53 protein-coding genes and 1 tRNA gene (1 of these 54 running past the window's edge) are annotated in these 55,448 nt (G+C 69.6%); 31 read left to right on the forward strand and 23 right to left on the reverse strand.

Annotation, left to right across the window (positions count from 1 at the left end):
• From MEU52_RS18830 to phnE (MEU52_RS18850), 5 genes are all read left to right on the forward strand, one after another.
• Nucleotides 1–818, forward strand: partial view of a polysaccharide deacetylase family protein gene (locus tag MEU52_RS18830; protein ID WP_238123511.1) — the 3' portion only. 163 nt of this gene lie to the left of the window's left edge; 818 of the gene's 981 nt are visible here — the last part of the coding sequence; its start codon lies beyond the left edge, outside the window; it ends in the stop codon at nt 816–818.
• Between the two features lie 498 nt (nt 819–1,316).
• Complete coding sequence (gene phnC, locus MEU52_RS18835) at nt 1,317–2,129, forward strand: phosphonate ABC transporter ATP-binding protein (RefSeq protein WP_238123512.1); 813 nt, start codon at nt 1,317–1,319, stop codon at nt 2,127–2,129.
• Between the two features lie 200 nt (nt 2,130–2,329).
• On the forward strand, nt 2,330–3,238 hold the full coding sequence (gene phnD / locus MEU52_RS18840) for a phosphonate ABC transporter substrate-binding protein (RefSeq protein ID WP_238123513.1): 909 nt from the start codon (nt 2,330–2,332) through the stop codon (nt 3,236–3,238).
• Nucleotides 3,239–3,315: 77 nt separating this feature from the next.
• A complete protein-coding gene (gene phnE, locus MEU52_RS18845) occupies nt 3,316–4,200 on the forward strand; it encodes a phosphonate ABC transporter, permease protein PhnE (RefSeq protein WP_238123514.1) in 885 nt (294 codons plus the stop codon).
• Nucleotides 4,197–5,060: a phosphonate ABC transporter, permease protein PhnE gene (phnE, locus tag MEU52_RS18850; RefSeq protein ID WP_443267665.1), complete on the forward strand. Its 864-nt coding sequence runs from the start codon at nt 4,197–4,199 to the stop codon at nt 5,058–5,060. Before phnE (MEU52_RS18845) ends, phnE (MEU52_RS18850) begins: the two co-directional genes overlap by 4 nt.
• 6 nt (nt 5,061–5,066) lie before the next feature.
• Here phnE (MEU52_RS18850) and phnF read toward each other — a convergent pair whose 3' ends face one another.
• Nucleotides 5,067–5,888 (reverse strand): phosphonate metabolism transcriptional regulator PhnF, encoded by an 822-nt coding sequence (gene phnF, locus MEU52_RS18855; protein ID WP_273546386.1) that lies wholly within the window; start codon nt 5,886–5,888, stop codon nt 5,067–5,069.
• Between the two features lie 132 nt (nt 5,889–6,020).
• Between phnF and phnG the strand changes: the two genes are divergently transcribed.
• Genes phnG through MEU52_RS18890 form a run of 7 tightly spaced genes read left to right on the forward strand, consistent with a single transcriptional unit; the run spans nt 6,021 to nt 11,939 of the window.
• On the forward strand, nt 6,021–6,545 hold the full coding sequence (gene phnG, locus MEU52_RS18860) for a phosphonate C-P lyase system protein PhnG (protein WP_273546387.1): 525 nt from the start codon (nt 6,021–6,023) through the stop codon (nt 6,543–6,545).
• The gene (gene phnH / locus MEU52_RS18865; RefSeq protein ID WP_238123516.1) at nt 6,545–7,144 is read left to right on the forward strand and encodes a phosphonate C-P lyase system protein PhnH; all 600 of its coding nucleotides are present in this window, start codon (nt 6,545–6,547) and stop codon (nt 7,142–7,144) included. The genes phnG and phnH overlap by 1 nt, the downstream gene beginning before the upstream one ends.
• A 33-nt stretch (nt 7,145–7,177) precedes the next feature.
• Nucleotides 7,178–8,320 carry a carbon-phosphorus lyase complex subunit PhnI gene (locus tag MEU52_RS18870; protein ID WP_238123517.1) on the forward strand — a complete coding sequence of 381 codons (1,143 nt, stop codon included), beginning with the start codon at nt 7,178–7,180 and terminating at the stop codon, nt 8,318–8,320.
• A gap of 17 nt (nt 8,321–8,337) precedes the next feature.
• Entirely contained in the window at nt 8,338–9,243 is a 906-nt protein-coding gene (locus tag MEU52_RS18875) for an alpha-D-ribose 1-methylphosphonate 5-phosphate C-P-lyase PhnJ (protein ID WP_238123591.1), read from the forward strand.
• Nucleotides 9,240–10,049, forward strand: coding sequence for a phosphonate C-P lyase system protein PhnK (phnK, locus tag MEU52_RS18880; protein WP_238123518.1), 810 nt, complete (start codon nt 9,240–9,242; stop codon nt 10,047–10,049). The genes MEU52_RS18875 and phnK overlap by 4 nt, the downstream gene beginning before the upstream one ends.
• A gap of 11 nt (nt 10,050–10,060) precedes the next feature.
• Nucleotides 10,061–10,759, forward strand: coding sequence for a phosphonate C-P lyase system protein PhnL (phnL, locus tag MEU52_RS18885; protein ID WP_238123519.1), 699 nt, complete (start codon nt 10,061–10,063; stop codon nt 10,757–10,759).
• 28 nt (nt 10,760–10,787) lie between these two features.
• On the forward strand, nt 10,788–11,939 hold the full coding sequence (locus MEU52_RS18890) for an alpha-D-ribose 1-methylphosphonate 5-triphosphate diphosphatase (protein ID WP_238123520.1): 1,152 nt from the start codon (nt 10,788–10,790) through the stop codon (nt 11,937–11,939).
• Between the two features lie 413 nt (nt 11,940–12,352).
• Here MEU52_RS18890 and sciP read toward each other — a convergent pair whose 3' ends face one another.
• From sciP to MEU52_RS18950, 12 genes are all read right to left on the reverse strand, one after another.
• A complete protein-coding gene (sciP, locus tag MEU52_RS18895; protein ID WP_012113328.1) occupies nt 12,353–12,628 on the reverse strand; it encodes a CtrA inhibitor SciP in 276 nt (91 codons plus the stop codon).
• A 363-nt stretch (nt 12,629–12,991) separates the two neighbouring features.
• Nucleotides 12,992–13,312, reverse strand: coding sequence for a type II toxin-antitoxin system YafQ family toxin (locus MEU52_RS18900; RefSeq protein ID WP_238123521.1), 321 nt, complete (start codon nt 13,310–13,312; stop codon nt 12,992–12,994).
• Nucleotides 13,287–13,562: a type II toxin-antitoxin system RelB/DinJ family antitoxin gene (locus tag MEU52_RS18905; protein ID WP_238123522.1), complete on the reverse strand. Its 276-nt coding sequence runs from the start codon at nt 13,560–13,562 to the stop codon at nt 13,287–13,289. The genes MEU52_RS18900 and MEU52_RS18905 overlap by 26 nt, the downstream gene beginning before the upstream one ends.
• A 152-nt stretch (nt 13,563–13,714) precedes the next feature.
• Nucleotides 13,715–15,796: a glycine--tRNA ligase subunit beta gene (gene glyS / locus MEU52_RS18910; RefSeq protein WP_238123523.1), complete on the reverse strand. Its 2,082-nt coding sequence runs from the start codon at nt 15,794–15,796 to the stop codon at nt 13,715–13,717.
• An 11-nt stretch (nt 15,797–15,807) separates the two neighbouring features.
• Entirely contained in the window at nt 15,808–16,410 is a 603-nt protein-coding gene (locus MEU52_RS18915; protein ID WP_238123524.1) for a cysteine hydrolase family protein, read from the reverse strand.
• On the reverse strand, nt 16,407–17,354 hold the full coding sequence (locus tag MEU52_RS18920) for a glycine--tRNA ligase subunit alpha (RefSeq protein ID WP_238123592.1): 948 nt from the start codon (nt 17,352–17,354) through the stop codon (nt 16,407–16,409). Before MEU52_RS18920 ends, MEU52_RS18915 begins: the two co-directional genes overlap by 4 nt.
• Nucleotides 17,355–17,610: 256 nt before the next feature.
• Nucleotides 17,611–18,702, reverse strand: coding sequence for a TRAP transporter substrate-binding protein (locus MEU52_RS18925; protein ID WP_238123525.1), 1,092 nt, complete (start codon nt 18,700–18,702; stop codon nt 17,611–17,613).
• 176 nt (nt 18,703–18,878) lie between these two features.
• Nucleotides 18,879–20,045 carry an Mrp/NBP35 family ATP-binding protein gene (locus MEU52_RS18930; protein ID WP_238123526.1) on the reverse strand — a complete coding sequence of 389 codons (1,167 nt, stop codon included), beginning with the start codon at nt 20,043–20,045 and terminating at the stop codon, nt 18,879–18,881.
• 257 nt (nt 20,046–20,302) lie between these two features.
• Entirely contained in the window at nt 20,303–20,986 is a 684-nt protein-coding gene (locus MEU52_RS18935; protein WP_238123527.1) for a uracil-DNA glycosylase family protein, read from the reverse strand.
• The gene (locus MEU52_RS18940) at nt 20,964–21,707 is read right to left on the reverse strand and encodes an MBL fold metallo-hydrolase (protein ID WP_238123528.1); all 744 of its coding nucleotides are present in this window, start codon (nt 21,705–21,707) and stop codon (nt 20,964–20,966) included. Before MEU52_RS18940 ends, MEU52_RS18935 begins: the two co-directional genes overlap by 23 nt.
• Nucleotides 21,708–21,711: 4 nt before the next feature.
• Complete coding sequence (locus MEU52_RS18945) at nt 21,712–22,323, reverse strand: glutathione S-transferase family protein (protein ID WP_238123529.1); 612 nt, start codon at nt 22,321–22,323, stop codon at nt 21,712–21,714.
• A 68-nt stretch (nt 22,324–22,391) separates the two neighbouring features.
• On the reverse strand, nt 22,392–22,883 hold the full coding sequence (locus MEU52_RS18950) for a thermonuclease family protein (protein ID WP_238123530.1): 492 nt from the start codon (nt 22,881–22,883) through the stop codon (nt 22,392–22,394).
• Nucleotides 22,884–23,061: 178 nt separating this feature from the next.
• Between MEU52_RS18950 and MEU52_RS18955 the strand changes: the two genes are divergently transcribed.
• Complete coding sequence (locus MEU52_RS18955; protein WP_238123531.1) at nt 23,062–24,081, forward strand: sensor histidine kinase; 1,020 nt, start codon at nt 23,062–23,064, stop codon at nt 24,079–24,081.
• Between the two features lie 14 nt (nt 24,082–24,095).
• Here the strand turns inward: MEU52_RS18955 and cobT are convergent, their stop codons facing one another.
• The 4 genes from cobT to MEU52_RS18975 form a co-directional block, all read right to left on the reverse strand.
• On the reverse strand, nt 24,096–25,121 hold the full coding sequence (gene cobT / locus MEU52_RS18960; protein WP_238123532.1) for a nicotinate-nucleotide--dimethylbenzimidazole phosphoribosyltransferase: 1,026 nt from the start codon (nt 25,119–25,121) through the stop codon (nt 24,096–24,098).
• Nucleotides 25,122–25,258: 137 nt separating this feature from the next.
• Nucleotides 25,259–25,894, reverse strand: a complete 636-nt coding sequence (locus tag MEU52_RS18965; RefSeq protein WP_238123533.1) for a PadR family transcriptional regulator — start codon at nt 25,892–25,894, stop codon at nt 25,259–25,261.
• Between the two features lie 464 nt (nt 25,895–26,358).
• Complete coding sequence (locus tag MEU52_RS18970; protein ID WP_238123534.1) at nt 26,359–27,528, reverse strand: DUF2778 domain-containing protein; 1,170 nt, start codon at nt 27,526–27,528, stop codon at nt 26,359–26,361.
• 734 nt (nt 27,529–28,262) lie between these two features.
• On the reverse strand, nt 28,263–29,045 hold the full coding sequence (locus MEU52_RS18975) for a response regulator (RefSeq protein WP_238123535.1): 783 nt from the start codon (nt 29,043–29,045) through the stop codon (nt 28,263–28,265).
• Nucleotides 29,046–29,397: 352 nt separating this feature from the next.
• Between MEU52_RS18975 and MEU52_RS18980 the strand changes: the two genes are divergently transcribed.
• From MEU52_RS18980 to MEU52_RS19015, 8 genes are all read left to right on the forward strand, one after another.
• On the forward strand, nt 29,398–30,318 hold the full coding sequence (locus tag MEU52_RS18980; protein ID WP_238123593.1) for an AAA family ATPase: 921 nt from the start codon (nt 29,398–29,400) through the stop codon (nt 30,316–30,318).
• A 7-nt stretch (nt 30,319–30,325) separates the two neighbouring features.
• Complete coding sequence (locus MEU52_RS18985) at nt 30,326–31,291, forward strand: DUF58 domain-containing protein (protein ID WP_238123536.1); 966 nt, start codon at nt 30,326–30,328, stop codon at nt 31,289–31,291.
• A complete protein-coding gene (locus MEU52_RS18990) occupies nt 31,291–31,812 on the forward strand; it encodes a DUF4381 domain-containing protein (RefSeq protein WP_238123537.1) in 522 nt (173 codons plus the stop codon). Before MEU52_RS18985 ends, MEU52_RS18990 begins: the two co-directional genes overlap by 1 nt.
• Nucleotides 31,809–32,813, forward strand: coding sequence for a vWA domain-containing protein (locus MEU52_RS18995; protein ID WP_238123538.1), 1,005 nt, complete (start codon nt 31,809–31,811; stop codon nt 32,811–32,813). The genes MEU52_RS18990 and MEU52_RS18995 overlap by 4 nt, the downstream gene beginning before the upstream one ends.
• Entirely contained in the window at nt 32,810–35,137 is a 2,328-nt protein-coding gene (locus MEU52_RS19000; protein WP_238123539.1) for a VWA domain-containing protein, read from the forward strand. The genes MEU52_RS18995 and MEU52_RS19000 overlap by 4 nt, the downstream gene beginning before the upstream one ends.
• 14 nt (nt 35,138–35,151) lie before the next feature.
• Nucleotides 35,152–37,086, forward strand: a complete 1,935-nt coding sequence (locus tag MEU52_RS19005; protein ID WP_238123540.1) for a BatD family protein — start codon at nt 35,152–35,154, stop codon at nt 37,084–37,086.
• Nucleotides 37,087–37,173: 87 nt separating this feature from the next.
• Complete coding sequence (locus MEU52_RS19010; RefSeq protein WP_238123541.1) at nt 37,174–37,488, forward strand: hypothetical protein; 315 nt, start codon at nt 37,174–37,176, stop codon at nt 37,486–37,488.
• An 87-nt stretch (nt 37,489–37,575) separates the two neighbouring features.
• Nucleotides 37,576–38,769: a type I restriction endonuclease gene (locus MEU52_RS19015; protein ID WP_238123542.1), complete on the forward strand. Its 1,194-nt coding sequence runs from the start codon at nt 37,576–37,578 to the stop codon at nt 38,767–38,769.
• A gap of 4 nt (nt 38,770–38,773) precedes the next feature.
• On the opposite strand, the gene MEU52_RS19020 is transcribed toward MEU52_RS19015, so the two are convergent.
• The 5 genes from MEU52_RS19020 to fabI all read right to left on the reverse strand — a co-directional run bounded on the left by MEU52_RS19020 (nt 38,774) and on the right by fabI (nt 43,624).
• Nucleotides 38,774–39,457, reverse strand: coding sequence for a 3-oxoacid CoA-transferase subunit B (locus tag MEU52_RS19020; RefSeq protein WP_238123543.1), 684 nt, complete (start codon nt 39,455–39,457; stop codon nt 38,774–38,776).
• Entirely contained in the window at nt 39,457–40,110 is a 654-nt protein-coding gene (locus tag MEU52_RS19025; RefSeq protein WP_238123544.1) for a CoA transferase subunit A, read from the reverse strand. The genes MEU52_RS19020 and MEU52_RS19025 overlap by 1 nt, the downstream gene beginning before the upstream one ends.
• A gap of 62 nt (nt 40,111–40,172) precedes the next feature.
• Nucleotides 40,173–41,381: an acetate/propionate family kinase gene (locus MEU52_RS19030; RefSeq protein ID WP_238123545.1), complete on the reverse strand. Its 1,209-nt coding sequence runs from the start codon at nt 41,379–41,381 to the stop codon at nt 40,173–40,175.
• Nucleotides 41,382–41,383: 2 nt separating this feature from the next.
• Nucleotides 41,384–42,787: a bifunctional enoyl-CoA hydratase/phosphate acetyltransferase gene (locus tag MEU52_RS19035; protein WP_337927151.1), complete on the reverse strand. Its 1,404-nt coding sequence runs from the start codon at nt 42,785–42,787 to the stop codon at nt 41,384–41,386.
• A 72-nt stretch (nt 42,788–42,859) separates the two neighbouring features.
• The gene (gene fabI / locus MEU52_RS19040) at nt 42,860–43,624 is read right to left on the reverse strand and encodes an enoyl-ACP reductase FabI (protein ID WP_238123546.1); all 765 of its coding nucleotides are present in this window, start codon (nt 43,622–43,624) and stop codon (nt 42,860–42,862) included.
• Nucleotides 43,625–44,241: 617 nt separating this feature from the next.
• On the opposite strand from fabI, the gene MEU52_RS19045 reads away from it, so the two are divergent.
• The 10 genes from MEU52_RS19045 (at nt 44,242) to MEU52_RS19090 (ending at nt 54,914) form a co-directional block, all read left to right on the forward strand.
• Nucleotides 44,242–45,585, forward strand: a complete 1,344-nt coding sequence (locus MEU52_RS19045; protein WP_238123547.1) for a V-type ATP synthase subunit B — start codon at nt 44,242–44,244, stop codon at nt 45,583–45,585.
• Between the two features lie 4 nt (nt 45,586–45,589).
• Nucleotides 45,590–46,207, forward strand: coding sequence for a V-type ATP synthase subunit D (locus tag MEU52_RS19050; protein ID WP_238123548.1), 618 nt, complete (start codon nt 45,590–45,592; stop codon nt 46,205–46,207).
• Complete coding sequence (locus tag MEU52_RS19055) at nt 46,204–47,997, forward strand: V-type ATP synthase subunit I (RefSeq protein WP_238123549.1); 1,794 nt, start codon at nt 46,204–46,206, stop codon at nt 47,995–47,997. The genes MEU52_RS19050 and MEU52_RS19055 overlap by 4 nt, the downstream gene beginning before the upstream one ends.
• Nucleotides 47,998–48,028: 31 nt before the next feature.
• Entirely contained in the window at nt 48,029–48,469 is a 441-nt protein-coding gene (locus MEU52_RS19060; protein WP_238123550.1) for an ATP synthase subunit C, read from the forward strand.
• Nucleotides 48,470–48,486: 17 nt separating this feature from the next.
• On the forward strand, nt 48,487–49,182 hold the full coding sequence (locus tag MEU52_RS19065) for a hypothetical protein (RefSeq protein ID WP_238123551.1): 696 nt from the start codon (nt 48,487–48,489) through the stop codon (nt 49,180–49,182).
• Nucleotides 49,179–49,871, forward strand: coding sequence for a DUF2764 family protein (locus MEU52_RS19070; protein ID WP_238123552.1), 693 nt, complete (start codon nt 49,179–49,181; stop codon nt 49,869–49,871). The genes MEU52_RS19065 and MEU52_RS19070 overlap by 4 nt, the downstream gene beginning before the upstream one ends.
• Nucleotides 49,868–51,670, forward strand: coding sequence for a V-type ATP synthase subunit A (locus MEU52_RS19075; protein WP_238123553.1), 1,803 nt, complete (start codon nt 49,868–49,870; stop codon nt 51,668–51,670). Before MEU52_RS19070 ends, MEU52_RS19075 begins: the two co-directional genes overlap by 4 nt.
• A 130-nt stretch (nt 51,671–51,800) precedes the next feature.
• The gene (locus MEU52_RS19080; protein ID WP_238123554.1) at nt 51,801–52,568 is read left to right on the forward strand and encodes an SDR family NAD(P)-dependent oxidoreductase; all 768 of its coding nucleotides are present in this window, start codon (nt 51,801–51,803) and stop codon (nt 52,566–52,568) included.
• 118 nt (nt 52,569–52,686) lie between these two features.
• Nucleotides 52,687–52,762: transfer RNA gene (locus MEU52_RS19085), tRNA-Lys, on the forward strand.
• A 256-nt stretch (nt 52,763–53,018) separates the two neighbouring features.
• A complete protein-coding gene (locus MEU52_RS19090) occupies nt 53,019–54,914 on the forward strand; it encodes a DEAD/DEAH box helicase (RefSeq protein ID WP_238123555.1) in 1,896 nt (631 codons plus the stop codon).
• 25 nt (nt 54,915–54,939) lie between these two features.
• Here MEU52_RS19090 and MEU52_RS19095 read toward each other — a convergent pair whose 3' ends face one another.
• Nucleotides 54,940–55,410 carry a PTS sugar transporter subunit IIA gene (locus tag MEU52_RS19095; RefSeq protein ID WP_238123556.1) on the reverse strand — a complete coding sequence of 157 codons (471 nt, stop codon included), beginning with the start codon at nt 55,408–55,410 and terminating at the stop codon, nt 54,940–54,942.
• Nucleotides 55,411–55,448 lie beyond the last annotated feature (38 nt).

Here is a 55,448-nt window from a genome sequence, read left to right on the forward strand (position 1 = left end):
CCGTCACCTTGCCGGAGCTGACGCTGGCCCCCGCCAAGCCAGTGCCCGCCGCTTTGCGCGGCTCCATCCGCCGGGTGGACCTGCCCGCCGGCCAGAAGCTCGTCGCCCTTACCTTCGATTTGTGCGAAGCCTCCGCAGAAACGTCCGGCTATGACGGGGCGCTGGTCGACTATCTGCGCGCCCAGGACATCCCGGCCACTTTCTTCGGCGGCGGCAAATGGCTGATGAGCCACCCGGAACGCGCCGCCCAGCTGATCGCCGACCCCGCCTTCGAGATGGGCAACCACACCTGGTCCCACGCCAATCTCACCGTGCGGACGGGCGAAGCCATGCGGCGGCAGGTGGATGACGCCGACATCGCCTTCTCCTTGCGCCGCAGAGACGCCGCCGCCCGTGCCTGCCCCCTCGCCAACGTGCCCCAGCGGCCAGACCTGTTCCGCTTTCCCTATGGCTCGTGCAGCGCCGAATCCCTCAATTATGTGAATGACACAGGCCACCTCGCCATCCAGTGGGACGTGGATTCCGGCGATCCCGCCTTTCTCGGCGCCAAGGTCATGGCCGAGGCCATGGGCCGGCAGATCAGGCCCGGCTCTATCGTGCTGATGCATGCCAATGGCCGCGGCAAGCACACGGCGGAGGCGTTGCGCCTGCTGATCCCGGCGCTGCGGGCCAAGGGCTACCGCTTTGTCACCGTCTCCGAACTGCTGGCCGCCGGCCGCCCGGTGATCGCCGACACCTGCTATTCGCTCAAGCCCGGTGACACCCGCGTCTATGACGAGGCGGCCCGAAGCGGCAAGCGCATCCTCGGCCCACGCTGACCCCGCGCCCCATAAACGCGGACGCCGAGGAGATCCCTCTCCCCGGCGCCGCGATCATCGATCCGACCTCAACTTTGTTGTGTTCTAGGGTCAGTGCAGGGGGCTCCCCCGCGAGCCGGGGTCAAACCATGCCCAAAACGACCGCGCCAATGAAGGCGAAGGCGGCGCATGTCTCAAGCAAGGCGAACAGCTCCATGGGCATTGGGATCCCCCGCTGGATCGATACCGCAGCCGACCTTAACAAAGGTTAAGCCTTTGGAAAGATAAAAGTTGTGCTGCAGTGCAAGCCCCGCGACAGCATTGCAGCGCACGCTGAGACACAAAGAAAGACTTTTCATTCATTTGCGCTGGCGTTGCACTGCACCGCCGGCATTGAAGAAATATTTCGTCGCCCGGAGCGGAAGACGCGCCCCGGGTCTTTTCCGCGCCATCTCGGCTGCCGTCATACGCCTGTTGCGCACGCGGATTATCCGCACTGGAACGCAACGGAGCGAGCCGATGCTTGTGATCGAGGGCCTCAGTCGCCAGTTCGGCGACAAGGCGGCAGTCTCTGACGTCACCCTTCAGATCGGCCACGGCGCCTTCGTTGGAGTCATCGGCCGATCCGGAGCCGGCAAATCGACCCTGCTGCGCATGATCAACCGGCTGCAGGAGCCCTCCGCCGGCCGCATCAGCTTCGACGGGCGGGACGTGAGCGCCCTCAAGGGTGCGGCGCTGCGCCAGTGGCGCGCCCAGGCGGCCATGATCTTCCAGCAATTCAACCTGGTGGGCCGGCTCGATGTGCTCACGAACGTGCTCATGGGCCGGCTCGCCACCGCCCCTACCTGGCGGGCGCTGACCAAGATGTGGAGCGCGGACGACCGGGCCATTGCCCTCTCCGCCCTCGAGCAGTTCGACATCGCATCCCTGGCCGCCCAGCGCGCCGACAGCCTGTCCGGCGGCCAGCAGCAGCGGGTGGCCATCGCCCGTGCCCTGGCCCAGGAACCGGGCCTCATCCTCGCCGACGAGCCCATCGCCTCGCTCGATCCGCGCAACACCAGGATCGTCATGGATGCGCTTTTGCGCATCAACCGGCATTTCGGCATCACGGTGCTGTGCAATCTGCACTCCCTCGATCTCGCCCGCACCTATTGCGACCGGCTGGTGGGCATGGCCCAGGGCCGGGTGGTGTTCGACGGCGCGCCCGAGCAGCTCACCGACGCGGTGGCCCGCGACCTTTATGGGCTGGAAGCCGGCGAGGTGATGGACCTCGCCCCCGCCCGCGCGCCGCAGGGCCTCGGCGTCACGCTACCCGGGGCCGTGCCCGCCTGACGTTCAGGAGCGCCGCCGCAACCTGCGCCACGGCCTGAAGCCGCGCGCCATGCCGACCGATGGGCTTCGACCGGCCGCGATGCCCGCCTTCGTGTGACGGCCGGATCCTGCCCGACATGGCCGCGCCAGACGCGGCCGACGGGCGTGCATGCGTTCCTTTTTCCGCGTTTTCAATGCTTTGTCCGACAGGAGCCCAAGCCATGTTGAACCGTCGCACCCTGATCGCGGCCGGCGCCGCGCTCGCCCTTTCCGCCGGCGCCGCCTGCGCGCAGGACTGGAAGGCGCAATATCCCGAGCTCACCTTCGCCATCATCCCGGCGGAGAACGCCACCGGCGTCACCGAGCGCTTCGCCCCGCTGATGGACTATCTCTCCAAGGAAATCGGCGTGCCGGTGAAGCTGCGCATCGCCAATGACTATGCAGCGGTGATCGAGGGCCAGAGGGCCGGCAACATCCACATCGCCTCCTATGGCCCGGCCTCGTTCGCCCGCGCGCTCAAGACCGGCGTGCCGGTGGAGGCCTTCGCCATCGAGGTGAATGGCGACGGCACCAAGGGCTATCATTCGGTGCTCTATGTGAAGGCCGACAGCCCCTACACGTCCATCGAGGACCTCAAGGGCAAGAACCTGTGCCTGGTGGACCCCAACTCCACCTCCGGCAACAACGTGCCGCGCTTCGCCATGAACAAGATGGGCCTCAAGCCCGACGAATTCTTCGCCAAGGTGGTCTATGCCGGCTCGCATGAAAACGCGGTGATCGCCGTGCAGCAGGGCACCTGCGACGCCGCTTTCAACTGGTGGAACGACGAGAGCGAGTCGAACCTCAAGCGCATGGAGCGCAAGGGGATGGCGAAGTACGACGACTATCGGATCATCTACAAGTCCGACCTCATCGTGAACTCGCCTTACGCTTACATCACCACCATGCCGGCGGACCTGAAAGCCAAGATCCGCGACGCCTTCTTCTCCATCGGCAAGAACGACCCGGCCGCCTTCGAGAAGATCTATGAGGGCAAGTCGCAACTCTGGCAGCCGGTGGACAACGAGGCCTACACCCCGATCATCGAGCTGATCACCTTCGTGGACGAGCTGCGCAAGAAGAAGTCCTGATCTCATCTGATGGGCGGCCCGTCACGCGGGCCGCCCTTTTCTTTGCCCCCACGCCGCCCGCTCTGGAAAGGTCCACCGTGCCCCATGCGGTCACCCTGCTGCCCGATGCGCAGATCACCGCGCTGACGCGGACCTATGAGGCCGCCGTGCGAGAGCGGCGCCGCGCCAGCCTCCTGGTGGCGGCCGTCATCCTCATCTGCATCGCGCTCGCCAGCTGGGTCGGGGAAGTCAAACCCCTGGTCTTCTTCGCCCATGCCGACCGGCTCACCGGCTATTTCTGGCAAATCCTGCCCACCCTGCACTGGCAGACGCTGGGGGCGGACCTTGCCGAATGGTATTGGAACCTCGACCACTGGCTGAAGCTGCTGGTGGACACCCTGCTCATCGCCTATCTCGGCACCCTCTTGGGGGCCATCGGCGCCTTTGCGCTGTGCTTTCTCGCCAGCGCCAATCTGGTGCGCAATCCGCTCATCCGCCTCAGCGCGCGCCGTTTCCTGGAATTCTGCCGCACGGTGCCGGAGCTGGTGTTCGCGCTGCTGTTCGTCGTAGCGTTCGGGCTCGGCCCCATGCCCGGGGTGCTGGCGCTGGCCATCCACACCATGGGCTCGCTCGGCAAGCTGTTCGCCGAGGTGGTGGAGAATATCGACATGAAGCCGGTGGAGGGCGCCACCGCCGCCGGCGCCTCCTGGACCGAGACGGTGCGCTTCGCCGTGGTGCCGCAAGTGCTCTCCAATTTCGCCTCCTACGGCCTGCTGCGCTTCGAGATCAACGTGCGCGAAGCCTCCATCATGGGGTTCGTGGGGGCCGGCGGCATCGGCCAGGACCTCATCGAGGCCATCCGCAAATTCTATTATTCCGACGTCTCCGCCATCCTGCTCCTCATCATCGCGACGGTGATGCTGATCGACCTCGGCACCGAGAAGCTCAGGCACCGCCTCATCGGCTTTGGAGAGCAGCGATGAACCGCGCCCGCATCCAGCCCGCCGCCGCCGACCACGCGCGCCTCGCCACCGCTTTTCCGCAGGCCATGGCGCCGGACCCCGCCACCCGGGTGCGCCTCCTCGTCACCGCTGGCGCGGCGCTGGCCCTTGCGCTGTTCGGCTTCTGGCACCTGGGCTTCAATTTCGATCGGCTCGGCACCGGCCTTGGCCAGCTCGCCCATTTCATCACCTTGATGATGCCGCCCGATCCCGGCACCCAGCTGCCGCTCTACATCCACGCGCTGTGGGAAACCCTGGCCATCGCCTTTCTGGGCACGTTGCTGGGGGCGCTGATCGCCTTTCCGTTTGGCTTTCTCGCCGCCAAGAACGTCATTGCCAACATCTTCGCCCATTTCGCCGTGCGCCGGGTGCTCGACACCGTGCGCGGCGTGGACAAATTGATCTGGGCGCTGATCTACGTGACCGTGGTGGGCCTCGGCCCGTTCGCCGGCATTCTCGCCATCGCCACCGCCAGCATCGGCGAATTGGGCAAACTGTTCTCCGAAGCGGTGGAGGCCCTGGACCGGAAGCCGGTGGAAGGGGTCACCGCCAGCGGTGGCTCGCCCATGGAGGCGGTGCGGTTCGGCATGCTGCCCCAGGTGCTGCCGGTGCTGGCGAGCCAGTTGCTCTATTATTTCGAATCCAACGCCCGCCAATCCACCATCGTCGGCATTGTCGGCGCCGGCGGCCTCGGCCTGCACCTCGCCGAGCAGATCCGGGTGCTGGAATGGCAGAAGGTGTCGTTCTTGATCCTGATGATGCTGGTGATGGTGGGGGTGATCGACTTCATCTCCTCCCGCCTGCGCTTCGCCATCATCGGCCGCGCGCCGACCAGCGTGTGAGCCCGTTTAAGGCTTGAACACCAGCTGCACCCGGTCCGCGGCGAAGGCGGAGCGGCCCCATTGCAGCGGTCGCCCGTTCGGCTCCACATCCACCCGCTCCAGCACCATCACCGCGCGGCCGGGCGCAAGGCACAGCTGCTCCATCTCCCGCGCCGTGGCCGGGCGAGCGGTGAGCCGGGTTTCGCGGCGGCGGTAGTCCTCGATGCCCAGCGTAGCCAAGGCCCGGGTGAGGGAGCCGGTGGCGGCATAAACGAGATCGAGATCGGGGCAGCGGGCCGCCACGAAATAGGCGCAGCCCACGGAGATGGGCACCCCATCGGCCTCATGGATGCTCTCGATGCGCAGCACCGGCGTGCCTTCCGCCACCGCCAGCTCTCGCGCCACTTCGGCATCGGCGGGCTCCACCCGGGCCTCCAGGAAGCGGCCGAACGGCTCGCGGCCGCCGGCCGCGACGATCTCCGAAAAGCGAGTGCGCGGGCCGATGGGATAGCGTAGCGGCGGCTCCTTCACGAAGGTACCACGGCCCGCCGTCGCCTCGATCAGGCCGGCTTCCGCCAAAGCGGCGAGGGCACGGCGCAGCGTATGGCGATTGACGCCGAAGGCCCGCGCCAGATCCGCCTCCACCGGCAGCCGCTCCCCCGGACGCCAGCGGCCGGACACGATGTCCGCTTCCAGCCGCTCGGCGATCTGCCGCCACACGGTCACCCCCGTACCGCGCGGCACGCTGCCGGCCGGCAGGTCCTCAACGCCACCCGTCCCAGCGCCGGTGGGCGCGTCCTCGTCGTCCGTCATCGGAATGTGACCATCCACCCGCACACTGCGTCCCATTCCAGCCACTCTGCCCTCCCCGATGCCCTTCTGGCAATCTTTGAACATTTGTATAGACTATTAGATAAATAGGGTCTAGTGAAGCGTCCGTGATGCCGCCGCGGCTGGTGCCGCCCTGCGATCGAGACCGCCATGATCCCCGACACCCCACCTGAGGCTGCGGCGACACCGGCCGGCGCCCCCGGTTTTCCCCTTCCCCCCACCGATGGCGCGACTCCAGAGGTGGCCCAGCGCCAGGCGGTGATGGGCCTCCTCAACCGCGCCACCCTCGCCGAACTGCAGGCCGCCATCGAGCGCTTCCAGCCGCTGCCGAAGGTGCATGTGCTGCGGCCGCCGGAGGTGGGGCTGGTGATGGTGCAGGGCCGCACCGGCGGCGACGGCGCCCCCTTCAATCTCGGCGAGGCCACCGTGACCCGCGCCGCCGTGCATCTGGATGGCGGCGCCACCGGCGTCTCCTATCTGCTCGGCCGCGCGCCGGAAAAAGCCAAGGCCGCCGCGCTGCTCGATGCCCTGTGGCAGGACCCGGCCCTGCGCATCGCGGTGGAGGATGCGCTGCGGCCGCTGCGCCGGCGGCTCGCCGCCGAGGCCGCCCGCACCCAGCAGGACACCGACGCGACGCGGGTGAACTTCTTCACCATGACCCGGGGAGAAGACTGATGGGCATCGCCGCCCCCGCCGCCGGCTTCGCTGAACCCGTGCATGAGTCCCAGCGCACCTTCGTCGCCCTCATGTGGGCCATGGCGGAGCCCGCTCTGCCCCGCCCCCTCGCCAGCGCGCTCACCCCGCCGGCGCCGCTCTCCCCCGAGCTTGCCGCCGTGGCCCTGACGCTGCTCGATTATGAAACGCCCTTCTTCCTCGATGGGCCCCTCGCCATCGCCCCGGTGGCGGCGTTCCTGCGCTTTCATACCGGCGCCCCGCACACCCTGGTGGCCGCCGAAGCCCGTTTCGTGCTGTGTGCCGACGCCGGGGCGCTGCCGGACTTCGCCACCCTCGCCCAGGGCACGGCGGACTACCCGGACCGCTCGGCCACGGTGCTGGCGCAGGTGGACCGCTTCACCGCCGGCCCGCTGATCTTCTCCGGCCCCGGCATTCCCGACACCCGCCGCTTCGGTGCCGAACCGCTGCCGGCGGACCTCGCCGCCCGGCTCGCCGCCAATGCTGCCCTTTTCCCGCTCGGCATCGATCTGGTGCTGTGCGCGCCCGGCACCGTCGCCGCCCTGCCGCGCACCACCCGGCCGGTGACGCCGAACCCCTGACGTTCCCCCCATCAGCCTGCGGAGACTGACATCATGTATGTGGCCGTCAAAGGCGGTGAGGACGCCATCCGCAATGCCCATGACCTGCTGGCCCGCACCCGGCGGGGCGATCCCGGCGTGCCGGAGATCGGCCTCGACCAGATCGCCGAGCAGCTGGGCCTCGCCGTGGACCGGGTGATGGCCGAGGGCTCGCTCTATGATCGCGACCTCGCCGCCCTCGCCATCAAGCAGGCGCGGGGTGACCTCATCGAGGCGATCTTCCTCGCCCGCGCTTTCCGCACCACCTTGCCGCGGTTCGGCACCAGCGTGCCGGTGGACACCACCGCCATGGCCATCCGCCGGCGCATCTCCGCCACCTTCAAGGATCTACCCGGCGGCCAAGTGCTGGGCCCCACCTTCGACTACACCCACCGCCTGCTCGACCAGGGCCTCGCCACCACCGCGCAGACCACCGTGAAGAAACCGGCAGCCTCGGCCTCCGAGCCCACCGGCGAGGAGGCTGCCGTCGCCTCACCTCCCATGCCCCGGGTGACCGATCTTCTGGGCGATGAAGGCCTGATCGAGCCCGCGCCGGCGGACGACGGGACGGCGCCCACCGACATCACCCGCACGCCGCTCAGCTTTCCCGCCGGCCGGCCGGCGCGGCTGCAGGCGCTGGCGCGGGGCGACGAGGGCTTTCTGCTGGCGCTCGGCTATTCCACCCAGCGCGGCTATGCCAGAAGCCACCCGTTCGTGGGGGAGATCCGCTTCGGCACGGTGGAGGTGAGCCTGCCGGTGGAGGAGCTGGGCTTTGCCGTGCCGCTCGGCGACATCACCCTCACCGAGTGCCAGAACATCAATCAGTTCAAGGGCTCGGCCACCACCCCGCCGCAGTTCACCCGGGGCTATGGACTCGTGTTCGGCCAGTCGGAACGCAAGGCCATGTCCATGGCGCTGGTGGACCGGGCCCTGCGCTTCGCCGAATTGGGGGAGGAGAAGACCGCCCCCGCCCAGGACGAGGAATTCGTTCTCTCCCATTGCGACAATGTGCAGGCCACCGGCTTCGTGGAGCATCTGAAGCTGCCCCATTACGTGGACTTCCAGGCCGAGCTGGAGCTGGTGCGCCGCATGCGCGCCGCCCATGCTACGGACGAGGCCGCCGGCGCCCCGGTTCCCACTCAGGAGGCCGCGGAATGACACACCCCGCCACCGCCATGCCGGCCATTTCCTACAATTTCGCCTATCTCGACGAGCAGACTAAACGGATGATCCGGCGGGCGATTTTGAAGGCCATCGCCATTCCCGGCTATCAGGTGCCGTTCGCCGGCCGCGAGATGCCCATGCCCTATGGCTGGGGCACCGGCGGGGTGCAGGTGACCGCCGCGCTGCTCGGCGCCGACGACGTTCTGAAGGTGATCGACCAGGGCTCGGACGACACCACCAATGCGGTCGCGCTCCGCACCTTTTTCGAGACCACGGCGGGGGTGAAGACCACCTCCCACACGGCGGAGGCAAACGTTATCCAGACCCGCCACCGCATTCCCGAAACTCCGCTCAAACCCGGGCAGGTGCTGGTTTATCAGGTGCCGATCCCGGAGCCGCTGCGGTTCCTGGAGCCGCGCGAGACCGAGACCCGCAAGCTCCATGCCTTGTCGGACTACGGGCTGATTCACGTGAAACTCTATGAGGACATCGCCCGCCACGGCCATATCGCCACCACCTATGCCTATCCGGCGACGGTGAACGGCCATTATGTGATGGACCCCTCCCCCATCCCCAAGTTCGACAACCCCAAAATGGACCACTCCCCGGCCCTGCAAGTGTTTGGCGCCGGCCGCGAAAAGCGCATTTACGCAGTGCCGCCCTACACCTCGGTGGTGCCCTTGGATTTCGCGGACCACCCCTTCACCGTCCAGCGCTTTTCCCAGCCCTGCGCCTTGTGTGGGGCCGAAGGGGTCTATCTCGACGAGGTGATCCTCGATGACCAAGGCGGGCGCATGTTCGTGTGCTCGGACACCGATTATTGCGCCGGCCGGCAGGCCGAGGGGCACACCGGCACCCTGAGCGCGCCTGATGCGCCGACGCGGGCCGACGAGGGGCCGAAGGAGGGCTGCTCATGACCTCATCCGCCATGCCTCGGCCGAAGGCCGACGACGAGGCACCGCTGCTCGTCGCGGAGAAGCTGACGCGCTTCTACGGCGCCCGCCTCGGCTGCCGCGAGGTGGATCTCACCCTCCATCCGGGGGAGGTGCTGGCCATCGTCGGCGAATCCGGCTCCGGCAAGTCGACCCTGCTCTCCCTCCTCTCCACCGAGCTCGCCGCCAGCTCCGGCCGGGTGCTCTACCGCCAGCGCGACGGGGTCACCCGGGATCTCGCCACCCTCTCGGAGGCGGAGCGGCGCCTGCTGCTGCGCACCGACTGGGGCTTCGTGCGCCAGCATGCGGAACAGGGGCTGCGCATGGCGGTCTCAGCCGGCGGCAATGTGGGCGAGCGGCTGATGGCGGTGGGCGGGCGCCACTATGGCGCCATCCGCCAGCAGGCCATCGACTGGCTCGGCCGGGTGGAGATCGAAGCCGACCGGGTGGACGACGACCCGCGCAGCTTCTCCGGCGGCATGCGCCAGCGGTTGCAGATCGCCCGCAACCTCGTCACCCGGCCGCGGCTCGTCTTCATGGACGAGCCCACCGGCGGGCTCGATGTGTCGGTGCAGGCGCGGCTTCTGGACCTCATCCGCTCCCTGGTGGCGCAGTTCGGGCTGGCGGTGGTGATCGTCACCCACGACCTCGCGGTGGCGCGGCTGCTCTCCCACCGCATCATGGTCATGAAATCCGGCCGGGTGATCGAGGAGGGCCTCACCGACCAGGTGCTGGACGATCCGCGCGAACCCTATACCCAGCTCCTCGTCTCCTCGGTGCTCGTGCCATGATGGACCACACGATGGATGCCGCCCCCCTGCTCAGCGTCGAGGCCATCGCCAAGAGCTTCACCCTGCATTTGCAGCACGGGCTGCGGCTGCCGGTGGTGGCGGGGGTGTCCTTCACCCTCCAGCCGGGGGAATGCGTCGCCCTCGGCGGGCCATCGGGGGCCGGCAAGAGCTCCATTCTCAAGATGATCTACGGCAATTACCGCACCGATGCCGGCCATATCCGCGTGGCCGACGGCACGGAGCAGGTGGACGTGGCCACCGCCGCGCCGCGCCGCATGCTGCGGCTGCGGCAGCAGCGCATCGGCTATGTGAGCCAATTCCTGCGGGTGATCCCCCGCGTCGCCGCCCTCGACGTGGTGGCCGAGCCGCTGCTCGCCGAAGGGGTGGCGCCGGAGGCTGCCCGCGCCCGGGCCGGCGCTCTGCTCACCCGCCTCAACCTGCCGGAACGGCTGTGGCTTCTGCCGCCGGCCACCTTCTCCGGCGGCGAGCAGCAGCGGGTGAACGTGGCACGCGGCTTCATCGGCCGCCAGCCGCTGCTGCTTCTGGACGAGCCCACCGCCTCCCTCGATGCCGCCAACCGCGCCGTGGTCATCGACCTCATCGCCGAAAAGAAGGCGGCGGGCTGCGGCCTGCTCGGCATCTTCCATGATGCCGAGACCCGGGCGGCGGTGGCCGACCGGGTGGTGGACGTGACCCGCTTTTCCGCCTGAGCGACCCGCCTGGCATAAGGATGACACCATGACCGAACACGTGCTCACCAACGCCCGCCTGATCCTGGCGGAAGAGATGGTGCACGGCCATGTGCGCCTGGTGGATGGGCGCATCGCCGAGATCGGCACCGGCGCTGCGCCGGCGGGGGCGGAGGCGAGGGCGGAAGATTGCGGCGGGGATTATGTGCTGCCTGGCCTCATCGAGCTGCACACCGACCATGTGGAGGGCCATCTGGCGCCGCGGCCCAAGGTGAAATGGAACCCGCTCGCCGCCGTGCTCGCCCATGACGCGCAGATCGCTACCGCCGGCATCACCACCGTGTTCGATTCCCTGCGGGTTTGGCCGGACAAGAAGGCGGTGGGCATGGATGGGGATGCCCCGACCCTCATCGCGGCTCTGGAGGCCGCCCGCGCCGCCGATGCGCTCAGGGCCGACCACCGCATTCACCTGCGCTGCGAAGTGGCCACCGATACGGTGGTGGAGGATGCCGCCGCCCTCATGGCGAAAACCCCCATCCACCTCGTTTCCCTCATGGATCACACCCCGGGCCAGCGCCAGTTCGCCAGCGTCGAGCAGTTCCGCAGCTATTACATGAAGAAGAGCGGCATCTCCGCCGACGAGGCGGATGTCATCGTCGCCACCCGCATGGAATATCACAGCCTTTATGCCCGCAAGAACCGGGCGGGGCTGGTGGCCCTGGGCCACGCCCACGGCTGCATTTTGGCAAGCCATGACGATGCCACCCCCGAGCACGTGGCGGAGGCCATCGGCGACGGCGTCGCCATTGCCGAATTCCCCACCACCGAGGAGGCGGCGCGGCTCTCCCACGAGGCCGGCATCCGGGTGCTCATGGGCGCGCCCAATCTGGTGCGCGGCGGCTCCCACACCGGCAACGCCTCCGCCGAGGCGCTGGCGCGGGCCGGCCTGCTCGACATCCTCTCCTCGGATTACGTGCCGGCGAGCCTGTTGTGGTCGGCCTTCGACCTCGCCCGCAGGGTGCCGCACCTCACCCTGCCCCAGGCGGTGCAGCGGGTGACCAAGACCCCGGCCGAGGTGGTGGGCCTCACCGATCGCGGCGAGATCGCCCCCGGCAAGCGGGCCGATCTGCTGCGGGTGGCCCTGGCGGGGGAGATCCCGGTGGTGCGGGCCGTCTACCGGGAAGGGCGGCGGGTCGCCTGACCAGCCCGCCGTTCGGCGGCGCGTCTCGCACCCATCGACATTCAAGCGAGAACGGCCTGTTGAAGGGCGCATCCCCTCTCCCGCTTGCGGGGGAGGGCAAGGGGGGGGCCGGGACGCGACCAATGGCACCGGCCTTTAATGTTCAATACATTTTCGATTCCCGGCGCTGCGCTTTACCTCACGGCCGGGCCGACAGCTCCAACGTTTCGCCCCTCCCCACCCCTCCCCCGCACGCGGGAGAGGGAGCGGGATGGCGCGTCACCGGGGGCAGCGTCAGAGCCAGGCCGCCGCTCCATCGCGATCGAACCTCACCAAAAATCAAAGGCCGACAGGCGAAAAGCCCATCGGCCTTTGGTGAACGCCGTGCGGCGCCTGCCCCCCTCTCGCCCCGGCGTGGAACCGGGCCGACCGCATCACTGCCGGTAATGCTGGATGCGCGTGGTGCGCAGCCCCGGCAGACCGTGGCGGTCGATGGAGGCCTGCCAGGAGAGGAATTCGTCCACGGTCAGAGTATAGCGCTTGCACGCCTCTTCCAGGGACAGAAGACCTCCCCGCACCGCTGCCACCACCTCCGCCTTGCGGCGGATGACCCAGCGCCGCGTGTCGGGCGGCGGCAGGTCGGCGATGGTCAACGGACCACCATCAGGGCCGATTACGTATTTTACCCTCGGCCGATAGGCATCGGTCATTGTTACGCCACCTGTTACTCAACTCAACACAGGGGTTAACCTCGCCGAAGGCCATGAAAAAATTGCTAAGAGGAAGAAGAAGATGTTGTTTACTTCGATTAATGACTCGTGAACGCGTGCAAATGAAGAAATATAGAGAAAGACGAAATAGTTTCTATTTCTGACTTTCCCGCTTCGACAAAGTGCTTTTGCCGCCTTTCCGCGACCGATGTCACAGCTTCGCCAGGTAAAAAAATCTGACGCTGCGCAAGCATGGTACCTTCGTAAGGAGGCCTCAAGCGTGCAGGCGGCCCCCACCACACGCAGAAACGGCCCGGTCGCGGGGACCGGGCTGCCATCACAACGGCCCCTTCGGGCTGCCGATCACTCAAAGAGGTCCGCGTGCGTTCCCGCGCGAACAAAATTGATCTGATGTCTGTCCACTTGATAGATCAGCAGGAAATCACCGCCGATGTGGCACTCGCGGTGATCGGCCCATGCGCCCTTCAACGGATGATCCAGCCATTCGGGCTCGAGCGGCCCGTCATTGGCGACCAGCAGCAGCATGAGGTCTTTCAGGCGCACCATGTCATAGCGCCCGGAGCGGGAGAGGCGCTCCCAGTCCTTCACGAACGACTTGGTGAAATCGCAGGCCCTGAGAGGCTTCGCCCGCTTCCTGTCAGCGGGCTTTCTTGTCGAGGGCATCGATCAGGTCCTGCCCCGCGTGGAAGCGGGCCTGTCGCGCCGCCAGCATGGCGCGGGATTCGGCCATGGCAGCCTGTGTCTCGGCGTTCGGAATCTTCAATTCCAGCGGCAAAGCCTTGTCACGGGCAACGCGCGTCAGGGTGAGGCGCACCGCATCCGAAAGGGTCAGCCCGAAATAGCTCAGGACGGCCTCGGCCTCCGCCTTCACCTGCTCATCAACCCGGGCGCGAACAAACGCGGTCGTCGCCATGACGTGTCTCCCTCTCGCCCCTATGTAGCTCAATTGAGCAACACAAACAAGGACGGCGGCGACATCACCGACGGCTCATGTCCCTGGTCGCCGACGCAGAAACGGCCCGGTCGCGGGGACCGGGCCGTTCAGATGGCAGCAGGGCCGGCAGATCAGCCGGCGATGCGGTCGAAATCGGCGATGGCGCGGGTGGCGGTGCGGATCTCGTCCAGGAGCTTCAGCCGGTTCTCGCGCAGGGCCGGGTCCTCGGCATTCACCGTCACCGCCTCGAAGAAGGCATCGACGGGGGCCCTCAGGTCCGCGAGGGCGGTCATGGCGGTCTCGAAATCCTCCTTCAGGAGGGCGGCCTTCATGCGCTCCTTCACCGCGTCCATGGCGGCGGCGAGCTTTTCCTCGGCCTCTTCCTTCAGCAGCGTGGCGTCAGTGGGGCCCTGGTAGGTGCGGCCGTCCTTCTTCTCCTCGATGCGCAGGATGTTCACCGCGCGCCGATAGCCGGCCAGCAGGGTCTTGCCATCCTCGGTCTCCAGGAAGCGGGCCAGCACCGTCATGCGGCTCACCAGCAGGAACAGGTCATCCTGCCCCTCCAGAGCGAACACCGCATCCGCCAGATCCACCCGCGCCCCATTCTCGCGCAGATGCACCTTCAGCCGATCGGCGAAGAAGGAGAGGAGGTCGCCCTGCCAGGGGCCGGGGCTCGCCTGCGGCAGCGCCTCGGCGGCAGCGGCGATGAGCGTCGAGAGCCGCAGCCGCAGCCCGTTCTCCAGCACCATGCGGATCACGCCCAGCGCCGCGCGGCGCAGCGCATAGGGGTCCTTGGAGCCGGTGGGCTTTTCGTCGATGGCCCAGAAGCCCACCAAAGTGTCGATCTTGTCGGCCAGGGCCACCGCCACGGAAACGGGGGCCTTGGGCACGCGGTCGCTCGGGCCCTGAGGCTTGTAATGCTCCTCGCAGGCGGCGGCGATCTCCGGGGCGAGGCCCTCGCCCTGCGCATAATAGCGGCCCATGAGGCCCTGCAATTCGGGGAACTCGCCCACCACCTCGGTGACGAGATCCGCCTTGGCGAGCCGCGCCGCCTCGGCCGCCAGCGCCGGATCGGCCCCCACCTCGGGAGCGATGACCGCCGCGAGCTTGGCGATGCGGGCGATGCGGGCGGCCTGGGTGCCGAGCTTCTCGTGGAAGGTGATGTGCTCGAACTTCGGCAGCCGGCTCTCCAGGCTGTGGGCCCGGTCCGTATCCCAGAAGAATTTGGCGTCCGACAGCCGCGCCCGGATCACCCGCCCGTTGCCGGCGACGATGGCCTCGCCGCCGTCGCTCGCCACCAGATTGGAGATCAGGATGAAGCGGTTGGCGAGGCGCCCGGTCTTGGGGTCCTTCAGCACGAAGCATTTCTGGTTGGCGCGGATGGTGGCGCGGATCACCTCATCGGGAATGTCGAGGAAGCGCTCCTCGAACGACCCCATGAGCACCACCGGCCATTCCACCAGCCCGCAGACCTCTTCCAGAAGGCCCTCGTCCTCCACCAGCTCGAGCCCGGCGGCCAACGCCAAATCCTTGGCATCGTTGAGGATGATGGCCTTGCGGCGGTCGCGGTCGGCCACCACCTTGGCGGCCTCCAGCTTGGCCATCCAATCGTCCAGCCGCTTCACGGTGAAGGGCGCGGGCGCCATGAAGCGATGGCCGCAGGTGACGTTGGAGGAAACGATGTCATCCACCGCGAAGCGCACCACGTCCGGCTCGTCACCCTCGGAACCGAAGGTGCACAAAATGGTGTGCAGCGGCCGCACCCAGCGCAGGGAGCCCGAGCCCCAGCGCATGGATTTCGGCCAGGGGAAGCTGCGCACGATCTCCGGGATGATCTCGGCGATCACCTCCGGCGTGGTGCGGCCGACCTTCTCGATGACCGCCACATAGAAGTCGCCCTTCTTGGGGTCCGACTGGATCTTCGCCTCGTCGATGGAGCCGAGGCCCGCGCTCTTGAGGAAGCCGGCCAGGGCCGCCTCGGGGGCGCCGACGCGGGGGCCCTTCTTCTCCTCCTTCTGATCCGCCTGCTTGCCCGGCAGGCCGTGCACCGCCAGCGCCAGCCGGCGCGGCGTCACGAAGGCTTTCGCGCCTTCGTAGATCAGGCCCCGGTCCACCAGCGCGTCGGTGACGAGCTTGCGCAGGGTGTCGGCCGCCTGCGCCTGCATGCGGGCGGGGATTTCCTCGGAGAAGAGTTCAAGCAGAAGATCGGGCATGGGGCTGATTTTCAAGCAATCTCGGCCGTCGTGACGACGGTGGCGAAGCGATCGGCGAGCTCCGCGAGCGCGGTGCGATGAATGTCGGTGGCGGCGATGTCCGGCCCGCCCAGCGGATCCGGCAGCGTTCGGGTGGCGACGGCATCGGCCACCACGAAGGTGGTGAAGCCGAAGTCCAGCGCGTCGCGGGCCGTGGTGCTCACGCACATATGGGTCATGAAGCCGGCCAGGATCAGATCGGGCCGGCCGGTCGCGGCGAGCCGCTCCTCAAGATCGGTGCCGGCAAAGGAGCTGGGCAGGGTCTTTTCCACCACCGCCTCCCCCGCCTCCGGCAGGGCCGGCGCGGCGAAGGCGAAGCCCGTCCGCTCGGGATCGAACGGACCGCCGGAGCCGGCGCGGCCGCGGTGGGCCACATGGATCACCGGCGCGCCCGCCGCCCGGGCCGCCGCCAGCAGCCGGCCGATGGCCGCGAGCGCCGGGCCGACGCCCTCCAGCGGCAGCATGCCGTCCACATATTCGCGCTGGGCGTCGATGATCACCACCGCGGCGCGGCCCAGCACCGGCTTGTGCTGCGGCGCGCCGGAAAGCTGAAACAGGGTCTTGGCGCCGCTCATGATCGCGCCCCGCTCACGTCGGCACCACCACCGGCGGTCTTCAGCCAGGCGGCGCCGCAGGCCTTGGCCAGCTCGCGCACCCGCAGAATGTAGCTCTGCCGCTCGGTCACCGAGATGACGCCGCGGGCATCCAGCAGGTTGAACACGTGGGAGGCCTTGATGCACTGGTCATAGGCCGGCAGCGCCATCAGGTGCCGCTCGCCATCGGCGCCCGCCGCCAGATATTTGGTGCAGGCGCTCTCCGCCATGCGGAACTGCTCCAAGAGCATGTCGGTATCGGCATATTCGAAATTGTGCCGGGAATATTCCTGCTCGGCCTGCAGGAACACGTCGCCATAGGTGGTCTTCTCGGCGCCCTCGCGGCCGTTGAAATTGAGGTCGTAGACGTTCTCGACCCCCTGCACATACATGGCGAGGCGCTCCAGCCCATAGGTGAGCTCGCCGGAAACCGGGGCGCACTCGAAGCCCGCCACCTGCTGGAAATAGGTGAATTGCGAGACTTCCATGCCGTCGCACCAGCACTCCCAGCCGAGCCCCCAGGCGCCCAGGGTCGGGCTTTCCCAATCGTCCTCCACAAAGCGCACGTCGTGCAGCTTGAGATCGACGCCCATGGCCTCCAGGGACTTCAGATACAGCTCCTGCAGGTTTTCCGGCGAGGGCTTCAGGATCACCTGGAACTGGTAATAATGCTGCAGCCGGTTGGGGTTCTCGCCATAGCGCCCGTCCTTGGGGCGGCGCGAGGGCTGCACATAGGCCGCCTTCCAGTGCTTGGGGCCGAGCGCCCGCAGGGTGGTGGCGGGATGGAAGGTGCCGGCGCCCACCTCCATGTCGTAGGGCTGGAGGATGACGCAGCCCTGGTCCGCCCAGAAGCGCTGAAGGGTCAGCAGCAGGGCCTGGAAGGAACGGTCGGGCCGCATATGCGGCGGAAGGGCGGGGTCGATCATCTCAAGGCTCGCGACGAGGAAACCGGCGACGGCGCGGGCCCCGATGGCGGCGGCCAAGGCCGCGCCCGGCCGCTCGCGCCGAGGAAGCGGGCGCGAAGACTGCGCCGCCATGGGGCCGGACACTAGTTTTTCGCCCCGCCGATAGCAAGGGAAGCGGCGCGATGGGGCCTTCCCCCGCACGCGGGCTAAGGACAGGGGGCAAAGAAAAGCCCCGGCGCGCGGGCACGCCGGGGCAAAAGACTCAGGCGGAGCGCGATCAGCCGCGGGCGCGGGCGCGCACCATGAAGTCGTCATAGGTGAACTCGACGATCTGCCACCACAGATAGCCGTTGTTGCGGAACGCCTTCACGTCGTCCCAGATCTTCTTGAACTCGGGGTTCTTGGCGGAGATTTCGTCATAGAGGCTGTGCGCCGCCTTATAGGCCGCGTCCAGCACGTCGTTGGGATAGCGGCGCAGCTGGGTGCCGGACTTCACCAGGCTCTGGATGGCGATGGGGTTCTTGGCATCGTAGCTCGCCAGCATGCTCTCGTTGGCACGGGCGCAGGCGGATTCGAGGGCCGAGCGATAGGCCTTCGGCAGCTTCTCCAGCTCTTCGAGGTTGAAGAAGAAGTTCAGGGCCGCGCAGCCTTCCCACCAGCCGGGGTAATAATAATACTGCGCCACCTTATAGAGGCCGAGCCGCTCGTCGTCATAGGGGCCGACCCACTCGGCGGCGTCGATGGTGCCCTTCTCCAGCGCCGGATAGATGTCGCCGCCGGCCAGCTGCTGCGGCACCACGCCGAGCTTAGCCATCACCTGGCCGCCCATGCCGGCGATGCGCATCTTGAGGCCCTGCAGGTCGGCGACCGACTTGATCTCCTTGCGGAACCAGCCGCCCATCTGGCCGCCGGTGTTGCCGCCGGGCAGCATGTAGACGCCGTACTTCTTGTAGAAGTCGTTAAGCAGATTGAGGCCGTTGCCGAACAGGAACCAGGCGTTGGTCTGACGGGTGTTCAGCGAGAACGGAATGGCGGTGCCGAGACCGAAGGTCGGGTCCTTGCCCACATAGTAATAGGACGCCGAGTGGCACATCTCGACGGTCTTGTTCTGGGTGGCGTCCAGCGCCTGCAGGCCGGGCACGATCTCGCCGGCGGCGAACACCTGGATCTGGAACTTGCCCTCGGTGGCCTCGGAGACGGCCTTGGCCATCAGCTCGGCGGCGCCATAGATGGTGTCGAGGGACTTGGGGAAGGACGAGGTGCAGCGCCACTTCACTTCCGGCATCGTCTGGGCGATGGCCGGCATGGCGACGGCGGTGGAGGCGACGGCACCGGCGCCAGCGGCGGTGAGGAAATCACGGCGTTTCATGGAGCAGCTCCCTAGAACGTCTTTGGCGACGCGACCCGACCGCACGGGGTGAAGCGGCGTCTTGGCCCTATCTAGAGCCGGTCCGAGCCCAGGGGAAGCATGTTTGCATCGCAAAAATGGTGTTGGCGCACTGAAATGTGCGTCAACACCATACCGTACGACAGATTATTACGCGATTACTCCACAACGATGCGTGGCGCGGGCTTGGCGGCGGTCTCCAGCCGCTCCAGCGCCGCCTTCACGCCGGCCGCCACATGGCGATAGGCGGCGGCCTGCTCACCCTCGGGATCGGACACCAGCACCGGCGTTCCCGCGTCCGACATCTCGCGGATGCGCATATGCAGGGGAATCTCGCCGAGGAACGGCACACCCATCTTGTCCGCCTCCGCATGGGCACCCCCATGGCCGAAGATGTCGGACCGCCCGCCGCAATGGGGGCAGACGAAATAGGCCATGTTCTCCACCACGCCGAGGATCGGCACATTCACCTTCTCGAACATGGCGACGCCGCGCCGGGCGTCGATCAAAGCCATGTCCTGGGGGGTGGAAACGATCACCGCGCCGGCGAGGTTCACATTCTGCGCCATGGTCAGCTGGGCGTCGCCGGTGCCGGGGGGCATGTCCACCACCAGCACGTCGAGGGGGCCCCATTTCACGTCGCGCAGCATCTGGGTGATGGCGCTCATCACCATGGGGCCACGCCAGATCATCGGCGTCTCTTCATCCACCAGGAACCCGATGGACATCAGCTTCAGGCCGAAATTCTCCAGCGGGATGATGGTCTTGCCTTCCTCCATCTCGGGCTTTTCGCTGAGGCCGGAGAGGCGCGGCAAAGACGGGCCGTAGATGTCGGCGTCCAGCAGGCCGACGGTCATGCCCAGGTCCCGCAGGCCGAGCGCCAGGTTCATGGAGGTGGTGGACTTGCCCACGCCGCCCTTGCCCGAAGCGACGGCGATGATGGCCTTCACCCCCGGCACGGCGGTGCCGCGGGGCGGCGGCGGCGGGGCCGCCTTGGGCGCAGCCGGGGCTCCGGCGGCCGCGCCAGTCGAGGCCCCCATGGCCTTTTCGGCGGTCAGCGCCACCAGCGCCGAGGCGACGCCCGGCAGCGCCGCCACCGCCTTCTCGGCGGCGATGCGCACGCTCTCCCAGGCCCGCGCCTGGGCCGGCTCGACATTGATGGAGAGATAGACCTTGCCGGAGGTGACCACCACGCCGGACAGCGCCGGCGACTTGGAAAGGGCCACCCCATCCGGCGTGCGCACCTGCGACAGCGCCTCACGCACCTGATCTTCGCTCACCGCAGGCACGGAGCCCGCGTTTTCGGTTCCGCCGGTCTCGGCCATCTCGTCTCTCCCCTGCCGCGGCGTCGCGCCCTTTGACAACAGGCTGCGCAGGGCATCGGAGGCGCTTGCGGCAGCACTCTGGAACCAATCGAATATGTTGCTTCGCACGATGCGCCCTTCCTGCAAAGCCTCACTAATGGGCGTGCCCATCGCGCAGGCAACAGGCATGCCCAGCTTTGAGGCCCGGCCTGCGCTGCCCAAACTGCAGTCAGATGCCGCCTCATGCATGCCAAATCGCACATGAGATGGGAAGGATCTCAACGCCGCGCACCTGCGACGAGGCGCAGCAGGCGAGCGATATCGGCCTTCAGCTCCGGCAACAGTTCCTCTTCAAAAAACGGATTGCGCTTCAGCCAGCCGGTGTTGCGCCAGGAAGGATGGGGCAGCGGATAGAGCACCGTGGGCCGCGGCAGCCGGGCGCCCGCGTCCCGCACCGCCCGCCAGTTCGCCACCGTCTCGGTGAGGCCGCGGCCCACGAGGTGGCCAAGACCGAGGCGACGCAGATGATAGGCCTGTGCCGGCCGCCCCACCGCCAGCACCAGAGCGAACGGCGGCAAGGCGGCAAACACCGCATCATGCCAGGTGGCCACGCACTCGCGCCGGGGCGGCAGGTCCGCGCCCTTGGCGTCCTGGCCGGGAAAGCAGAAGCCCATGGGGGCGATGGCGATGCGCGCGGCATCATAAAATGCGTCGGCGCTCACCCCCATCCAGGCCCTCAGGCGATCCCCCGAGGCATCGGTGAAGGGCCGGCCGCTGGCGTGCACCTTGGTGCCCGGCGCCTGGCTCGCCACCAGGATGCGGGCGGTGGCCGACACCTGCAGCACCGGACGCGGCGCATGGGGCAGCGGCGCGCCGCGCGGCGCTTCCACGCACACCCGGCAGGCGCGGATGCGGGCCACCAACGCGTCGAGAGCGGCTTCAGATGTCGAGGACGAGGCCATCCTCCGCCACCGTGAAATGGGCGCCATCCACGGCGCCGCGCTGTTCCCACATGGCATCGCCCATATGGGTCAACAGGATGCGGCGGGCACCGAGCGCGGCCCGCTGGGCGGCGATGGTGGTGTAGGCCATGTGCCCCACCGGCGCGCCGTCGAACATATAGCTCTCGCAGATGAAGAGATCGGCGCCGTGTGCGATGGGCAGCAGCGCCTCGGTCCATTCGGTATCGCCGGAAAAGGCCAGGGTCCGCCCATAGAGGCCGAGCCGCAGGGCGGTGGCGGGGGGCCCGGCGAAATGGCGTACCTCGGCGGTGGTGAGGGTGAGCGGGCCGAGGGCGAGGGTGCCGCCCGGCGCCACCTCCTCCACCCGCCAGTCGAACCGCCAGGTGTTGCGGCCCATGCCGGCGAACATGGCCTCCATGAGCAGGTCCAGGCGGGCACGGGTGCCGGTGGGACCGACGATGGTGAGCGGCCGGCTGCGCCGGTGCACGAACTGGCCATCCAGCAGCAGCATGGGCAGGCCGCCGAAATGGTCGCCGTGCAGATGGCTCAGCACCACCATGTCGATGCGCGCCGGGTCGAGCCCCAGCCGGTTGAGGGCGACCGGGGCGCTGGCGCCGAAATCCAGCGTCAGCACCAGGTCTGCGCTCTCCACATGGTAGCAGGAATTGCCCCGCCCGCCGGAGCCGAAGGCATCGCCGCAGCCCACCACCGTCAGCCGCATGGCATCAGGCCTTCATGCTCGGGCGCTCCGACACCACATGGCGCCAGCGCCACACATGGGTGAGGTGCTCAGGCACCTCGGTGCGGATCGCCCGCATGAAATCCACGGAGACGATGGCGGTGATGTCGGCCACGGTGAAACGGGCACCGGCCACATAGGCCCGGTCCGCCAGTTCGCCATTCAGGAATTCGAGGAAGGCGAGCACCTTGGGCTTGTTGGCCTCGCCCCACTGGGGCACCTGGGGCACCTCCATGGCGGCCATGGCCGGGTTGAGATGGCGCAGCACCGCCGCCACCGGCAGGAACAGCTCCAGCTCCACCCGCCGCTGCCACATCTCCACCTGCGCCTGCTCCAGCGGGGTCGCGCCGAACAGGTTGGGCTCCGGCTGCACCGCCTCGAAATAGCGGCAGATGGCCATGGTCTCGCTGATCACGGTGCCGTCGTCCAGCACCAGGGCCGGCACCGCCTGGCGCGGATTGATACGGGTGAATTCGGCGCTCTTATGCTCCAGCTTGCCCAGGTCCACGGACACCAGCGGCACCGAAATGCCCTTTTCCGCCAGGAAGATGCGGACACGGCGCGGGTTCGGGGCGCGGGCCTGATCATAGAGCTTCATGGTGTGGCGTCTCCTCCATCTTTCACCAGCACAGACCACGGGGCGCCGGCGGGCGCAAGCGCGGCGGTTCAGCCGCCGCGGGGATGGGCGGCCCGGTAGTCCTGCGGCCGCTCGAAGCTTCCGCTCCACAGGCCCCGCCGGGCCGCGCGGGCCTCCTCCTCGGCGGCGACGTAGCCGTGCCGGCCATAGGCGACGGCAAGGCCCTTCCGCACCATCTCCTCGCCGATATCGGTACCGGACACGGTGCAGCGGGCGAGGCGCCGGTCATAGCGATCCCGCGATCCGGAGGTGCAGAACACCGGCCCGCGCAGCACCAGCTCCGCCAGGCCGAAGCGGGCGACCTCGCCGCAGGGCCAGCTGGTGCCGTCGCGCTGGCAGGTCTGGCGCAGTTCCGGCGCATCGATGCCTTCGAGGCGAATGCGCTGATGGTTGAGGGTGAAGCTGTCGCCATCGCTCACCGTGGCGGTGCCGCTCAGCACCTCCTTGCGCGTCAGCCACTCCGCGACAAGGCCCACGGCGAGCACGATGGCGAAGGCGACGATCACATCCAATATGCGCATGGCGGCGGTTGCGACCTTCCCAATACGGACCCGAAGCGGGCCCGATCGCAGAGCAACGGTTGACGACCCAGCCTGAACACAGGAGCGTTAACCCTTCGTTAACTGCCTTTCGGCGAGGAGTCGAAGGGTCAATCCCGGCACCCGGCGGTCTTCGGGCCGGCCAGCGCGAAGGGCTCGCATGCACGGTTCCGCTCACCCCCGGGTGAAGGACACGCCCCGCCCCGCCTCATCGCCGGGGCCGGAGCGCGCTCCCCTCGCAGTCCCCTCGCCGGTCCCGGCCGCCCTGCTGGTGGCCGCCACCGGCGTGCTGGGCCTTGCCGGAGCGGCCTTTGCCCTCAGTGGGGCCTGGGCGGCGGCGGCCGGCGCGGTGGTGGGTCTCGGCGCCGGCGCCCTGCTGATCACGCAGGCGCGGCGGCTCGATCGCGACCGCGCTGCTCTCGAAGCCCGCGCCAGCGCCGCCGAGGCGGCCCGCGCCCAGGCGGAGGCGGACAATCTCGCCAAATCCCGCTTTCTCGCCGAGATGAGCCACGAGCTGCGCACCCCGCTCAACACGGTGATGGGGTTTTCGGAGATGATGGCCGACGAGGTGCTCGGCCCCCATCGCATTCCCGCTTATGCCGGATACGCCCGCGACATCCTCGCCTCCGGCCGCCATCTCCTGGCGCTGGCCGACGATCTTCTGGACCTCGCCCGCATCGAGAGCGGCCACCGGGTGCTGCTGGAAACACCGGTGCATCTGGAGCGGCTGGGCCAGGAGTGCCTGGCCATGATGGCTCCCGACGCCCGCGCCCACCAGCTCGCCCTCGGCCAGGACAGCCACGGCCCGGCGCATCTGTGGGGCGATGAACGGGCGGTACGGCAGATGGCGCTGAACCTTCTGGCCAATGCGGTGAAATTCACCCCCGCCGGCGGCGAGGTGCGGCTCGTCACCGGCCGCGACGAGACCGGCGCGCCGTTCCTGGCGGTGGAAGATACGGGGCCCGGCGTTGCCGAGAGCGAGCTGCCCCTCGACGATGCCCGCCACCGGGAAAGCCGGCTCGATGTGAACAGCGGCCGTGGCGCCGGGCTGGGCCTCGCCATCGTGCGCGGGCTCGCCCAGCTGCATGGCGGCACGTTCCAGCTCACCCGCCGCGCCACCGGCGGCACCCGCGCCCTGGTGTGCTTCCCGGCGAGCCGGGCGCTGCGGGTGGCCGCCTGACGGCGGCTTGTGGTTCAGCTTTCCTCGGAAACGCCGGCCTCGGCGAAGGTGGCCATGCCGCGATGGCAGGCCACCGCCGCCTTCACCACGCCGATGGCCATGGCGGCGCCGGACCCCTCGCCGAGGCGCATGCCGAGATCGAGGATGGGGTTCAGTCCCAGCCGCTCCAGCACCGCACCATGCGCCTTTTCCGCCGAGACGTGGCCGGCGAGGCAATGGTCGATGGCGGACGGGTCGATGGCATGGAGCACGGCAGCGGCGGCGGTCACCACATAGCCGTCCAGCACCACCGGCACCTTCTCGTGGCGGGCGGAGATGATCGCCCCCGCCATGGCGGCGATCTCGCGGCCGCCCAGGCGCCGCAGCACTTCCAGCGGATCTTTGAGGTGCGGCCCGTGCAGGGCCACCGCCTCGCGCACCACCGCGAGCTTGCGCTCCAGCACCGCGCCGGTGGAGCCGGTGCCGGCGCCCACCCAATCCTCGGCGGTGCCGCCATAGAGGCCGTGGCAGATGGCGGCGGCGATGGTGGTGTTGCCGATGCCCATCTCGCCCAGGCACAGGAGGTCGGAGCCGCCGGCGATGGCCTCCATGCCGAACGCCATGGTGGCGGCGCACGCCTTCTCGTCGAGGGCCGCCTCGCGGCTGATGTCGGGGGTGGGATAGTCGAGGGCGAGGTCGAACACCCGGAGGCCGGCGTCGAAGGTGGCGCAGATCTGGTTCACCGCGGCCTTGCCGGCGGTGAAGGTGTCCATCATCTGCCGGGTCACCGCGCCGGGATAGGGCGAGACGCCGCGGTCCGCCACCCCGTGGGTGGCCGCGAACACCGCCACCATGGGCCGGTTGACCGTGGGCATGGAATTGCCCTGCCAGGCGGCGAGGTGAACGGCGATCTCCTCCAGCCGGCCGAGCGCGCCCGGCGGCTTCACCAGCTGGCCCTGGCGGCGCAGGGCCGCATTGCGCGCATCCTCATTGGCCGCCGGCATGGCGGCGATGAGGGCGCGGATGTCGTCGAAGGGAAGGCCACTTTCGGGAGCAAACATGGGACAGCTCGGGGGCAATGCGGGGCAACAGTTGGTCCGCTGCATAATCCGCCCGGCCCCACATCGCAAATGCGCCGGGGCGGGGAGCAGGCCCCGTCCCGGCGCACAGCCAGCGCACAGGCGTTCGAGCGGGTGGCTCAGGCCTCGCGGATGTCGTTGGCGGCGCGGGCCAAGATCTCGACGATCCGGGTTTCGGCGGCACGGCTCGCGTCCAGCTTCTCCTGGCTCACCTCGCGCAGGTTCTCCAGCGCCGCCTCCACCAGGCGCGGCAGCGCGGCGGCCTCGCCGGTGCCGCTGTCACCCCAGCCCATCCACTTGCGCACCCGGCTCATCTTGAGGCCGATCTCGGACAGGCGACCGAGGATGGCGTCGGCCAGATCCCGGTTCTGACCGAGATAGGCGGTGCCCTCGTCGGTGATGGCATAGAGCTTCTTGGCGCCCTCGGTGGTGGCGGTCACATAGCCCGCCTCCTCGAGAAAGGTGAGGGTGGGATAGATGACGCCCGGACTCGGCGAATACCAGCCGCCGGTCTTCTCCTCGATCACCTTGATCAGCTCATAGCCGTGGCGCGGCTGCTCGGCGATCAGCGCCAGGGCGAGCAGCTTGAGGTCGCCCTGGGCCAGCATGCGGCCGAGGCGGAACATGTCGCCGCCGCCACCGCCGCGGAACCGGCCGCCCCGGGGGCCCCGCGGGCCGCCCCGCTCACCTTCGCCGGCGAAATACCCAAGGCCCTCGCCCTCGCGGGGGCCACGATGCGGTCTGCATCCAAACATGGAACATCTCCTTAGATATATCTTTCGATATGATGTGGCCGATACATATCGTTCGATATATCGAGAGTCAACAGCTATATCTAAAGATAGTTCCGCACCTCCCCTGCGCCAGCGGCGGAACGCCGGCTGGAACGGCCCAGGGACATGCTGCGATGGGAGATCACGGGCGCGCCGAGAAAACGCACGAAGCAGGCGCACGAAGAGGGCGCGCAAAGAATGAGCGCGAAGCGACCCTCAACGGGCGCTTCAGGCGCTCGCCGCGGCCTGACGACCCACGGTGGCGCGAGGGCCTGCGGTGGCGCGAGGGATGGCATCCCGGCGCAACGGCGCCGGAAGACGCGCAACCGGTTCCACTCCCAACCCGACGGGGCCAGGGTGCAGCGCGGCCACGGTGCCGAGGGCCCAAGGCCAGGGACCCAAGACCCGGTGAACGAAGCCCCAGTGACCCGAGCGCCGCCGGGCGCTCACTCCGCGGAGGCGTTGGAGGATTTGGGCAATAGCCAGGACAAAAGCGACGGCGCCGGCTTCAGATGGCCCGGCAGGCGGTCCACCACCACGATCTTGGTGACCTCGCCGCGCTTGTAGGCGGCCATGAACTTGTCATGGTCCTTCACCGAGACGCAGCCGTTGGAGTCGCCGCGCGGCCCCATCATGAAGGGATGCACCAGGAAGCCGTCGCGGCCATACATCTTGCCACCGCCCACCGGGGTCATGCGCAGGGTGGCCACGCCGTGGAACAGGGCTTCCCGCGGCCGCAGGTTATAGATGTTGGGGGGCGTGGGGCCACGCATCTTCAGCGTCACCTTGCGGATGTCGTCCATGGAGTCGCCATAGCCTGAATGGGCCTCGTAGCGATCCCCATTGGGCATGTACACCATCTGCCCCTCGATATCGTAGAGGGCGTAGCCGCTGCCCGGCTTGGGAAGACCCACCGGCTCGCTCACCGATTTGGGCGCCGTCACCCCCAGCGCCAGACCGTCGGCCCCCTGGCCGGAGGGCTTCGGCGTGCTGGCGCGGGCCTCATCGGGCACCCGATCCGGCGCGCGGACCGCCGGCGTCTCGCTGGCGGGAAGATCCATGGGTGTCAGGGACGCCACCTGCCCGGCCGTCTGCCGACGTTGACGGGACAGAGGATTGCTGGGCGGCAGCGGCACCGCCGCCAGCTGCTGCATGGGTTCCGGCAGCCGACCGGCCATCAGCGGATTGCGCGACGGCGCCGGCGCGCTCTCGACGATGATCTGCGCCACCCGGGCGTCACGATCGAGATCACTGCCGCCCGCCAGCCGGGCACCGGAGAAGGTGCCGGCGGGCGCGGCGAGGCGCGGGCCCAGCAGCCAATAGGAATCGATTTCGATGGCGCCGGCCGCCGGCAGGCCATCGGCCCGGCTCACCGCATCGGCGGCACTGGCCAGACGATAGCTGCGACGCTCGGCGGCCACCGAGCGACGCAGGTCGAGATCGGTCACCTGCGGCGCCGTGGAGACCCAGGCCGCACCGGACGTGGCGGCGAAGGTGGCGGCGCCGGCAATGCCGACACCGAGCACGCTCAGCATCACCACATGCGACGTCCGCCAGCGGCGCTGAGGCCCGGCGTCGTCGAAATCCGGTTCCGTTCCCAAAGTGGTTCCCGCCATGACCCTCGTCACTCGAAGAGAAGGCCGCCCCGCCGTGGCGCGCGCCGGTCACTCGCCCGACGCGACACCTCGGCCGCTTTGCCGTTTCCGTTGCCGTCCACCGTGACCGTACCCGACACCGTCCTGGACCCGATCGGTCCATCCGGCGCGATCTTCGGATACGCGAGGTGCGACATCCCACCGACGTCCGCTGCGACACAGAGAAGGCGTCCGCTCCTCGTGGGCGGTCGCACCTGGCGCACCTTCGTCGGCACCCTAGCCGAGTTCCGTAACCATTCTCTTTACGTGCACCCGACCAGATTGGGAAGGCGAGAATAAGGAACCGCGCTTGCCCCAAGCTGCAGCCCGCCGCCCCCGGCGATGCCCCGGCGCCACGGACCCGCGCGGCGCTGATACACGCCGATGCCAGCTTCGGCACCGACGGACAGGGCACCTGTCCCCCACCCGGACACCTGCCCGCGGTGCGGTGCTTCAACATGACCTTTCGTCATGCCGTCCCCCTTCAACCCGCTCCAACACGCTTGCCGGCGCGCAGGGCGCAGCGGCGGCGCTGCTGCTGCAGATGTGGGGATCGGGCGCGGCCGGAACAAGCGGGCGACCCCGCCCGCTCCCCTGCCGGCGCGCCGCCATCGGCGGCCGGAAAGTGGCCCCGGCGCGACATTTCCGTGGCGCCGGCCTGGCCCACCTGCGCGCTGTTGCCGCACCCTGGGAGCGGCGGCCCAGCCCCGCGCCCGTCAGTCCAGCTTGATGCCGATGCGATCGGCCTGCCGCTTGACGAAGGCCTCCATGCGCGCCCGCCCGGCATCGGTGAGGTGGACGATGACCCGCCGCCGGTCGCGCGGATCCGGCACGCGGTCGATCAGGCCGGCATCCTTCAGGTCGTCGATGCGGCGCAGGGCGGTGGTGGTGGGTGCGCCGGAGGCGATGCACAGGCTGGTGACGGAGATGGGCCGGCCACTGGCCTCGGCCACCGCCAGATCCAGCATCATGTCCCACGCCGGATCCGAGAACAGGCCGCTCTGGAAGATGGCATCGCGATCCGCCCGGGCCGCCACCAGGGCCCGCAGATAATTGGGGCGCGGCACCGCCGCCTTGCCGGGCTCGCCGGCCGCCGCCTCGGCCTCCTCATCGGCCACCAGCGCCAGGGCGCGGCGGATGGCGTGGGCCACCTCCTCCGCCGACAGCGGCTTCTGCAGGAAATCCACCGCATGCAGGCGCAGCGCGCCCACCGCCCGGTCGAGGGAGGCGTGGCCGGTGATGACGATGGCTGCCATGGGATGGCGCTGGCGCCGCACCGCAAGCTTCTGCAACAGCTCGATGCCGTCGATCCGCGGCATCTGCAGATCGGTGACGATCACCTTCAGCGCCGGATTCTGCTGCACCACGTCGAGCGCCTCCACGGCCGTCGAGGCGGTGAGGCAGGTCATTCCCAGACCTTCCAGGCCCTCGCAGAGCTCGGACAGCATGTCCACATCGTCATCCACCAGCAGAACACGGGGAATGGCGGTCTCCTCCATGGGCCTCTCCTGCGGCGGCCTTCACCGGACGCCTGCGACATTCTGTCCAGCATGATGCCAGTGATCGCCGGTTTTGGAAGCCGCGACCGGCCGGGGGCACGCTGTTTCTCGGCAATGCGTTGGGCACGCCATATGGTTTTCAACCATAGCCTGCATGCGCCCGCAATCCCGCGCTGGCGAAGAATGATCCTCTGCCCGGCTGCGTATTGCGCCGCACAGGGTCTATAAGGTCTCCATTCGACGGCCGAACCGGAACGCCTCAGTGACACCTTCCCTGCCCGACGCCACCTTTGCCGACAGCGCGCTCGATGCCGCTGACCTGCAGGGCGCCTTCACCCGCCTCGCCGATTACATGAACACCAGCATCCTGGGGCAGCCGGCGTTCGTGGACCTGTTGCTGGTGGCGGTGCTGGCCGACGGCCACCTCTTGGTGGAAGGGGCGCCGGGCCTTGCCAAGACCAAGGCCATCAAGGCGCTGGCCCGGGCCATCGACTGTGACGACCAGCGCATCCAGTTCACCCCGGACCTTCTGCCCTCCGACCTCACCGGCACCGACATCTTCCGGCCCGAGGACGGCTCGTTCCGCTTCCAGCCCGGCCCGGTGTTCCACAATTTCATCCTGGCCGACGAGATCAATCGCGCCCCCGCCAAGGTGCAGGCGGCGCTGCTGGAGGCCATGGCCGAACGGCAGGTGACCGTGGGCGGCGTCACCTATGCGCTGCCCAAGCTGTTCCTGGTGATGGCCACCCAGAACCCCATCGAGCAGGAGGGCACCTATCCCCTGCCCGAGGCCCAGCTCGACCGCTTCCTGCTGCATGTGAAGATCGGCTATCCCGACATCGCCGCCGAGCGGCAGATCCTGCGGCTGGTGCGCGGCGAGGCCCATGGCGAGGAGGTGCGGTTCGGCGCGCCGCTGCCGCAATCGGTGATCTTCGCCGCCCGCCAGGCGGCGCTCGCCACCTATATGTCGGAGGCGGTGGAGGAATATCTGCTGCAGTTCGTGTTCGCCACGCGCCAGCCCACCCTCTATGGCGACGACCTCGCCGGCCTCGTGTCGTTCGGCGCCAGCCCGCGCGGCTCCATCGCGCTCGATCGCTGCGCCCGCGCCCATGCCTGGCTGCGCGGCCGCGATTTCGTCACCCCGGAAGACGTCCAGGCGGTGGCCAAGCCGGTGCTGCGCCACCGCGTGCTGCTGACCTTCGAGGCCGAGGCCGACGGCATGGGCACCGACGATTTCCTCGATGCCCTCATCGCCCGCGTGCCGGTGAGCTGACCGGCCCATGGCGCAGATGCCCGGTGCCCCGCCTTCCTATGGTCTCGTCGCCAGCCTCGACGAGCTGCTGGCCATGCGGCCGGCCGAGGGTGTCGGCGGCTTCGCGCCGGGCGGCAAGGTGCGGACCCACCAGTTCGGCGGCCACCGCTCCGCCTTCCGCGGCCGCGGCATGGAATTCGACGAAGTGCGCGCCTATCAGCCCGGCGACGACATCCGCACCATCGACTGGCGGGTGACGGCCCGCACCGGGCGCACCCACACCAAATTGTTCCAAGAGGAGCGCGAACGGCCGGTGCTGCTGCTGGTGGATGCCCGCACCGGCATGCGCTTCGGCACCCGCGACTGCTTCAAATCGGTGCTGGCGGCGCGCGCCGCGGCGCTGCTCACCTGGGTGGCCATCGCCGGTGGCGATCGGGTGGGTGGGGTGGTGCTCACCCCGTTCGGCCTCACCGCCTACCGGCCCGAGCGCAGCCGCCGCCGCATCCTGCATTTCGTGAAGGCCGTGGCGGATGCCACCGCCGAGGGCTTCGGCCGCGAGGCGGCGGCGGGCGAGGCGCCGGCGCTGGCGAGCGCCCTCGCCCACCTGCGCAGCGCCGCGCGCCCCGGCACCCTGGTGTTCCTGCTGAGCGATTTCGAGGATTTCGACGGCGCCGCCGCCCGCGAGCTGAACCGCCTCGCCCAGTCGAGCCAGGTCACCGCGCTGTTCACCTATGACGATCTGGAGGCCCGGCTGCCGCCGCGCGGCGCCTACCGCATCAGCGACGGCGACGCGGTGGCCACCCTCGACACCACCCGCCCCGCGCTCACCGCCGCCTATGCCGAGCGGTTCGCCCTGCGGCGCGGACGCATCGAGCAGTTCTGCCGCCAGCACGGCATGGCCTTCCTGCCCCTGCGCACCGGGCAGAATGTCGGCGACATCCTCCATCCCGAACGGCTCGCGGCGCCGCGCGCCGGCCGTCCCGCGGTGGCGTGATGGCACAGGAGCAGATCCTTCTTCCCGAACGGGCCCCGCCGGTGACGTTCGATCCCGGGGCCGATCCGCTGGCGCGGCTGCGGGACATCCACCTGCCCGATCCGGTGCCGTTCTGGCCGCCGGCCCCGGGCTGGTTCCTGCTGGCCGGCGCCGTGGTGCTGGTGCTGCTGATCGCCGGCGTGCTGGAATGGCGCCGCCGGCAGACCCTCGCCTATCGGGTGCTACAGAGCTTTCAGGCGCTCAGCCGTGATCCCGAGGCCGACACCCTGGCCCTGGGGGCGGCCGCCGCCGTGCTCATGCGCCGGGTGCTGCTGAGCCGCCAGGCCCACGCGCCGGCGGCCGCCTACACCGGCGCCGCCTGGGCGGCCTTCCTCGCCGATGGCCCCAAGGGATTGCCGCCGGACATCAGCCGGTTCCTGGCCCTGGCCCCCTATCTGCCCCCAGGCGCGCCCGAGGCGGCGCAGATCGACCGCGCCGCCCTGGTGGCGGCGGTGCGCCACTGGATCCGGGGCCACGCATGATCACCTTCCAGTGGCTGTGGGCCTTCCTCTTCCTGCCGCTGCCGCTGGTGGCGCGCCTGCTGCTGCCGCCGGCGCCCACCCCCCGGGCGGGGGCGCTCAAGGTGCCGTTCTTCCAGGCACTGGCGGCGGCCGGCCTCGCCGGACGGCGCGCCGCCGGGGGGCGCCGCCTGCGGCTGGTGCTCGCCAGCCTCATCTGGGGGCTCATCGTCCTCGCCGCGGCGCGCCCCGCCTATGTGGGACCGCCGATCGCTGTGCCGGTGGAAGGCCGCGACCTGATGCTGGCGGTGGACCTTTCCGGCTCCATGGCGCGGCAGGATTTCGCCGTGGGCGGCCTGCCCATGGATCGGTTGTCGGTGGTCAAGAGCGTGGCCGACGACTTCATCGCCCGCCGGGTCGGCGACCGGGTCGGGCTGATCCTGTTCGGTACCCGCGCCTATATCCAGGCGCCCCTCACCTTCGACCGCACGGTGGTGCGCGAGCTGCTCGACCAGGCGAGCATCGGCATGACCGGGCAGGAGACCGCCATCGGCGATGCCATCGGCCTCGCGGTGAAGACCCTGCGCAGCCGCCCGGCGGATCAGCGGGTGCTGATCCTGCTCACCGACGGCGCCAACACCGCCGGCATGCTCGATCCCCTGCAGGCGGCGGAGCTGGCCAAGCGCGAGCAGGTGAAGATCTACACCATCGGCGTCGGCGCCGATGCCCGGGCCATGAATCCCTTCCTCCTCAACATGCCGTCCGACCTCGACGAGGAGACCTTGCGGAAGATCGCCGGCATCACCGGCGGCCATTATTTCCGCGCCCGCGACGTGGCCGGCCTGTCGGCCATCTATGCCGACATCGACCGGCTGGAGCCGGTGGCCGGGGACCCACTCTATCTCAATGCCACGGTGGCCCTGTTCCAGTGGCCGCTCGGCGCCGCCCTGGTGCTCAGCCTCGCCCTCGGCGCGCTGCTGCTGCCGCGCGGCCGGCGCCGGGTGGCGGCGGAGGGGAAGCCATGATCCCCGCCGATTTCCATTTCCTGCGCCCGCTCTGGCTGCTGGCGCTGCTGCCGGCGCTGGCCCTGGCCCTCGTCGCCTGGCGGGCACTGCGGTCCGGCCGGAAGGACTGGCAGGGCCTGGTGGATGCCCACCTGCTGCGGCACCTGGCGGTGCAGGGCGGGGGCGGACCGGGCCGCGGGCCGCTGCTGCTGTTGCTGGCCGCCTGGGTGATCGCCGCGCTGGCCATGGCCGGCCCCACCTGGCGCAAGCTGCCGACCCCGGCCCTCGACCGGCTGGACCCCACCGTGATGGTGCTGAACCTCGGCCGCTCCATGGACGCCACCGACCAGGCGCCGAGCCGCCTCACCGGCGCCCGCCACAAGCTCACCGACATCCTGGCCCGCCAGCGCGGCGCCCAGGTGGGGCTGATCGTATTCGCCGACGTGCCGTTCGTGGCGGCGCCGCTGACCGAGGATGCGCGCATCATCGGCCAGATGCTGCCGGAGCTCGCCACCGACCTGATGCCGGTGAGCGAAAACCGCCCCGACCTCGCCATTCGCCGGGCGGTGGAGCTGCTCCAGGGCGCCGGCGCCCGCGACGGCCGCATCGTGCTGGTGACCGACGGGGTGGGCGATGCGCCGGAGAAGACCCGCGCCGCCGCCCGGGCCGCCGCCCAGGCGGGCTATCGGCTCAGCGTCATCGGCGTCGGCACGGTGGGCGGCGCCCCGCTGCCGGGGGCCGATGGCGCGCCCGTGCTGACCCGCATGGACAAGGCCCGGCTCACCCAGTTGGCCGATGACGGCGGCGGCGCCTTCACCCCGCTCACCATCGACAGCCGCGACCTCGACACCGTCTTCACCCCCGGCGCCGGCGGGCGCTCGCGCAATCCGCTCCAGGACAGTGGCATGACCGCCGATCAATGGGCCGACATGGGGCCGTATCTGGTGCTGCTGCTGCTCGTGCTGGCGCCCTTCGCCTTCCGCCGCGGCCTCATCCTGCTGCTGCTGGCGGGCCTGCTGACCCACCTGCCACTGGCGGTGCCGGGCGGCCAGGCCCTGGCGCAGACGCCATCGGTGGAGCCCACCGCACCAGCCCCGGACAGCGGCCGGGCGAACCTGTGGCAGCGGCCGGACCAGCAGGGCGCCCGCGCGTTCGCCGAGGGCGATTACGCCGGCGCCGCCAGCCGCTTCGAGACCCCCGCCTGGCGCGCCGGCAGCCTCTATCGGGCCGGCCGGTTCGAGGAAGCCGCCGCGGCCTATGGCCGGGTGCCCGGCGGCGACTACAATCGCGGCAACGCCCTGGCGCGCGCCGGCAAGCTGGAAGAGGCGCTCACCGCCTATGACGACGCCCTGAAGGCGGACCCGAACAACGCCGACGCCTTGTTCAACCGCGATCTGGTCCACCAGCTGCTGCAGAAGCAGAAGGAGGACGAGGAGAAGCAGAAGTCCGGCGGCGGCGGCGCGGGGGGTGGCGCGGGGGGCGGCGGTGGCGGCTCCAGCGCCGGCGCGTCCCAATCCGGCCAGGGCAACACCGAGTCCTCCAAGGACCCCGGCAAGAACAAGGGTGACAACAAGGACCAGAACAAGGGGCAGGACCAGGGCAAAAACCAAGGCAAGAACCAGGGTCAAGGCCAGAAGCAGGACAAGGGCCAGGACAAAGGCCAGGACAAGGATCCCAAGGGCACGCCGGATTCCGGCGCCGGCGCCGCGCAACCGCGCACCGACAGCGGCAACGCCCCGCAGCCCTCCCCCAAGCCGCAGCCCGCTCCCGACAAGCCGGGCCAAGACCAAGGTGGAAAAAACCAGGGCGAGAAAGACAAAGGCGACAAGGACAAGCCAGGCCAAGACCAGAGTGGCCAAGACCCGAGTGGCAAGAACCAAGACGGCAAGGACAAGGACGGTAAGGACAAGGGTGCCAAAGATCAGGACGGCCAGGAGCCGGCGCAGAAGCCGGATCCCGCGAAGGATGGCAGGGACCAGCCCGATCCCGCCAAGGCCGGCAACACACCCGCACCGGCGCCGACCCCCGCCCCCGCACCGCCACCCGGACCCGGCGGCCAGCAGCCGGCGCGCCAGCCGGAGCCGGGCGAGGGGCCGAACGCGCAGCCGCGATCGGGCGCACGGCCCGTGCCGGTGCGTCCGCAACCCGCCGGTGAGGCGGGCTCGGACACGGAATCGGCCAATCCCGGCGGCATGCTGCTGCGGCCCATGAGCGAACAGGACCAGACCAACGAGCAGGCCTTGCGGATGGTGCCGGACGACCCCGCCGGCCTGCTGCGGGCGCGCATCCGCGCCTATTACCGTGGCGGCGCGGTGACGGTGCCTCAGGAGCAGCCCGCCCCATGAGAGCAGCCGAAAACATGAGCGCAGCCGAGACCAAGAGCGTCACCGAGGCCAGACGCGCAGGCGGTGCCCTGGGCGCGCCCCCGCTGACCGGCATGCTGCCGGCGCGCGATCTGGCCAAGGCGACGAGCGCGGGCATCGGCGACACGGCCGGCCTGCGGCCGCAGAAGCGGCCGGCGCGGCACCTTCTGCCGGCAACCCTCGCCCTGCTGCTGGCGCTGGCGGCGCCGACAGCGGCCTGGAGCGCCAGTGTCACCGCCGGGCCCGACCGCTTCGTGGTGCCCATGGGCGAAACCTTCGACTACATCCTGACCCTCACCGACGGCCTGGGGCGCGATCCACCGGACGTGAGCGCCCTGACCCGCGACTTCGAGATCGTCGATCGCCGCCGCACCAGTCAGGCGGAGATGCGGGACGGCAAGCCCGTCCACATCGACCAGTGGGTGATGACCCTGCGCCCCCGGCGGGCCGGAACCCTCACCCTGCCGTCCCTCACCGTGGACGGCCTCACCACCAGCCCGGCCCAGGTGCAGGTGCTGCCCGGCGGCGCGCGCCGGGACACCGTCCGCGCCGAAGACGCCGGCCCGCTGTTCGTGCGGGTGGAGGCGGCCGACACCCCCGCCTATGTGCAGAGCGACATTCCCGTCACCCTGCGGATCTACGACCGCATCGGCATGCGCGGCGGCGCCATGGACAAACCGAGTGCCGAGGGCGCCACCTTCACCGCCGATGGTGGCCAGCGCACCTATGTCACCACCATCGGCAAGGCCCGCTACCGGGTGATCGAGCAGAGCTATCTCATGACGCCGCAGAAGAGCGGCACCATCGAGATCCCGCCGCTGACCCTCAAGGCCCGCGTGCCCGGCTTCAGAGGCAGCTCCGCCGGTTCCGACCTGGCGCAGATTCTCGGGCGCAACGGCATGGGCGAGGTGGGCGAGCGGGAGGAGACGATCCGCTCCCAGCCCGTGTCGGTGACCGTGCGGCCGCGGCCGGAAGGGGTCACCGGCTGGTTCCTGCCGGCACGCGCGGTCAGCCTGGAGCAAAGCTGGTCGGCACCGGTGGACGCGGTGAAGGTGGGCGACACCCTCACCCGCACCATCCGGCTGAAGGCCCGGGGGGCGAGCCCCAACCAGTTGCCGCCCCTCGATCCGCCGCCGGTGGAGGGGCTGCGCCAATATGCCGAGGACAGCCGCACCGACGCCACCCTCTTGGATGGCGAGGGGGCGGCGGTGCTCACCAAGACCTTCTCGGTGGTGCCCTCCGCCTCCGGCAGCCTCACCCTGCCGGCGCTCACCGTGCCATGGTGGAACACCGCCACCAACCGCCAGGAAACCGCCACCCTGCCGGCGGTGACCCTCCAGGTGCGGCCGGCCGCCGGCAGCCCGGCACCGACCCCCACCGCCCTAGCCGCGCCACAGAGCCCGACGCAACCGGCGCCGCCGCCGGAACCGGTCGCCAGCCCCGCGACCGCATGGCTCGACCCGGCGACCCTGCTGGCGCAGTTGCGGGCGCATCGCCTGGGGCTCTCCATCCTCACCGGGGTCCTGGTGGCGCTGCTGGCCCTGCTGCTCTGGCGCCCCTGGCGCCGTCACCGGCCAGTCGCGAATGCGACACCGATGCCGCGCACCGGACGTCGCCGGCCCGGCGCTGTGTCGGGTCTGCCCCGCGCCCGCCTGCTGGCGGACCTCATCGGCGCCTGCCGGCGGCATGATGCGGTGGCCGCCCACACGGCCTATGCCGCCCTGGAACGGCAGGGCGCGTTCGCGGATGCCGACCCCGCCCTCGCCGCTGCCGGCACGGACCTTGCCCGCCATCTGTATGGCGCCGACACCCGGCGCTGGAACGGCAAGGCCCTGCGCACGGCGGTGGAGCGGGCCACACGGGCGAGCGCCAGGGCCCACCGCCCCGCCCGCGGCGCCCGGCTGGCGCCGCTTTATCCAGCCGGCCGCTGACGGGCACGGGCCAGCGCTGGACTGGAATTTGCTTCGCCTGTCGGCAGATCATCGCCTGCGCCCCTTGCGCAGCTCGGAGAGCCCGCCATGGCACTGGACCTCAAGACCGACTGGACCGACGCCGACCTCGCCCAGCTCATCGCCTCGGTGGTGGATGACCGCGACTGGCGTCTGGAGGTGGCTGCCGACGGCGTCGCGCGCCTCGCCGACAAGACCGCCAACCCCACCGGCGCCGATTATGACGAAGGCCTGCACTGTTATTTCGAGACCTGGATGGCCGGCACGGATTTCGTCGGCCCCGGCGCCGCCGGCGACAAGACCCTGGTGGGCAAGCTCGCCACCGCGCTGCGGGCCAATTACCCCAGCCTGAAGGCCGACAAGTTCGTCTATGTCGACCTGTAGGGCGACACGCCTTTAAATTGCACCTCTTGACAGGACACGCTCTGATGAGAGCAACTAAAAGTTGCCGGACTTCGGGGAGGTGTTGTCATGGATGCGGCTGCGCTGTCGGACTTTCGCGAGAAGCTGACCGAGTTCGCCAAGCGGGCGGTGACGGCTGCGCCGCGCTGCCTGAATGAGGAATCCACCAAGATGTTCCTGGTGGTGCCCATGATCTCGTTCCTAGGCTACGACCCCATGGACCCCAACGAGGTCTTCCCCGAGCACCATTGCGACTTTTCGGAGAAGTATAAGAACCGGGTGGATTTCGCCATTTTCAAGGGCGGCGAGCCGGTGATCGCGCTGGAGACCAAGCCCGCCGGCGCCCCCAGCCTGCGCGACGACCGTGGCCAGCTGCGCAGCTATTTCAATGCCGCGCGCACGGTGAAGATGGGGGTGCTCACCGATGGGCTGGTGTGGGAATTCTATGCCGACAGCGACGAGCCCAACATGATGGACGCCAACCCCTTCCTGCGCTTCGACCTGAGGGACGTGGCGCGCGGCAAGGTGGATGAGTCCGCCCTGGAGGGCCTCTCCAGCTTGGGCAAGGCGGTGTTCGACCCCGACAACATCGGCGCCGAGGCCAAGCGCAAGCACATCTACAATTCGGTGCTGGGGCAGGTGGCGACCATCTTCGCCGATCCGCCGGAGGAGTTCGCCCGGCCGCTGCTAAAGAAGGCCGGCATCGGCCACATCTCGCAGAAGGCCCTCGACGAATACCGGCCCATCATCCAGGCCGCCCTGCGCGAATTCATCAGCCGCCAGATCCTGCATCGGCTGGACCTGCCCAAGCCCGACGCGCCGGCCCCGGCCGCATCGACGGATGCCGCGCCGCCGGCGCCCATCGCCGACAACGTCATCACCACCGAGCGCGAGCTGGCGGTCTATCGCTGGGTACTGCAGCGCCTCGCCTTCCTGGTGTCGGACGACGCCCTGTTCGGCGAGATCGCGGCGGTGGAGTATCGCGACTACCAGGGCCAGTTCGTGGTGTTCTACAAGATGGAGCGCAAGGGGCGCCTGTTCGAGTTCATCGAATCGAAGACGAACCCGGGCTACCGCTTCGTCTTCCCGGAGGAGGCCGGCCTGCCCGCCGGCGACGTCACCGTTCCCAACCTCCAGGACATCGACGCCCCGCTCCTGGCGGTGTTCACCGCCCGGGTGGCGGGCATCGGCAAAAGTGCGGACAAGACCGCGGACAAAAGCACCGACAAGGCCGAGAAGGCGCCCGCGCCGGCGGGCGCCTGAGGGCTCAGCCGAGCACCATCTCCGGCACCTCGTCGGGCACGATGAGGCTGGCGGCGGTGGCGCCCAGCACCTCCTCCACCGACACGCCCGGGCCGCGCTCCAGCAGCACCAGGCCCTCGTCCGTGGGCTTGATCACGGCGAGCTCGGTGACGATCAGCGTCACCCGGCGCTCCGCCGTCAGCGGCAGGGTGCAGCGGGGGACGATCTTCGAATCCCCCTTGGCGGCGTGCTGCATGGCGACGATCACCGCCTTGGCCCCCGCCACCAGATCCATGGCGCCGCCCATGCCGGGCACCTTGTGGCCGGGCACCATCCAATTGGCGAGATAGCCGCGCTCGTCCACCTGCAGGCCGCCCAGCACGGTCAGGTCGAGATGGCCGCCGCGGATGAGGCCGAAGCTCATGGCGCTGTCGATGGAGGCCGCCCCCGGCACCGCCGAGACAAAGCCGCCGCCGGCGTCGGTGAGGTAGGGGTCCTCCATGCCTTCCGGCGGGTGGGCGCCGAGGCCGATCACCCCGTTCTCGGCCTGGAAGAACACGTCGGAGCTCGCCGGCAGGAAATTGGCCACGAGACTCGGCAGGCCGATGCCGAGGTTCACCAGCATGCCGGGCCGAAGCTCCTTGGCGACGCGGGCGGCGATGATGGACTTGGCGTCCCAGTCCTTGGGAGAAGCAGGGGTGTTCGTCATCACGCGGCCCTCGCCAGAAGATGGTCCACCAGCACGCCGGGGGTGCGCACCTCGTCGGGCGGAATGACGCCCACGGGCACGATCACATCCGGCTCGGCGATCACCGTCTTGCCGGCCAGTGCCATGATGGGATTGAAGTTCTGCGCAGTGAGCGAATATTCGAGATTGCCCACATAGTCCGCCTGGCGCGCGCCGATCAAAGCGAAATCCGCATGCAGCGGGGTCTCCACCAGATAGCGCTTGCCCTCCACCTCGATCACCTGCTTGCCCTCTTCCACCGGCGTGCCGAGGCCGGTGGCGGTGAGCACCCCGCCAAGGCCCATGCCGGCGGCGCGGATGCGCTCCACCAGCGTGCCCTGGGGCACCAGTTCCACGGCGATCTCCCCGTCGATCATCTTCTGCTGGATCTCGGGGTTGAGGCCGATGTGGCTCATGATGGCGCGGCTCACCGCCCCGGCATGCACCAGCCGGCCGATGCCCTTGTGCGGCAGGCCGGCATCATTGGCGATGACGGTGAGGCCGCGCACGCCGCGTTCCACCAGGGCATCGATGAGGCGCAGCGGGCTGCCGACGGCCATGAAGCCGCCGATGAGCACCCGCGCGCCGTCGGGAATGAGAGCCGCGGCCTCCTCGGCCCGGATCGCCTTCTTCATGGCGTTTCCTCTTGGTGTTGGGGGGGCGCGGGACACGCCGCGCCGGAGAGGGATGAGACAGATCAGGCCGCGCGCGGCGCCTGTTCGGCGAGGGCCCGCTTGCAGGCGCGGGCGATCACCAGCTCCTCATTGGTGGGGATCACCATGATGCGGGCGCGGGAGAATTCGGTGGAGATGACCTGGGCGCTGACGTCGTTCTGGTCGTGGTCGAGCTCCAGGCCGATCCAGCTCATGCCCTCGCAGATGCGGCGGCGGATCTTGCGCGAATTCTCGCCGATGCCGCCGCAGAAGATGAGCGCATCGAGCCCGCCCAGGGCGGCGGCCAGGCCGCCCAGCTCGCGGCGGATGCGGAACACGAAATAGTCGATGGCCTCGTGCGCCTCCGGCAGGTCCGCCGCCTCCAGGGTGCGCATGTCGTTGGAAATGCCCGACATGCCGAGAAGCCCGGACTTGTAATAGAACATGTCCCGGACCTCATCGATGGTCTTGCCCTCCTGCTGCACCATATAGAAGATCACGCCCGGATCGATCTGGCCGCAGCGGGTGCCCATGGGCAGGCCGTCGAGGGCGGTGAAGCCCATGGTGGAGGCGATGGAGCGCCCGCCCAGAATGGCGCACATGGAGGCGCCGTTGCCCAGATGAGCCACCACCACCCGGCCGTCGTGCAGCAGCGGCGCCATGCGCTGCAATTCGCCGGTGATGTATTCGTAGGACAGGCCGTGGAAGCCGTAGCGGCGCACGCCCTTGGCGTAATATTCGCGCGGCAGAGCGAAAGTGTCGTTCACCTTGGGATGGTGGCGATGGAAGGCCGTGTCGAAACACGCCACCTGCAGCGCCTCGGGAAACGCCATCTTGGCCGCCTCGATGCCGGCGAGGTTGTGCGGCTGGTGGATGGGCGCGAACGGCGACAGCGCCCGCATCTCCTCCATCACCTTGTCGGTCACCACCACCGGGGTGGAGAAATGCGGGCCGCCATGCACCACCCGGTGCCCCACCACCGAGGCTTTCGCCTCCGGATACTGGCTGCGCAGCACCGCCAAGGCGGTGGCGAGGGCGCTCGCATGATCGGAGGCCTCGGACTGGGCGAGATCGCGCGTGATGGCGGCGGTGCCGGGGGCGAGCTTGGCCTTCAGCCGCGGCGCCCCGCCGATGGCGTCCACCGCCCCCACCGCCATCAGCTGCGGCTCGGCGAAGCCTTCGGAGATGTCGTAGAGGCTGAACTTCAGGGAGGACGAGCCGGCGTTCAGGGTCAGGGTGACGGGACGTTCCATGCTCACACCGCCTCGCTCGTGTTCTGGCCGCTGATGCGGGCCTGATGCACCACCGCCACCGCGCAGGAGGCGAGCCGCGCCTTCTCGCCATCGGCGCGGGAGGTGAGGATGATCGGCACCTTGGCGCCCATCACCAGGCCTGCGGCCTCGGCGTGGGAGATGAAGGTGAGCTGCTTGGCCAGCATGTTGCCGGCATCGAGATCCGGCACCACCAGCACCTCGGCCTTGCCCGCCACCGGCGAGCGGATGCCCTTGATGCGGGCGGCGGCGATGTCCACCGCATTGTCCATGGCCAGCGGCCCATCCACCAGCCCGCCGGTGATCTGGCCGCGCTCGGCCATCTTGGACAACAGCGCCGCATCCACCGAGGAAGCGATCTGCGGGTTCACCGTCTCCACCGCCGAGAGCACCCCCACCTTGGGCTGCGCGATGCCCAGCGAGATGGCGAGGTCGATGGCGTTCTGGCAGATGTCCACCTTGGTGAGCAGATCGGGGGCGATGTTGATGGCGGCATCCGTCACCAGCAGCAGATGCGACAGCCCCGGCACATCCATGATGAAGATGTGGGTGAAGCGCCGACCGATCCTGAGGCCGCGCTCCTTGCGCAGCGCCGCCTTCAAAAGCTCGTCGGTGTGCAGATGGCCCTTCATGAGCGCCTGCGCGCGGCCGTCGGCCACCACATCCACCGCCGCATTGGCCGCGGCGGCATTCTCCGGCTGGTCGATGATCTCGATGCCGTCGAGGCTCTGGCCGAGGCCCCTGGCCGCCGCCTCGATCTTGCGGGCCGAGCCCACCAGGATGGGGGTGATCAGCTTTTCCTTGGCCGCCAGCAGGGCGCCACCGAGGGAAGCCGGCTCCTCCGGCGCCACCACTGCCACCGACAAAGGCGGCAGCTTCTCCGCCCGCTCCAGCAGGGCGTCGAAATGGCGATGGCGCTGCACGATGAGGCCGGGCAGCTCCTGCTCCTCATAGGTGAACTTGACCTTCGGCGCCTCCACCTCCGCCTCGCCTTCCAGCAGGATGGTGTCGTCGGACAGGCGCCGCACCTCGGTCGCGAGGCGCACCACGCCATCCACCCGCTTCTCCAGCACCGTGACCTTCACCTGCAGTTCGTCGCCGGCCGACGCCCGGCCGTGGAACTGAAACAACTGCGTGCGATAGAGGGTACCCGGGCCGGGCAGCAGATTGCCCAGCACCGCCGAGATCAGCGAGCCCACCCACATGGAGGGCGCCACCACCACGTCTTCCTTGCCATCGTGGTCGATGTCCTGGTTGGGCAGGTGCATCGGGTTGTGGTTGCCGGAAACGTTGGCGAAGACGATCAGGTCGTCGGTGGTGCAGGTGCGGCGCAGCTCGGCGCTGTCGCCCGGCTTGAGCTCGTCGAAGGTCTTGTTTTCGCGCATCATGCGGGCACCTTACCTTGGGTGGGGTCAGGACGGAACGGCAGGCGGGAGCACCGGCTCCCGCCGCAACGCGGGCTAGCCGACGATGCTGTAGCCGCCGTCAATGAGATGGACGCCGCCGGTGACATTGGCGGCCTCGCGGCTGGCGAGGAAGGCGGCATAGGCGCCCACGTCCTCGATGGTGGCCAGCAGGTGGGTGGGGGCGCGGGCCGCCGCCTCCTCCAGCAGCTCGTCGAACTCGGCGATGCCGGAGGCGGCGCGGGTCTTCAGCGGCCCGGGCGACAAAGCGTGCACGGAGATGCCCTTTTCGCCCAGCTCCGCGGCCACATAGCGCACGGTGGCTTCCAGCGCCGCCTTCACCGGGCCCATCACATTGTAATGCTCGACCACCTTCTCGGAGCCGTAGAAAGAGACGGTCATGCAGGTGCCGCCCTGAGGCATCAGCGGCTCGGCCCGGCGCACCATGCGCAGGAAGGAATGCACCGACACATCCATGGCCTTGGCAAAGCCGGCCTTGGAGCAATCCACCACCCGCCCGTGCAGGTCCTCGCGCGGGCAGAAGGCGATGGAATGCAGCACCGTGTCGAGCCGGCCCCATCTTTCCGTGATGGCGGCGAACACGGCGTCCATCTCCGCGTCCTCGGTGACGTCGAGGGGCAGGATCAGCTCGGCGCCGAGCGCCTCCGCCAGCGGCCGCACATGGCTTTCCGCCTTGGCGTTGAGATAGGTGATGGCGAGATCGGCGCCCTGCGCCCGCAGCGCCTTGGCGCAGCCCCAGGCAATGGATTGATCATTCGCCACGCCAACCACCAGCGCCTTCTGACCGGCCAGTGAAAACATGAGGGGTCCTCTCGTTCGCCGCACCTGGAGATGCCCGCCGCGACGGATAGGTCGTGAGGCTTGCGCCAGAATGGGCTCGTCACCCTGCCCCGGCGGCGTGCACCGCTGCGGCAGCCGGATCATGCTGCCGCACCGCACGCCTAACGGGAATCCACTGCAAATGGATGACGTCCCGCCCGCCGATGCAAGGGGGAAGTGTGCACCGCACACACCGGCCCCGGGTGCGGCACTTCGCCGTTGCCCCCGGCGCCATGGCGACCGCTGCGCCCTCCCACCGGGCCGCACCGCCGGCCGCCAAGGCCCGCCGGAAGGCGCCCCGCGCGCCGCCCGACGCCGCCCGCGCGACCCGATGACGGCCGCGGCCGGCCCGTCGCCGGCGGCGGTGCGCGTATGGACAGCCTCGGAGTGCGTCCCTAGACTTGACGCTAGGTCGTGGGGCCCGGTAGCGGGGTCATGATGGCCCGGCGCAGGGTGCCCGCCTGGGGTGCCGCGCTCCCGCAGCCCTTGTCCATCCGCCCTTGTGCATGGACGGGATGCGCCTTCTCGCGGTTCGCCCGGCGCGCGGACCACCCCCTTCACCGCCCGCCCGGCCGGGGCGGCGCAACCGGTCGCGAGCCATGAACGCCATCGCCATCCATTACGACCGGATTCTCTCCATCGTCGGCGAAGTGGTGCGGGTGGCGCTGCCGCCGCAGACCGCCGACGACCCGGAGGGCCCGCGCTATGGCGACCTCGCCATGGTGCGCGAGGGCAACGACACGCCCCGCCTCGCCCAGGTGGTGAAGCTGGAGGCGGGGGAAGCCTCACTGCAGGTGTTCGGCGGCACCCAGGGCCTGTCCACCCGCACCACCGCCCGCTTCCTCGGCCATCCGCCGCGGGTGATCTTCTCCGACAACATCCTCGGCCGCGTCTTCACCGGCGACGGCACGGTGGCGGATGGCGGCCCACCGCTCACCGACGAGCCACAGGTGGAGATCGGCGGCCCCTCCGCCAATCCGGCCCGGCGGGCGCTGGCCTCGCGCATGATCCGCACGAACGTGCCGATGATCGACGTGTTCAACTGCCTGGTGGAAAGCCAGAAGATCCCCATTTTCTCCACCGCCGGCGAGCCCCACGACGCGCTGTTGGCGCGTATCGGCGTGCAGGCGGAAGCCGATGTGGTGGTGTTCGGCGGGCTCGGCCTCACCTTCGATGACTATTGGCGCTTCCGCTCCGCCTTCGAGGATGCCGGCGTGTTCGCCCGCACCGTGATGTTCGTGAACCAGGCCGCCGACCCGCCCCTGGAGCGGCTTTTGGTGCCCGACATGGCGCTGGCGGTGGCCGAGCGCTTCGCGGTGGAGGAGAAGAAGCGCGTCCTGGTGCTGCTCACCGACATGACCGCCTTCGCCGACGCGCTGAAGGAGGTGGGGGTGGCCATGGAGCGGGTGCCCTCCAACCGTGGCTATCTGGGCGATCTCTATTCCCAGCTCGCCCGCCGCTATGAGAAGGCAGCGGTGTTCCACGGCGCCGGCTCGGTCACCATCCTCACCGTCACCACCATGCCCGGCGGCGACGTGACCCATCCGGTACCCGACAACACCGGCTACATCACCGAGGGCCAGTTCTATCTGCGCGACGGCATGATCGACCCGTTCGGCTCCCTCTCCCGGCTCAAGCAGCACGTGATCGGGAAGGAGACGCGGGAGGATCATTCCGCCGTCATGAACACCATGATCCGCCTCTATGCCGGCGCCCGGGATGCCGAGCGCAAGCAGGCCATGGCGTTCGACCTCTCCGAATACGACCAGCGGCTGCTGCGCTATGGCGCCCTGTTCAAGGCCCGCTTCATGGATGCGGCGGTGGCGCTGCCGCTGGAAGCCGCCCTCGATCTCGGCTGGCGCACCATGGCGGAGTGCTTCCCGCCCGAAGACCTGCTGGTGCGCCAGAGCCTGATCGAGAAATACTACCCAGCGGAGGCGTGAGCCCATGGCCGGCGTCACCTTGAGCAAATCCCAGCTCACCCGAGAGAAGGCGAACCTCGCCACCTATAAGCGCTACCTGCCGGCCCTCGACCTCAAGCGCCAGCAGCTGATGGCGGCGCGCAACCAGGCGCGGGCCGAGCTCGCCGCCGTCGAGGCCGCCCTCGCCACCGCCATCGCCGAGGCCGGCGCCGCCTTGCCCATGCTGGCCGATCGCCGCATCGACCTCGACGGCCTGGTGCGGTGCGGCGCGGTCACCTTCGCCACCCGCAACGTGGCGGGGGTGAAGCTGCCGGTGGTGGATCAGGTGGAGATCCGCGTCGCGCCCTACGGCGGCATGACGCGCCCCCATTGGGTGGATGCGGTGGTGACCCGGCTTGAGGCCGCCCTCCGCCTCAAACTGGAAACCGAGGTGGCGGTTGAGCGGGTGGCCCTGCTCGACCGGGCGGTGACGCGCATCACCCAGCGCACCAATCTGTTCGAGAAGATCCTCATTCCCCAGACCGAGCGCAATATCCGCCGCATCCTGGTGTTCATCGGCGACAGCGAGCGGGCGGCGGTGGTGGCCGCCAAGATCGCAAAGGGCAAAGGGGCGCGTCACGCCATGATCGAGACACGCACATGAGCATCGTGCCCATGCGCCGCCTTACCTTGTGCGGCCCCCTCGCCGACAAGGCGGATACCCTCAAGGCGCTGCAGAAGCTCGGGGTGATGCACCTCATCCCGCTCACCGAGGCGGCGCCTCTGGCACCGCGCGACGCCACCCGCATCAACCGCACCCAGGCCGCCTATCGCCACCTCACGGAGGCGCCAGACAAGCGCCTGCCCTACCGGCCCAAGACCCCGTTCGATCTCGACGTGGTGGTGGCGGAAGTGCTGGAGAACCGGTCCCTGCTGCGCACCCTGCGCGACCGGCGCGACGTCCTGCAGGCCCGCATCGAGGCCCTCGCCCCCTGGGGCGACATCCATTTCCCGCCGCTGGAGGCCCTGGCCGGCCAGCGGCTGTGGTTCTACGCCCTGCCCATCGGCCAGCGCGCCGCCCTCGACCTTGTGCGCCTGCCCTGGCACGTGGTGCGCAAGGGCACCACCAATCTCTATGTGGCCGTGATCGCGCCCGAGGAGCCGCCGGATGATCTGTTGCCGGTGCCGCGGGTGCATGTGGGCGCGGTGCCGCGCAGCGTGCTCAAGGTGGAGCTGGACGACAATGCCATCGCCATCGAGAAAGCGGAGAACACCCGCGCCGAGCTGAGCCGCTGGCGCCTGGCGCTGGGCACCCACCTCGCCGCCGCCGCCGACCAGGAGGACCTGCGCGACGCCGCCGAGCACACGTTCGATGCCGATGCGGTGTTCGCAATCCAGGGCTGGGTGCCGGCCCGCGCGGTGCCGGAGGTGGCGGCCCTGGCCGCCGACGGGCGCCTCGCCCTGGTGGACGAGGTGCCGGGACCGAGCGACGCGCCGCCCACCCTGCTGGACATTCCCAAGGGCCTGGAGAGCGGCGGCGACCTCACCAGCTTCTACACCAGCCCCGGCTATCGCAGCTGGGACCCGAGCCTCGTCGTGTTCTCCTCCTTCGCCTTGTTCTTCGCCATGATCGTGGCCGACGCCGGCTATGCGCTGCTGCTGGCGCTCGGCACCCTGGCGTTCTGGCGGCGGCTCGGGGCGCGCCCGGCCGGCCGGCGCGCCCGGGTGCTGCTCATCACCCTTGCCGGAGCCGCCCTTCTCTATGGGGTGCTGGCGGGCTCCTATTTCGGCCTGAAGCCCCCCGCCGGCTCCCTGCCCGCGGCCCTCGCCATCATCCATATCAACGACTTCGACCAGATGATGCAGCTCTCCCTCATCATCGGCGTGGTGCATCTCACGGTGGCGCTGGGGGCGGTGGCGTGGCTCAACCGGGACCGCGGCGCCGGCCTCTCCGCTTTGGGCTGGATCGTCACCCTGTGGTCGGGCCTGGCCGCCTTCCTCGCCCAGGGCAGCGGCGGGGAAAGCCTGGCCTACGGCGCCATCGCGCTCGGCCTCGCCCTGGTGTTCGTCGGCGCCGCCGCCGCGACCCCGGTGGAGGCGCCCCTCGGCTGGCTGAAGCGGCTCGCCGCCGGGGTGCTCGCCCTCACCTCGGTGACCAAGCTGTTCGGCGACGTGCTGAGCTATCTGCGCCTGTTCGCCCTGGGCCTTGCCAGCGCCTCGCTGGCCGCCACCTTCAACGCGCTGGCGGTGGAGATGCGCGGCACCCATCCCGGCCTCGGCGTGGTGCTGATGATCGCCATCCTGGCGTTCGGCCATGTCACCAACATCGCCCTCGGCCTCATGAGCGGCGTGGTGCACGGGCTGCGCCTGAACTTCATCGAATTCTTCGGCTGGGGCCTGACCGAGGAGGGTTATCCCTTCCGCGCCTTCGCCCGCCGGGAGCTTCCCCAATGACCAGCGCCCCACCGTTGAGAGAGGCACGCGCATGAATGATCTCGTCATCGCCCTCGGCTGGCTCGGCATCTTCGCCCCCATGGGGCTCGGGGCGCTGGGCGCGGCCATCGGCGTGTCCATCGCCGGCCAGGCGGCCATCGGCGCCATGGTGGAGACCGACAGCGGCTATGGCCGCTATATCGGCATCTCGGTCATCCCCTCCTCGAACGTCATCTACGGCATCGTGGTGATGTTCTCTCTGCAGCAGCCGGTCACCGCGCACAGCGCCGGCGCCCTGTTCGGCATCGGCTTCATCGCCGCGCTGGTGCTGCTCTACACGGCGGTGTGGCAGGGCCGCGCCTGCGCCAGCGCCATCGCCGCCTCCAAGACCAAGCCGGAGATTTTCGGCCTGGCGCTGGCACCGGCCGCCATCGTCGAGGGCTTCGCCGTGTTCGCCTTCGTGTTTGCCCTGGTGCTGGCGCGCACCATCTGAATCCGAAGGAGCGCGCCATGGTCCACAAATCCGACGCCGCCTTGTCCACCGCCTCGGGGGTGGAAACCCTCATCTCCCGCCTGCGTGACGAGGGGGTGGACGCCGGCCGCCAGGAGGCCGAGCGCCTGGTCGGCGAGGCCCGCGCCCACGCCCGCGAGATCCTGGAGAAAGCCGAGGCCCAGGCCACCGCCGTGCGCGAGACCGCGCGGGCGGAAGCCGAGGCGCTGCGGCGCGCCGGCGAGGATGCTCTGCGCATCGCCGTGCGGGACGCCATGCTGGACCTGAAAGCCCAGCTCGCCCAACGCTTCGCGGCGGATGTGGCCAAGACCGTCTCCCAGGTGATGCGCGACGAGGAACTGCTCAAGGCCATGATCCTGGCGGTGGCGGGCCGCGCCCGGGACGAGGCCGACCTCGACCGTGCCGAAACGCTGGTGGTGAGCCTGCCGCGCCAGGCGGTGGGCCTCGACGAGCTGCGGCGCAATCCCGAGGAGATGGTGGCCGGCTCCCTCACCCATTTCGCCGCCTGCTGCGCCGCCGAGATGCTGCGCGGCGGAGTGAGCTTCGATCGCCAGGAGGGGCCGGGCGGGGGCATCCGCATAAAGCTCGTCGATCGCGGCGTCAGCGTCGACCTCACCGACGCCGCCGTGGCCGAGGTGCTGCTGGCCCACCTCCAGCCCCGCTTCCGCGCCCTTCTGGAAGGGGTGGTGCGATGATCGCCGGCCATGATCCCTATGTGATGGAGATGGCCAGCCTGCCGGCGCTGGGTCCGCTGCTCGGCACCACCACCCCGGCCATCAGCGCCACCCGGCTGGAGGAGCGGCTGCGCAACCTCGCCCCCGAGGACCGGGCCGATCTCGACGCGCTGGATGCCGCTTTGTCCTGGGACCGCATCGACCTCGGCGAGAGCGACGCCGCGTTCGTCGCCGCCGTCACCAAGGTGGTGGCGCGGGCCCGCAACGACACCCTGCGCGCCGCCCTCCGCGACCGGCTGGAAATCCGCACCCTGATCGCCGCCCTGCGCCGCCGCCACAGGGGTGGCGAGGCCCCCGCCCATGGCGAAGCCTGGGGCTATGGCCGCTTCACCGAGACCATCCGCACCCATTGGGCCGCCCCCGATTTCGGCGTCGGCCATTCCTTTGTCTGGGTGAACAAGGCCCGCGAGCGGCTGGAGGCGGGCGACACCGCCGGGCTCGAGCGGGTGATCCTGCAAGCGGCGTGGGATGCCGCCGGCCGCTATGGGGACGGCCATACCTTCGATTTCGAGGCGGTGGCGCTCTATGTGCTGCGCTGGCGCCTCGCCGACCGCTGGGCCCGCTATGACGTGGCCGCCGCCACCACCCGCTTCGCCGCGCTGCTCGACGCCGCGCGCGACGCCGGCCAGCCCTCCGGGATTGCCCCATGACCGTGGACGCCACCGCCACCATCGTCGCCGTGCAGGAAGACATCGTCCGCCTGCGCCTCACCGATCCGGCCCGCGGCCGGCTGATGAAGAATGAGGTGGTCTATATCCGCCCCGCCCGCGCTCCCGCGCAGCGCCTCAAGGCCGAGGTGCTGCGGGTGCTGGGGGATGAGGCGGACGCCCAGGTCTATGAGAGCACCGGCGGCATCGGCCTTGGCGATGGCGTCGAGCAGACCGGCCAATTGCTGTCGGTGCGGCTCGGCCCGGGCCTCCTCGGGCAGGTCTATGACGGCCTGCAGAATCCGCTGGAGGCGCTGGCCCACGGCCATGGCGTGTTCCTGCCCAAGGGCGTCGCCGCGCCGGGGCTCGACCCCCATGCCAAATGGGCCTTCTCCGCCACCCGCCGGGTGGGCGACAGGGTGAAGGCCGGCGACGTGCTGGGCACGGTGCCGGAAGGGGCCATCACCCACAAGATCATGGTGCCGTTCGCCCTCGACGAGGATTGGACGGTGAGCTGGATCCGCGACGGCTCGGTGAACGTGGACGAGCCGGTGGCGCGCATCACCGCCCCCTCCGGCGCCGAGCGCACCCTGACGCTGGCCCAGGACTGGCCGGTGCGGCGCGCCCTGCCGCGGCTGCAATTGCGCAACGGCAGCGCGACCCGGCTCTATCCTTCCGAGCCCATGATCACCACCCAGCGCATCATCGACACCTTCTTCCCGGTGGCGCAGGGGGGCGCGGCCTGCATTCCCGGGCCGTTCGGCGCCGGCAAGACGGTGCTGCTCAACCTCATCGCCCGCCATTCGGACGTGGACGTGGTGATCCTCGTGGCCTGCGGCGAACGGGCCGGCGAGGTGGTGGAGACCATCACCGATTTCCCCCGCCTCAAGGACCCGCGCACCGGCGGTTCGCTGATGGATCGCACGGTGATCGTCTGCAACACCTCGTCCATGCCGGTGGCCTCGCGGGAGGCCTCCATCTACACCGGCATCACCATCGGCGAATACTATCGCCAGATGGGGCTGAAGACGCTGATGATCGCCGATTCCACCTCGCGCTGGGCCCAGGCCATGCGCGAGACCTCCGGCCGGCTGGAGGAGATCCCCGGCGAGGAGGCGTTTCCCGCCTATCTCGACAGCGCCATCAAGGGCGTCTACGAGCGCGCCGGCGTCATCCGCGCCAATGACGGAGCCGAAGGGGCCTTCACCATCATCGGCGCGGTCTCCCCCGCCGGTGGCAATTTCGAGGAGCCGGTCACCCAGTCCACCCTGGCGGCGGTGAAGTGCTTCCTCGGCCTCTCCTATGACCGCGCCTACAAACGCTTCTACCCGGCCATCGACCCCCTCACCTCCTGGTCACGCTACCGGCGGCAGATGGAGCCGTGGTTCGTCGACCATCTGGGCGCCGACTGGACCCACCAGGTGGACGAGATGATCGCTTTGCTGCAGCGGGGTGACGAGATCCAGCGCATGGAGCAGGTGGCCGGCGAGGAGGGCATCAGCCTGGAGGATGCCCTGGCACTGGAGCAGGCGCGCTTCCTCGACATGGTGTTCCTGCAGCAGGACGCCTTCGATCCGGTGGACAGCTCGGTGGCCCCGGCCCGGCAGAAGGACCTGTTCGGCCGCGTCTACGCCATCGCCACCAGCCGCTACGAATTCGCCGACAAGGAGGCGCTGCGGCGCCATTTCACCAGGCTCACCGGCCTGTTCAAGAACCTCAATTATGCCGCCCCCTCGTCGCCGGATTTCACCCGCCTCAGCGCCGAGATCGACGCCCTGCACGAGTCCGTGCCGGTGACCTGAGCCCGCGCGGCCCGGCGCGGGGCCATCTGGCCCCTTGCCGGCGCCGCTCCGCTCCCATAAAAAAGCGAGCGCTCGCTCAAATTAGAAGAAGCGAGGCGAGACAGGGCAACGGGAAACACGGGAGGCATCCATGGGCTTTCAGGTCACGCTCGACGGCCAGGCGGTACTGGTCACCGGCGCCTCGCAGGGGCTCGGCGCCTTCTTCGCCGAGCGGCTGGCCGCCGCCGGCGCCAAGGTGGCGCTGGGCGCCCGCAACGTGGCCGCCTGCGCGGCTTTGGCCGAGCGCATCACCGCGGCCGGCGGCACCGCTCTGCCCCTCGCCCTCGACGTCACCGATACCGCCTCCGCGGAGGCGGCGGTGACCGCCGCGGCCGACGCCTTCGGCCGGCTCGACGTGCTGGTGAACAATGCCGGCACCACCGCCACCAAGCCGCTCATGGACATGGACGAGGCCAGCTGGGACCGGGTGGTGGACACCAATCTCAAGGGCGCCTTCCTCACCGCCCAGGCGGCGGCCCGCCAGATGGTGAAGGACAGGCAGGGCGGCGCCATCATCAATGTGGCGTCCATCCTCGGCCACCGGGTGGCGGGGCAGGTGGCGGCCTATGCCGCCTCCAAGGCGGCGCTGGTGCAGCTCACCCGCTCCATGGCCCTCGAATGGGCCCGCTACGGCATCCGCGCCAATGCGCTGTGCCCCGGCTATGTGGAAACCGACCTCAACCGGGACTTCTTCGCCACCGAGGCGGGCGTGGCGCTGGTGAAGCGCATTCCCAACCGCCGCCTCGGCACCCTCGACGATCTCACCGGCCCGCTGCTGTTCCTGTGCTCGGACGCCTCCGCCTACATGAACGGCGCGAGCCTGGCGGTGGACGGCGGGCACCTCGTCTCCTCGCTCTGAGGGCGGCACCGGCCTTGTCCACAGCGCGCGCACGGTGGCGCGAAAAATTCAAACCGCAGGCTTGTCAGTCCCCGGCCAGTTTGCTACACGAACGCCTCCTTCGGGGGCAACCTCGAGTGGGCGCATAGCTCAGTTGGTAGAGCAGCTGACTCTTAATCAGCGGGTCCAAGGTTCGAGCCCTTGTGCGCCCACCACCTGAAGACCTGATGGCACGGAAGCCCGACGTCGGACGCGCGTCGGACCAGCCGTGGAGGGCGCCGCCCCATCCGGTCGAGACCTGGCCTTGCAGCCCGATGTCGACAGCCCTGCGGGAATGGCACACCGCCCCGGCGGTCAGCGCATGGGAGACGGTGGCATCTCGGCGACCATCCTATTAGGAAGACGTTCCAGACACCTTCCGACGGCTCCCCTTCGACGCCTGACGAGATTGCGAGATAGGCGGAACCAGCCGTGCCCTTCCTGACGTCCAACCCGGCCCTTGCCCGCTCCCTGGCCGAGCGCGAGTACAACGATCCCACCCCGGTGCAGCAGGCAGTGCTGGCGCCCGAGGCAGCCACCCGCGACCTTCTGGTCTCGGCCCAGACCGGCTCCGGCAAGACCGTCGCCTATGGCCTCGCCATGGCCGAGACCCTGCTGGGCACCGCCGAGCGCTTCGGCCCGGCCGGCGCGCCGCAGGCCCTGGTGGTGGCGCCCACCCGCGAGCTGGCCCTGCAGGTGCAGCGCGAGTTCAGCTGGCTCTATGCCGGCACCGGCGCGCGCATCGTCTCCTGCGTCGGCGGCATGGACCCGCGCCAGGAACAGCGCCAGCTCAACCACGGCGCCCATATGGTGGTCGGCACCCCCGGGCGGCTGCGCGACCATCTGGAGCGCGGCCGGCTCGATCTGTCGGCGCTGCAGGTGGCGGTGCTGGACGAAGCCGACGAGATGCTCGACCTGGGCTTCCGCGAGGATCTCGAATTCATTCTTGAAGCGACGCCGCCGGAGCGGCGCAGCCTGCTGTTCTCGGCCACCATGCCGCGCGGCATCATCGCCCTCGCCCGGCGCTACCAGCACGACGCCCTGCGCATCGAGGTGGCGAGCGCGGAAGGCGGCCACGCCGACATCGAGTATCGCGCCATGCGGGTCGCCCCCACCGAGGTCGGCCATGCGGTAGTCAACGTGCTGCGCGCCCACGACACCCCCAGCGCCATCGTGTTCTGCAACACCCGCGACGCGGTGCGGCGGCTGCACGCCATGCTGCAGGAACGCCAGTTCGCCGCCGTCGCCCTCTCCGGTGAACTGAGCCAGAACGAGCGCAATCATGCCCTGCAGGCGCTGCGCGATGGCCGGGCGCGGGTCTGTGTCGCCACCGACGTCGCGGCCCGCGGCATCGACCTGCCGAACCTCGGCCTTGTCATCCACGCCGACCTGCCGAACGATGCCGAAAGCCTGCAGCACCGCAGCGGCCGCACCGGCCGGGCCGGCCGCAAGGGCGTCAGCGTTCTGCTGGTGCCGCCGTTCCGCCGCCGCCGCACCGAGGACCTGCTGCGGGGCCTCGGCATCCAGCCGGCCTGGTCCGGCCCGCCCACCGCCGAGGATATCCGCAAGCTCGACCACGAGCGCATGCTGCGCGATCCCCTCATCACCGAGGAGCCGAGCGAGGACGATCTCGCCGCCGCCCAGACCCTGCTGGCGGCCCATGCGCCCGAGCATCTGGCCGCCGCCCTGGTGCGCCTTTACCGGGCCGGCCTGCCGGCCCCGGAAGAGGTCAGCGATCCGGGCCTGTCGCGCAGCCCCCGCGACCGCGCCGCCGACCGGGATTTCGGTGGCGCCTCGGGCGCCGGCAGCGTCTGGTTCCGGCTCAATGTGGGCCGTCGCAACAATGCCGATCCCAAATGGCTGCTGCCGCTGATCTGCCGGCACGGAAACGTCACCCGCAAGGAGATCGGCACCATCCGCATCTTCGATGACGAGACCGCGTTCGAGGTCAGCCTCGCCGCCGCCGATCGCTTCGGCAAGGCGGCCCGCAAGCCGGAGGGCGAGGATGTGATCATCGAGCCCCTGCCCGGCGCGCCACCGGCCCGGCCGGAGCGCTCCGGCAAGCCCATGCGCGGCCGGCCGCAGCGGGATCACCGGTCGCACGAGACGCCGTATCGGGAGAAGCCCCACCGCGGCAAGCCGTTCCGCGATGGGGCGGGGCATGCCGGCGTCGGCGAGGACCGGGGCGGCGCCCCGGGAAAGTCGCGCGCCGCCAAACCGTCTGCCGGCAAATCATCTGCTGGCGGCAAGCTCGACCGGCCACCGAAGGGCCGGCACTCCTCCCCCTCCGAGGGCAAGCCCAAGGGCAAAGGCAAACGCTACTCGTGATCGGCGCCCATCCTGAGGGCGGCGCTCAGGCCCGGCCGGGCGCCGCCGCTGGCTCGGTGACGGCGGCGGCGTAGAGCTGCGCCGCGTCGCCCGCCAGCCGCATGGCCTCCCGCACCTGCGACGCCCGCAGCTGCCGGGCGATGCAGGCCAGGACGTTGAGATGGGCCCCGGCGCCCTCCTCCGGCAGCAGCAGCACGAACACCATGTCCACCGGCACGTCGTCAATGGCCTCGAACGGGACCGGGCTGGCCAGCCGCGCAAGCAGCCCCACCGGCTGGCGCAGGCCGGGGACCCGCGCGTGGGGAATGGCGACACCCTCGCCGATGCCGGTGGAGCCGAGCCGCTCGCGGGCCGCCAACAGCTCCAGAATCTCGTCCCCCGGCCGGCCCAGCCGGCGGCCGGCGAGATCCGCCAGGCGCGCCAGCACCGCCGCCTTGGAGGCCGGCGCCAAATCGACGAAGACGTTCTCCGGCGAAAGAAAATCAGCAATCTGCATGGGTCTCGTTCGCTTCATGGGGCGCGCGCCGGCCGATG

This window comes from Xanthobacter sp. NM-25 (genome assembly GCF_022138605.1).
In the GTDB taxonomy this organism is placed as follows: domain Bacteria; phylum Pseudomonadota; class Alphaproteobacteria; order Rhizobiales; family Xanthobacteraceae; genus Xanthobacter.

What these genes read in the sequence shown, in the direction of transcription:
- phnC (WP_238123512.1), top strand. Translation starts at nt 1,317, where the DNA reads ATGCTTGTGATCGAGGGCCTCAGTCGCCAGTTCGGCGACAAGGCGGCA.
- phnD (WP_238123513.1), top strand. Translation starts at nt 2,330, where the DNA reads ATGTTGAACCGTCGCACCCTGATCGCGGCCGGCGCCGCGCTCGCCCTT.
- phnE (WP_443267665.1), top strand. Translation starts at nt 4,197, where the DNA reads ATGAACCGCGCCCGCATCCAGCCCGCCGCCGCCGACCACGCGCGCCTC.
- phnF (WP_273546386.1), bottom strand. Translation starts at nt 5,888, where the DNA reads ATGGGACGCAGTGTGCGGGTGGATGGTCACATTCCGATGACGGACGAC.
- phnG (WP_273546387.1), top strand. Translation starts at nt 6,021, where the DNA reads ATGATCCCCGACACCCCACCTGAGGCTGCGGCGACACCGGCCGGCGCC.
- phnH (WP_238123516.1), top strand. Translation starts at nt 6,545, where the DNA reads ATGGGCATCGCCGCCCCCGCCGCCGGCTTCGCTGAACCCGTGCATGAG.
- MEU52_RS18870 (WP_238123517.1), top strand. Translation starts at nt 7,178, where the DNA reads ATGTATGTGGCCGTCAAAGGCGGTGAGGACGCCATCCGCAATGCCCAT.
- MEU52_RS18875 (WP_238123591.1), top strand. Translation starts at nt 8,338, where the DNA reads ATGCCGGCCATTTCCTACAATTTCGCCTATCTCGACGAGCAGACTAAA.
- phnK (WP_238123518.1), top strand. Translation starts at nt 9,240, where the DNA reads ATGACCTCATCCGCCATGCCTCGGCCGAAGGCCGACGACGAGGCACCG.
- phnL (WP_238123519.1), top strand. Translation starts at nt 10,061, where the DNA reads ATGGATGCCGCCCCCCTGCTCAGCGTCGAGGCCATCGCCAAGAGCTTC.
- MEU52_RS18890 (WP_238123520.1), top strand. Translation starts at nt 10,788, where the DNA reads ATGACCGAACACGTGCTCACCAACGCCCGCCTGATCCTGGCGGAAGAG.
- sciP (WP_012113328.1), bottom strand. Translation starts at nt 12,628, where the DNA reads ATGACCGATGCCTATCGGCCGAGGGTAAAATACGTAATCGGCCCTGAT.
- MEU52_RS18900 (WP_238123521.1), bottom strand. Translation starts at nt 13,312, where the DNA reads ATGCCCTCGACAAGAAAGCCCGCTGACAGGAAGCGGGCGAAGCCTCTC.
- MEU52_RS18905 (WP_238123522.1), bottom strand. Translation starts at nt 13,562, where the DNA reads ATGGCGACGACCGCGTTTGTTCGCGCCCGGGTTGATGAGCAGGTGAAG.
- glyS (WP_238123523.1), bottom strand. Translation starts at nt 15,796, where the DNA reads ATGCCCGATCTTCTGCTTGAACTCTTCTCCGAGGAAATCCCCGCCCGC.
- MEU52_RS18915 (WP_238123524.1), bottom strand. Translation starts at nt 16,410, where the DNA reads ATGAGCGGCGCCAAGACCCTGTTTCAGCTTTCCGGCGCGCCGCAGCAC.
- MEU52_RS18920 (WP_238123592.1), bottom strand. Translation starts at nt 17,354, where the DNA reads ATGATCGACCCCGCCCTTCCGCCGCATATGCGGCCCGACCGTTCCTTC.
- MEU52_RS18925 (WP_238123525.1), bottom strand. Translation starts at nt 18,702, where the DNA reads ATGAAACGCCGTGATTTCCTCACCGCCGCTGGCGCCGGTGCCGTCGCC.
- MEU52_RS18930 (WP_238123526.1), bottom strand. Translation starts at nt 20,045, where the DNA reads ATGGCCGAGACCGGCGGAACCGAAAACGCGGGCTCCGTGCCTGCGGTG.
- MEU52_RS18935 (WP_238123527.1), bottom strand. Translation starts at nt 20,986, where the DNA reads ATGGCCTCGTCCTCGACATCTGAAGCCGCTCTCGACGCGTTGGTGGCC.
- MEU52_RS18940 (WP_238123528.1), bottom strand. Translation starts at nt 21,707, where the DNA reads ATGCGGCTGACGGTGGTGGGCTGCGGCGATGCCTTCGGCTCCGGCGGG.
- MEU52_RS18945 (WP_238123529.1), bottom strand. Translation starts at nt 22,323, where the DNA reads ATGAAGCTCTATGATCAGGCCCGCGCCCCGAACCCGCGCCGTGTCCGC.
- MEU52_RS18950 (WP_238123530.1), bottom strand. Translation starts at nt 22,883, where the DNA reads ATGCGCATATTGGATGTGATCGTCGCCTTCGCCATCGTGCTCGCCGTG.
- MEU52_RS18955 (WP_238123531.1), top strand. Translation starts at nt 23,062, where the DNA reads ATGCACGGTTCCGCTCACCCCCGGGTGAAGGACACGCCCCGCCCCGCC.
- cobT (WP_238123532.1), bottom strand. Translation starts at nt 25,121, where the DNA reads ATGTTTGCTCCCGAAAGTGGCCTTCCCTTCGACGACATCCGCGCCCTC.
- MEU52_RS18965 (WP_238123533.1), bottom strand. Translation starts at nt 25,894, where the DNA reads ATGTTTGGATGCAGACCGCATCGTGGCCCCCGCGAGGGCGAGGGCCTT.
- MEU52_RS18970 (WP_238123534.1), bottom strand. Translation starts at nt 27,528, where the DNA reads ATGGCGGGAACCACTTTGGGAACGGAACCGGATTTCGACGACGCCGGG.
- MEU52_RS18975 (WP_238123535.1), bottom strand. Translation starts at nt 29,045, where the DNA reads ATGGAGGAGACCGCCATTCCCCGTGTTCTGCTGGTGGATGACGATGTG.
- MEU52_RS18980 (WP_238123593.1), top strand. Translation starts at nt 29,398, where the DNA reads ATGAACACCAGCATCCTGGGGCAGCCGGCGTTCGTGGACCTGTTGCTG.
- MEU52_RS18985 (WP_238123536.1), top strand. Translation starts at nt 30,326, where the DNA reads ATGGCGCAGATGCCCGGTGCCCCGCCTTCCTATGGTCTCGTCGCCAGC.
- MEU52_RS18990 (WP_238123537.1), top strand. Translation starts at nt 31,291, where the DNA reads ATGGCACAGGAGCAGATCCTTCTTCCCGAACGGGCCCCGCCGGTGACG.
- MEU52_RS18995 (WP_238123538.1), top strand. Translation starts at nt 31,809, where the DNA reads ATGATCACCTTCCAGTGGCTGTGGGCCTTCCTCTTCCTGCCGCTGCCG.
- MEU52_RS19000 (WP_238123539.1), top strand. Translation starts at nt 32,810, where the DNA reads ATGATCCCCGCCGATTTCCATTTCCTGCGCCCGCTCTGGCTGCTGGCG.
- MEU52_RS19005 (WP_238123540.1), top strand. Translation starts at nt 35,152, where the DNA reads ATGAGCGCAGCCGAGACCAAGAGCGTCACCGAGGCCAGACGCGCAGGC.
- MEU52_RS19010 (WP_238123541.1), top strand. Translation starts at nt 37,174, where the DNA reads ATGGCACTGGACCTCAAGACCGACTGGACCGACGCCGACCTCGCCCAG.
- MEU52_RS19015 (WP_238123542.1), top strand. Translation starts at nt 37,576, where the DNA reads ATGGATGCGGCTGCGCTGTCGGACTTTCGCGAGAAGCTGACCGAGTTC.
- MEU52_RS19020 (WP_238123543.1), bottom strand. Translation starts at nt 39,457, where the DNA reads ATGACGAACACCCCTGCTTCTCCCAAGGACTGGGACGCCAAGTCCATC.
- MEU52_RS19025 (WP_238123544.1), bottom strand. Translation starts at nt 40,110, where the DNA reads ATGAAGAAGGCGATCCGGGCCGAGGAGGCCGCGGCTCTCATTCCCGAC.
- MEU52_RS19030 (WP_238123545.1), bottom strand. Translation starts at nt 41,381, where the DNA reads ATGGAACGTCCCGTCACCCTGACCCTGAACGCCGGCTCGTCCTCCCTG.
- MEU52_RS19035 (WP_337927151.1), bottom strand. Translation starts at nt 42,787, where the DNA reads ATGATGCGCGAAAACAAGACCTTCGACGAGCTCAAGCCGGGCGACAGC.
- fabI (WP_238123546.1), bottom strand. Translation starts at nt 43,624, where the DNA reads ATGTTTTCACTGGCCGGTCAGAAGGCGCTGGTGGTTGGCGTGGCGAAT.
- MEU52_RS19045 (WP_238123547.1), top strand. Translation starts at nt 44,242, where the DNA reads ATGAACGCCATCGCCATCCATTACGACCGGATTCTCTCCATCGTCGGC.
- MEU52_RS19050 (WP_238123548.1), top strand. Translation starts at nt 45,590, where the DNA reads ATGGCCGGCGTCACCTTGAGCAAATCCCAGCTCACCCGAGAGAAGGCG.
- MEU52_RS19055 (WP_238123549.1), top strand. Translation starts at nt 46,204, where the DNA reads ATGAGCATCGTGCCCATGCGCCGCCTTACCTTGTGCGGCCCCCTCGCC.
- MEU52_RS19060 (WP_238123550.1), top strand. Translation starts at nt 48,029, where the DNA reads ATGAATGATCTCGTCATCGCCCTCGGCTGGCTCGGCATCTTCGCCCCC.
- MEU52_RS19065 (WP_238123551.1), top strand. Translation starts at nt 48,487, where the DNA reads ATGGTCCACAAATCCGACGCCGCCTTGTCCACCGCCTCGGGGGTGGAA.
- MEU52_RS19070 (WP_238123552.1), top strand. Translation starts at nt 49,179, where the DNA reads ATGATCGCCGGCCATGATCCCTATGTGATGGAGATGGCCAGCCTGCCG.
- MEU52_RS19075 (WP_238123553.1), top strand. Translation starts at nt 49,868, where the DNA reads ATGACCGTGGACGCCACCGCCACCATCGTCGCCGTGCAGGAAGACATC.
- MEU52_RS19080 (WP_238123554.1), top strand. Translation starts at nt 51,801, where the DNA reads ATGGGCTTTCAGGTCACGCTCGACGGCCAGGCGGTACTGGTCACCGGC.
- MEU52_RS19095 (WP_238123556.1), bottom strand. Translation starts at nt 55,410, where the DNA reads ATGCAGATTGCTGATTTTCTTTCGCCGGAGAACGTCTTCGTCGATTTG.